The sequence below is a fragment of the Oceanobacillus jeddahensis genome (assembly GCF_000750635.1).
In the GTDB taxonomy this organism is placed as follows: Bacteria; Bacillota; Bacilli; order Bacillales; family Amphibacillaceae; genus Oceanobacillus; species Oceanobacillus jeddahense.
Genome location: NZ_CCDM010000005.1, coordinates 403277 through 446084 on the forward strand (window position 1 = coordinate 403277; position 42808 = coordinate 446084).

The window sequence follows — 42808 nt, forward strand, 5'->3', positions numbered from 1 at the left end:
GGCATTTCCCGCATATGGTAAAGGGAACATAGTAGATACGCCTGTTGTAAATAATATGGCACCAGAACCGTTATTTATCATATCTGGTAGCACCTCATTCACGGAAAAAACGCCGCCCAACAAATAGCTGTTCATAATATTTACTATACTTTGCGGCGTCGTTTCGAGCACAGAAGTGAACTTATCCTCCTTAGCATAGGGGCTAAACTCTAGTACATCAATCGAACCAAATGCTTTTTTAGCTGATTGAATGGCTTGTTTTAAGGCAGCTAAGTCCGTAACATCGGCTACAAAAGATTGTGTTTCAATATTTAGTTCCTTGAGTTCACGTTCGATAATTGCTAATTTCTCAGGATTCCTCGCAATGGTCGCTACCCTAAATCCCTTCTCTCCGAATTTTTTTGCTATAGACAATCCTAATCCAGGGCCTGCCCCAACGATGACAATAGTTTTCATTTTTTATTAACTCCTATCTGTGATATATTAAAAACAACATGTGTTGCTTTAATGAAAACTATACAGCCAATAAATTAGTACAACAACCAACAATCTACTGCAGAATGTTGCTATAGCCACAATATCACGATATTGTCGGGTGGGAGGTGAGACAAATGGCATCAAAAGTAAGGAACCTACGTATTACACAAACGAAACAGTTCTTAATTAATGCTTTTTACAATTTAGCTTCTCAAAAAGATTTTGAGAATATTACAATAGCTGATATAGCAAAGGGAGCGCAGGTTAATCGTGCTACATTCTATGCACATTTTAATGATAAATACGATTTAATTGACTATATTATGGAGGATTTTGCCTCAGCATCTATCGAAAGCCATACTTCAGATGATATGAAATTCGATCAGGATAGTATAAACCAACTCATTTTTGCAGTATATGATTTTTATCAACAACCGAACATTGAATGTCGCAGCAGCTATGGTAAATGGGCCTTACCTCAAATGAAGGAAAAAATACTAAATGAATTAAAGATTTTTTTGTCGAAAAGTTTGGATCATAAGTATTCAAATAATGAAAAGGATATGTTCGTGCCAATTTTCGCACAAATCATTCATGAAGGTGGATTGCAATTGTATCTTGGTAAACATACCATGAAAAAGGAAGACGTGGCCAAGAAGATTGCATTATTTGTAGTGGGTGGATCACGGTCTTTTGAAGGAGTGTTACGGTAACCAGTAACGTTAGTTTAATAAAGAACGCGACTGTCTAGGTTTGTGTGCCTAGTCAGTCACTGCTTTTTTTTGCGAGTCCGTTTAATTTAGTTTGCTTAGGTGAGGATGTCGTTTGAGCATAAAGTAAAGAGAAACGCCAAGTCGAACAAGATTCAGGGCTTAGGGTATACTTTCGTTAAAATGTTGGCGGTTCCACTCTTATAATTACATGTTAAAGTCAAAGTTACCCAACAAATAGGCGCTATCCTTGAATAAGGATAAGCGCTTATTTTTCATTGTAGGCCCTGAATAAGAGAAGGCATTATTCTAAGTAAAGCTATGTTATAGGTAAGATGAACTGAAGAAAATATATTCACCATCTTGACAGTTAACGATATATCGGTTATTCTAAATTAACGATATATCGCTATTTTAGAATAAAATCAACAGGAGGTTGTGAATATGTACAAAAGACCCGATATGCCCCAATATCCTTTTTTAAAAGGACAGGGTCATTTTTATCATCATGGTGTCTTTAAAGGCGACAGATTCGACGCGGAATTTGGGATGGAAAACGGTAACTTTGACGGGCAAGGCGGACCTCATATTTTCGCAGGCAAAGAATCTGATGGGGATAATAGTGGTGAACGTTTTTTCGGGCGTGGTGATCTCAAGATTGTCTTATTAAAATTGTTACAAGAACAATCAAGACATGGATATGGATTAATTAAAGAGCTTGAGGAAAGGTTTAAGGGGTTTTATTCTCCTAGTCCTGGTTCCGTTTATCCTATTCTACAGATGCTTGAGGATCAAGATCTAGTTAATGTAATCAAAGAGGGTCGGAAAAAAGTTTATCATCTTACAGGTGAGGGGCAAGCCTTTTTGAAAAAAAACCAAGATGAAGATCCTTTCAACTCAAGGATGGATTTGCTTGAAAATGTGAATCTAGACGAAATTCAGATTTTAAGATCTGACATTCAGAGTTTATTCCATGAATTTTTCAAGGTGGGCCGTCAAGCTATAGAAAAGCCCGAAAAAAAGGAACAACTACAAAAGCTGCTCGAAAAAACACGGGCAGAGCTTTTGAAAATAGGTGATGACGAAGAGAAAAACTCAGATGGACAATAATTCTTAAAAATATAAAAGGAGACTTTAAATTGACAATTACACTTGACCACACAGTGGTATTCGCTAAAGATAATGATAAAGCTGCACACGAATTTGCAGAGAATATGGGCCTTAAACTTGATGGTTATGAAGGGATAGACAATAATTTTGCAGAAGTGCAAGTTAATGACGATCTTTCTGTTTTCTTTATGACAATCGAGGATGATACTCCACAACAGCATTTGGCTTTCAGTGTTGATGGACATACTTTTGACCAGATTCTTGACCGACTTTGTAAAAGGAATGTCGCCTTCGGGAACAGCCCGTTTGAAACAGACAATCAACGCACAGATCACCCTTTTGCTTCCCGTGGGTTGTTTTGGACCAATTTAGATGGATGCCTATTTGAAGTTATGACTGATTAGCCATAATCAATGTTGATAAGCACGTTGGATATTGCGGATATGGACTCTTTGGTTATGCCGCAATCGGGCGCGATTGTTGAATAAAACTTAGGTTTTTTTAACGACTTTATTATTGCTACACAGTAATATAAATCGGCAGCAGAGAAAACTTGAATCTGATTTAGCAGCAGTTAAAGCTCAACAATATCAAATAAATGGATGGAACATGATAGAAGAATTAGCGAACTTGAACAGAAAATATCAAATTGAAAACACGAATAATATTGTTTTTTTAAATGTAAACATTCGGTTTCTAATAGGTTTTTAATGACTATTTTAAGCCTGAAATTGTTGTGAAAAAAGGTGAAAGTAAGTAATTAGAGTAAATGAGAGTACGTATAATAGGGTTTTAGTATATATGGTACGGTATTACCCGATGAGGACCTGGTGGGTGAATAACTCGTGTGGATTCAAATCCCACCGATCGCATCATATGTAAAAACTAATTATATTAAGGATTTCATACCTTTTTGATTTTTGCACGCATTTAAATGGATGCTTTTAGGGTTCTAAAAGAGGAAAAGATGTTAAGACTATTAAATCTCAAAGGTATTAATGAAGCAATCGGATCATTTGATTAAAGGAGAGCCTCATACCCAATGAATTAGTTGTATTAAAATATGTATGAGGCTTGAGAAGAACGATACTTAAACTAAAGAAATAAGATACTTCCATACTATTGAACATAAAAGTTCAAAAGGAGTTTTACAATGACTCTACATAAGAATTTTCCCAATCTGGAAACAGAAAGATTAATCTTGCGAAATGTACGTGATGAAGATATTGATTTTATTTATCAGCTGTTTAGCAATGAAAAAGTATGTGAATTTCTATATGATGAAGAATTATTTACGACCAAAAATGATGCTGTAGAATTCATTAATTGGAATTCAGAGCCTGAAAAAAGAGGTTATAATCGATGGGTATTAGTCACAAAAGATAACAATCAACAACAAATTGGCACGTGTGGTTATGACTGTTGGGATAGAACCAACAATATTGCAGAGATTGGTTATGATTTATCACGGAGAAGCGTCCGTAAACCTCCCTCCTCAAAATAAAGCGTGAAAATAAATTTATTTAGGCGGGAGATAACTCCCTGAATCACTCAACTAACACGCAGTGGGAGAAGAACAAAAACTCCCACTGCGTGAAGTTTCGTTTTATGGCATGAATGTTGGAGACAAGGTTATATGAAAGAAGCTTTAATAAGTGCAATTGAGAGTGGATTCAATAATATGGAATTAAATAGAATTAATGCATTTGTTGCTTTAGGAAATGTCAATTCGATAAAATTATTGGAAAGGATTGGATTTAAGAAAGAAGGGATTTATAGGGAGAAACATTTATTTAGAGGAAAGTATTACGATTATTATTCTTTTTCTTTGTTAAAAAGTGACTGGAATCAAATCTAAGGACGTTTCAGTATCATGTTTATTACCTTAATATAAAAATTATTCTATCAAAGGATATAGTCTCCTTGAATTCAAAAGCACTCATTCCAATTTTGGGAAATGAGTGCTTATTTGATGGATTTGCACCAAGTGTGACACCACGTCTATATATGGAAGAAAATAAATTCTTTCTTGATACCTAGATAGTGAAAACAGCTTTTAATAATTAAATTTGAAGTAAATGCAAATATCACTAAAATAGTTCTAGCTGATTCATAAAATCAATAACATCGGAAGAAACCCAATAATCTTTGATTTTACCATTTTCTATACGGAAGATATCAGTTCCGTCAAAAGAAACCAGTTTTCCTTTCTCTGCTTTTGCTTCTCCCATATTGCCATTATAAATTCCTTTAAAATTCCAGCGGGCGGATACATAATTTCTCTCTTCAATTGGTTGAACAATCAGCGACATTTTTACATTTTCAAAATAGTATTTAGCAGATTCAACAACATCCTTTAATGCTTCTACTCCTTTTATGCTATTCGAATCTTTGCCGTCTGTTCTTGCTTGATGAACTGTACAACTCTCATCTGTAATGTCATGAAGCATAGATATGTCTTTGTTCCAGGCATTCATCCAAACTTGATAAATTTCTTTTCCGTTCATATTGAAACTCCTCTCTGGTTATAAACAATTTTTGGTACCTATATTCAACTTTAAATATCTTTTCCACAGTATTCAAGTTACATGGTTAATTAAAAACATTTGGCTGCTAATATGAAAGTCGAAGTGTATGGTTATCACAACACTACCAGCTAATATCTTTTCACATAAAATCAGAAGAGATGAAGCGTCAGCTTTTAACTTTGTAATTGAAGAAGAATGACGCCTATTAATGTTATGAATATGGATATTAACTTCACCTTATTTTTTGATTCTTGAAAAAAGATAATTCCAATTAATGTAATAGCTGTTAAAACGACTCCACACCAGATCGCATAGGCAATTCCAATTTCCATATATTGAACACTTAAGGTTAAAAAGAAAATGCAAAATGCAAAAAATAAAAAGGCTAGTACAGTTGAAGTCTTATTTTTAAACCCCTGAGATTGTTTCACAAATACATTAGCAATAATGGAAAAAAGAATACTGATTGTCAGTAATATGGCGCCCAACTTATTCACCCCGCTTCCATATTATTTACTTTAATGAATGATGAAATCTATGGGGAGACTTAATCCAATGATCCCTAAAACAATCAATAATATCCCAAATACTTTTATAAATGAAATAGATTCATTGAAAAAAAGAATGCCATTGATTGTTATTAAAATGGTGCCTCCGCCAGACCATAGAGCATTTATAATACCTAGTTCTTTGACTTTGGTTAACCAAATATATAAAGTTAATGCCAAGAAATAAGAAACAATGACAATAACGGAAGGTATAAATGAAGTAAAACCTTCCGACAATTTCATAAAAGTTGCAGCGTTTACCTCAAAAATGATAGATAAGATAAGAATTACATAATACATGAGTGATACCTCTCTTTAGGATGTGGATATGATGAATTTACAAACGCTTGAATATTTTGTCACGGTAGTGAAAGAAAAAAGTATAACAAGAGCAGCTGAAAAGCTATATATCTCTCAACCAGCCTTAACAAAACAAATAAAAAGGCTGGAAGAACTATTGGGATTTCCTGTTTTTAATCGCTATTCACAAGGTGTTACCCTCACCATAAAAGGAGAAAGATTTTTCAATGATATAGAACCTACTATTCACCAATTAAGATTTGATATTGCTAAACATATAACTGATCAAAATATAAAAATTGGCAGTGATCCCTTTTTAGCGATGTACTATTACCCTGATTATTTTGACAATACAGAGCAATTAAATATTCAAATAACCAAAGTGACTGATGATACAATAGATTTAATTCCACTAATGAAATCTGGTGAAATTGATGCTGCGATTATTCAGGACTATCCCCATCAAAACGGCTTGATTTCTACTTGGCTATTTGATGATGAATTTTATGCAGCTGTTCCAGAAAAATACGAGTCTGCTAAAAATCAAAGTATATCGATAACCGAATGCCTAAAATACACACAACTTTTACCTTTTATTGATTCTCCTTTGTACAGCAGAATAAAAGTTTTAATAGAAAATCATGTAGAAAAACCGCCCGAGATTATTGAAATGCCTTATCATTCACTTATTGGGTTTGTCGCCCAAGGAGCAGGTATTTCTTATCTTCCATCTATGGTAGTTCAAAAGATAAATTATAAAGGTGTAAAATTTATTCCTATAGAAGAATCTCCAATAAAAAGAAAGATGTATTTATATGCGTTAAACAAGAATACTTTCCATTTGTTAAAGAAAGTATTTGAGAAACAGTATAACGATTCATTTCTTGTTTGAGAAATACAAGTTTGGAACAGTGATATAACTTAATGTTATGAGAAAGTAAGTAATGAAGGATGTAAAATGAAGATGCTTATGCCAGGGAGCTGACACATTCATGAATCTAAAAAAAGGATATTCATGGAGAAGTTATTCATTTTTTACTGTAAGCATAATCGGCTCTCTTATCATGCTCTTATTAGAATCGCTTACTGTGGTTAATTAGTGGGTCGCTAATTAAGTTTTTAGTTGAATAATAGTTAATCTGTCCATGAAAAATACCAAATCACTCACAATCAGAGTAATTTGGTATTTTTCATGGCTTCATTTTCGTATCAGATTATCCATTTCCTTTATATAATGAGTGGAATTAATTTTCCATCATCTTTTCATTATCTTCCCTATACAAGCCCTTTAAATGCTCCAGATGGTTGAACCCCCAACTTCTCATAGATACTAATAATGGCTTTAATCCATGGCCATAATCTGACATGGAATATTCCACTTTTGGAGGCACTTGTTGATAAACTTTGCGATCAATAATGTTATTATATTCTAATTCTCTTAATTGGGAAGTTAACATTTTTTTCGTGATCTCTGGAATAGCCCGTTGCAGTTCGCTAAAACGTAATGTTTCATTCTCCATAAGATGGAATAAAATAATCGGCTTCCATTTACCCGAAATAATATCTAATGCTGCCTGAAGTTCTTTACAGGTTTCGCCTCTAGGTTGATTTGTCATTTTATCATCTCTCCTTTATAAATTGATGTTTAAATTCCTTATATATCAAATGGTTTCTTAAAAGTAACTAGGTTTAATTAAAGTGCCTACTTCTCAAAAAGAAACTTTAGATTTATTATAACCCTAGTAGTCAAATAAATACAATCTTATTATTTGATTTATTTTATATAAATTTATACGGAAGGTGAAAATATGGAGGTTTATCGATGCATATAAATGTTGATCAATTGCAATTTGGCCTGGATACATTTGGCGATATTGCTTATAAAGACGAGACAAAAGAACGGATGAGCTATGAAGAATCATTACGAAATATTGTGGAAGAAGCAAAATTGGCGGATGAACATGGGGTGGATGCAATTGCTTTAGGTGAGCATCACCGTGAAGAATATTCTATCTCAAGTCCGGAAACTGTTTTAGCTGCACTTTCCTTAGTAACAAAGAACATTACTTTAGGTACAGGTGTCACGGTTTTAAGTTCCGATGATCCGGTAAGGTTATATGAACGTTTTGCGACCATTGATGCTTTATCAAATGGGCGTGCTCAAATGATGATTGGACGTGGAGCATATACAGAGTCTTTTCCACTTTTTGGTTATGATTTAAGGAACTACAATGAGCTTTTTGAGGAAAAGATTGCGCTTCTGAATGAGTTAATTAAAAATGAACCAGTTACTTGGAAAGGAAATCTCACACAATCACTTGATCATGTTCAAGTCTATCCTAAACTGGAGAAAAAACTGGATGTTGTCGTAGGTGTGGGCGGTACTCCAGAGTCTATCGTTCGTGCAGCAAAATATAATTTCCCTGTTGTGTTAGCCATTATTGGTGGAAATCCAGCACGTTTTAAGCCGTTTGTAGATCTTTATCACAAAACAACGCATGAATTAGGGAATACGCCTCAATCTGTGGGCATGCATTCTTTAGGTGTTATTGCTGAAACGGACGAAGAAGCAAAAGAGATTGCCTGGGACTATATAAAAGCTACGATGGACAGAGTAGCTAGAGAACGGGGCGGATCACCGATGAAAAGAGAACACTTTGAATACGAAGTCAACGATGGAGCTTATTTTGTTGGAAGTCCAGAAACCGTTGCCCAGAAAATTGCCCATACGATACCGGCTGTTGGAGTTCAACGATTTAATTTAGTTTATAGTGTGGGAGGACAGCTTCAAAAACATCGCTTCCAGACAATTCGTCTTTATGGTGAGAAAGTAATTCCAAGAGTAAAAGAATTACTAAGAGAAAGAATAAATAGGAATTAAAAATCAATCGTTTTACTTGATATACAGAATTCTAAAAGGAGCATGGCTCCAAAACATATCCAATGGAAATGTTAAGTGTTTCATTCAACACAAACAAAAAGGTAAAAAATTTAAAGCTTAACAATAAAACTATTTATAAGAAGGAGTTCATATAAAATGAAAATATTAGTACTCGTTTTTCAATTTCCTTTCTACTGGTATAATGCACTTCCATTACTGAAAAAATGGTAAAAGGGAGATTTTGAGCAGTTCTTCCTGTAACCTATGGCTGACAATATGCTAGAAATAATAAATGCTCTCTGCATAGTTTGAGAGATTTCTCTGACCACTATAAAGAGAGCATATCATTTTCATTTCCTGCTTATGCAAAATAGTTCTTGTTTTAAACATTTTGCATAAGCAGGAATTTATCATTCCATTGAATTATACTAATCGGTGTCCGCCCTCAACATGAAGAATTTTTCACTATCTTTTTGTTTGTGAGTTTCATTTTACACTTGTATCTTTCAACGGATATTTTGGATGAATTATTTGTTTTTATGATTTACACGAAGCTTTTTTCTTTTCGCACAGATTTCAGTGCAGTAGACCAGGCAACAACATCATCAATCATTTCGCCAAATCTTGGTTTATGCACTTCCATTGGTGTGAAAGTTGCCATGTTTTCAAAGTCGTTAAATAAGCTGAATGCACCTTGTGGTTCTACCGTTGCTACTTTTAAGTTTGACAAAGTGGTGCGTAGTGCGAGAGAAGCTGCGATACCTAAAGTAGAACCATAGCTTACGATACCAGCTGCTTTATGATGCCATTCTGAACCTAAATAATCTAAATGATCTTTAAGACCTGATGGGAAATTTTTGTTGTATTCTGGTGTAACAAAAATAAATCCATCAAATGAATCAATTTTTCTGGACCATGCATTTTGAGCTTCTGTTGCATAATCTTTATTTGTCATAAGTGGCGGGATAGCTTCGTTGAAACGTCCAAGACCACTTTCTTTAATATCAACTATTTCAAATTCTGCATCCACATCTTTATTATCTGCAAAATCTTTCACCCATTCTGCAACTTGCAGGTTTACGCGTACATCACGTGTACTTCCTGTAATAATACCAATTCTAGTCATGTTAAAACCCTCCGTATAAATTTATATGAAATCAATCAAATAATAAGATTGTATTGATTTGATTACTAGAGTTATAATAACCCTTGAGTCTCTTATTGAAAAGTAGGCACTTTATTTAAACCTAGTTACTTTTAGGAAACTAATTGATATAAAAGGATTTTGCAGACATGATCAGAAGGAGAAATTTTAAATGACAAATCAAATGGGGGAGGAAGAATGTGGAGATAGTATTGTTGGTAAGTAGAAGCCGATGATTTTATTCTGCTAAATGAAGTTTATGAAATGAATTGCTTTTTAAAGCAGTATTTGAAGTAAGGAGCATACAAGTAATGTCAAACAATGTAACAAATGAACTTACGTTAACAACAAATATAACATATAAGGATTATCTGAAATTTTCCATATACCATCCAAGGAAAGTCCTTCTTCTTTTTTTCATAGGATTCTTTTTCGTATTTTTTATCATACATGGTTATGCCTCTATACCAGATTTATTTTTACAGTTTATTTATGGCAGGTATGGAAATATGGCTGGAATTCTTTTATTTGATGCATTCAAAGCAGCACTCACATCAGGTTCGCTGGTGTTCATCGCAATCTTTTTTATCTGGTTACGTGTCCGTAAAGAATATAAAAGTGACCGTTTAATAAGATCTGATATTTCTTATACCATCAACCGGGAAGGAATTAATCAAAAAAGAGGAAAATCCAATATGTATATTGAATGGAAAGATGTATATAAGGTTTTTGAAAAAAAGGATATGTTTTTAATTTATATATCTAAAAATAAAGCAATTCTCCTTCCAAAACGATTTTTTAATTCTGATAGGAAAGTATCTAGTTTTAAAAATCTGGTGCAGGAAAATTTACTAGAAAAAAAGATTAAAATGAAATGAATTTACTCTTATGGAAAGAGTATTGCGGCAGATTTGCACTATAGGAAAAACAAATTAATATTAAACTCTGTTGAAGCAGAGTTTATATTAAAGGGGAGTTGGCATATCAGCTGACTACATATAATTACGATGGGCTGTTTCATGCAAAATCGTTACATAAATGCATGGATTTTAAAATCTTAGAGGCTGTGTTTGAACCATTTATGGATAGGGAAATGAAAGTTGAAAAGGAAAACCAGAATGATATGCTTTTTTATCACGGAGAAGCGTCCGTAAAACTCCCGCCTCAAAATAAAGCATGAAAATAAATTTATTTAGGCGGGAGATAACGGACGCTAACTCCCTGAATCACTCAACTAACACTCAGTGGGAAAAGAACAAAAGCTCCCACTGAGTGAAGTTTCGTTTTATAAGGCGGTGCACATGTTAAGCAGCTGAAAACATGTGCACCGCCTTATAAACATTCACTAATTGGAAATTAGAAGGATAAAATGTTACGTTTAATGAAAGCGATTTCAAATAAAGAGGAGGAAATGTTCATGGTTAAATTGGATAATAAAGTTGCTATCGTAACAGGTGCAGCCAGCGGAATGGGAAGAGAAGTTGCAACACGACTTTCAACTTTAGGTGCGAAAGTTGCTGCAATAGATATGAATAATGAAAAAGGGAATGAAGTGGTTGAAGAAATGAAAGCAGCTGGTCGAGAAGCCATTTTTTTGCAAGCAAATGTGACAGATCCGCAAGAAGTAAAAAATTATGTAGAAGAAACAATGGCTCATTTTGGACGGGTGGATTTATTCTATAATAATGCCGGGATTGTTGGATCATCTGCAATGACTGCTGAGATTTCAGATAGCCAGATCAGTGATACAATTGATATTAACTTAAAAGGTGTGCTGTATGGATTGAAATATGTTATTCAGGCAATGGAGAAATCAGGTGGTGGTGCGATTGTCAATACTGCTTCCGGTGCAGGGCTTGAAGGCACACCTTCTCTTATTGCATATGGAAGCTCAAAGCACGGTGTAGTTGGTGCGACCAAGACGGCAGCGTTAGAATATGCTGATAAGAATATTAGAATTAATGCGATTGCCCCGGGGAGTATAAAAACGCCGATGATTGAAAATATTGATCCGAAGCAGCAGAAAGAGATTGAAGCCTCAATTCCAATAAAACGGCAGGGCACTGTTATAGAGATAGCAGATTTAGTTGTTTATCTTTTGGGAGATGAGGTGTCCTATATTACAGGTGCTGTAATTCCAATTGATGGCGGGTATACAGCATAAATGATGATCAAGAATGATCCTTATAAAAGCTGCATACTTATTTCCGTCACCGCCTGCTTCCAATTATTCCGGGATGCAGGCATTTGAACTACTCCATCTTGATTTCAAGCAAAATCTGAAGATGGAGATTCCTGCGAACACCAATGCATCCATCAGTTATTTTAGCAGGCTCTACCCGTAGTCCCTATGGTGAATGCTTTGATACTTTATACGACGGCTTCACCGCACACCCTATTTTAGCTTGGTTTTCGCAACTTCAGTGTGTGCGTGTCAAGTAGTGCTTGGATATTTTACGTGACAAAGCATTTCTTGTCATACCCCTGTATACCCAGTTCTCAAAGAATGTTTCGTATATTGATATTGTACAACGAGAACGTAAGTTTGCCTACGAAAAAAGGCGATTCATCTCCACCCTAGCTTCGCTTGAGGATGGAGTCTTCTCGACCAAAATGATAAAACTGCAAAGACTGCTGTTCTAATGATGATGTATTATCTGAGTGAGCGCTTAGAAAGTAAAGGAGTGACTGTGAATGCGCTGCACTCGGGTTTCATTTATACACCGCAGGCGACATGAATGTCACCGGAGCTTTTGAAACCGGTTATGAAATTATTTTCTAAGACTCCGGAACAAGGTGCAGCTTTACCTGTTTATTTAGCTGCATCCAATGAAGTAAAAGAAGTTACTGGAAAGTTTTTTAAAAATAATAAAATAGAACAGACTTCTCCCGTTTCGTATAATAAAGAACTTCAAAAAGAGTTGTATGCAAAAAGTGTTCAATGGACAGGTTTGCATGCAGATGATTTTACAGAATCCTTTTCTTTAAATAAAAAGTAATGCAAGCTGAATGGTATAATCAATATATAAATAGGATAGAAGAAATATAACAGGAGGCAACGGAATGAAGAAAATCTTTTTCATGTTCATTTTCGCTATTATTTTATCAGGCTGTGGTAACAGCAATGCTGAAAATACGGATACGAGCGGGGACGCTGATGTGGAAAGTGAAGAGAATAGTGATAATGAAGAAACCGAAGAAGCGGCAGAAGAAACAAATGAATCGGAAGAAAAAGATATTTATCAAATTGGTGATACAGCAGATATTATAAGCAGTTCATATGGATTTTCGTACCAAGTAACTTTAAATCATGCAGAACTTACTACGGATCCAGTCGATGGTGTTTCACTGGAAGATATAGGTGATTCTGCGGAAGATGGAGGAGAGTTTCTGGTTGCGAATGTGACCATTAAAAACACTGGAGACAGCCCGATCACGCCAATAGAACAATTATCAGCACAACTGTATGACGAAGAATATCCCCGTTTTTTCTCATTAGATGAGACTTTTACGGAAAGAAATGATGAACTAGCACCTGGAGAGGAGATTACTGGAAACTTGGCATATGCACATAATTCTTATGAGGATAATGATGTCATGTATCTAACTTTTGAGGCGGAAGCGATTGAGGAAGAAACAAGGTTTGAGATTCCAATTCCTGTGGAGTAAAAGACATTTTTAACTGCTTTGCTGGTTTATCGTAAATAGCATGAAGGATTTTAAAGGTTATCTTGACGCAATTTGGTCTGGAGCAGGGACTATATTCGCCGTTTTATTAGGCACCGCATTTTTCAATGAATCTATCAGTTTTAAGTGAAGTGTTTTGATTACTGTTTTTTTAAGGACTGTTGCGCAATTAAAAATCCAATTGCACAACAGTTCTTAGTTTAAATTTCTAAACCCATATCTCTAGTTTTTTCTTAATTACAAAAGTGGCTGAAAAGCTTTTTCAGATAGTCAATTCATAGCTTTCTGCAATTAAATCCCGGATATCATCTAAATCCTTTGTATAATCGAGAACTATACTGACCCAGTTATCTTTATCCATGTGATACGCAGGATATATATTTTCATTTTTTCTTAATGAACCTATAAATTCCTTTCTAGCTTTCACATTTAATACATCAATTTTTCTGTCGTTTTTAATTCCTAGCTTGTCTTCTGTAATATTCATAATTAAACCAAACCATTTTTTATTATCTTTATGTCTTAAAGCCGCAAAATTGGGGAATTTTTCCCAGGGATAATCCGGTTTAACATCGATAAGCCCTCCTATATGCTAATGCTTGTTTACTCAATTATTTTATGGATTGTGTTATTCTCTAAAAAACTTTCTTTATCTATTGATATTTTCCCTTTTCAGAATAACATCAAACTGTCGAAAGCATTTAACATTAAATTTACTATTTGTAAAAGAGACAGCTATGCAAGTGAAAGTCACTTGCACAGACAGCTGACTGATTGTGCAACAGCGCCTTCTTATTTATAAGAAGGTTCTTTTTATTTTAACTATATGAAAATGGACTATTCAAGACCTGATGATTTCCACGTCTTTTTATCAATTATTAAAGTTCTTTATCTCTGACTACTAAAATATAAATATTAAAACGTCATTTGATATTATATGATATCATATGATATGTTATATACTATCATGAAAGATGGAGGGAGAGTAGAAATGAAAATAGGTCTGATTCCAAGATTAATGATTGGTCTAGTGTTAGGTATACTAGTTGGAATTTTTGCGCCGCAGTGGTTATTGAGTATTACTGAAACTGGTCGGGCACTTCTAGGGAATCTAATTCAGTTCTTCATACCATTTATTATTTTTAGTTTTATTGCTGCAAGTATTGCACAGTTAAGTAAAAGTGCAGGGAAGATGTTGACTTTTACAGTTAGCTTGTCCTATATAGATACAATCATTGCTTGTAGCCTGGCAGCAATAAGCTCGTATTTAATCATTCCACAAATTGTTGAAGGAAGAACTTTTGCAGAACCTGGGGCAAATTCATTGCCTGATCCGATTGTTGAAATTGAATTGCAGCCGTTTATGGATATCATGCCAGCATTAATTTTCGCAATTGTAATAGGATTAGCTGCAAGTTGGGGAAAAGCGAAAGTAATTAGTACAGTTGTCCTTGAGCTAAAGAATATCATTGATGTGGTTGTCAGAAAATTCATTATTCCGGTCATACCATTCTTCATCTTTTTTATATTTACTGGTATAGCGGCAGAAGGCGAGGTTTCTGGAGCAATTGTCATTTTTGGCCAAATGTTAATACTTATAGTTGCTCTCCAGTTATTATGGCTGGCAATTGAGTATTCAGTTGCTTCTGCTATAACAGGAATAAGCCCTTTTCAGGCGATAAAAGTAATGTTGCCAGCCTATTTTACAGCTATGGGAACAATGTCCAGTGCGGCGACAATTCCTGTGTCATTACGTCAAGGTAAAAAAATTCCCAAAATGGATAATAAAATTGCTGATTTTGTGATGCCTTTATGTGCTAATATACATTCTGCGGGAGCTGCATTAACGCTTACAATCAGTGCTATTACTGTTTCTTTGATTACTCTGGGGGAACTGCCGCAAATATCTTTAATTACTGTATTTATCATAGTCCTTGGGATTATATTAACAGGAGCAGCTGGTGTACCAGGCGGATCTGTGCTGGCGACGCTCGGTATACTTCAGTCTATTCTTGGTTTTAATGAAGTTGGACTTGGTTTGATGCTTGCTTTGTTTATGGTACAAGATACACTGGGCACTGCAACGAATATAACAGGAGACGGGGCGTTGGCAATGATGGTTAACAAATATTTTGGTGATAGGAATGGTAAGGAGGAAGAAACAGGTGTTGAATAAAGTAGTAGATTTACGAAGTGATACAGTAACAAGACCAACTAGAGAAATGTTAAATACAATAATGGATGCCCAATTGGGTGATGATATATTGGGAGAAGATCAAACCGTACAAGAGTTGGAACGGAAAGCTGCACAATTATTAGGTAAGGAAGATGCTTTATTACTTACTTCAGGAACAATGGCCAATCAAGTAGCAATTATGACATTCTGTGAACGCGGTGATGAAATCATCATGGGTAGAGATTCACACATATATACATTAGAAGGTGCAGCAACATCAGTGGTTGCGCAAGTTCAAATTAGAACGATAGGTGTTACTGGAGGTCAATATGATCTTGCTGAGTTGAAAGAATCGATAAATTCAGGAGATATACAGCGGCCTCCAACCAGTCTAATTTGTCTTGAAAACACTTATAATTTGAATGCTGGGCAGGTTATTCCATTGAACCATATGAAAGAAATTAGAAAAATTGCTGATAAACATGAAATACCAATCTATTTAGATGGTGCAAGAGTGTTTAACGCCGCGGTTGAATTAGGTGTTTCTCCTGCTGAAGTTTGCGAGGAGGCTGATGCTGTTCAATTTTGCATGACAAAGGGGTTGGCATGTCCGGTAGGATCGATACTTGCAGGATCGGGAGATTTTATTAAAAAGGCTAGGTTGAATAAACAACGCCTGGGTGGGGGAATGAGACAGGCTGGAATCATAGCTGCACCAGGAATTTATGCTTTAGAACATATGGTTGACAGATTAAAAAAGGATAATGATAATGCCAAATGGTTAGCGAAAGAGATAAGCAAACTTAAGCTATTTGAATTGGAACCTGAAGATTTTCCCACCAATATTGTGTCCCCAGAGATAAGACATGACGAAGTGACATCCGAAAATTTGATAGATTATCTGCAGACAAAAGGGATAAAGGTAAAAAATATTGGTAAGAAAAAGGTTAGAATGATTGTTCATTATGAAGTTACAAAAAATGACCTTGCAAAAGTGGTAGATGCATTCCACAAGTTTTCAGAACAATATTAATTAAAAAGATCCACTCCAGAATAAAATGGAGCGGGTCTTTTTGTGTGGCAGTTGAATTACATAATTGGTATAATTATTTCAAGTAGTTGACCGGGGGTGCAGTTATGCCTGTTTCAAAGAAAAAACCAGTTGCATTTTACCAGCAGGTGGCAGAAACATTAAAGGAAGATATCCTATCTGGAAAATTTGTCTCCGGTGAAAGGATAGGTTCACAAAAGGAATTAGAAGACCAATTTGGTGTAAGTAAAATTACAATTCGAAAAGCGATTGAATTGTTGGAAGAGGAGAATTTAGTTGTTACCATACATGGAAAAGGAACTTTTGTTAAACAAGAAAAAGTAGAACAGACTTTAGATGACTTGAGAAGTTTGACAGATATTATTAAATTAAGTGGTTACAATCCAGAAGTGAAAGTGATCAAGAAGGAAACAAAATTAACATCTCCTACATTTTCTAAAAATGATGATGGTAATAATATCGAAACATTATATATTGAACGTGTTCACATTATCGAAGGTGAACCGATTGCACTTGCCCAAGCATATATTCCAACTAAATTTGGAGAGAAACTTACCAAAAAAGACCTGGAAAATAACACGATTTATCAATTATTAAAGGATAAATGTAATGTTCATCTGAAAAATGCAGAACAATCCATTGAAGCATATCCTGCAAACGAAGAATTGAGCAAAATTTTAGAAGTGCCTACGGGATCTCCATTGTTGAAAGCAGAAAGGTTAGTATATAGTACAAATGACGAGCTTGTAGAGAAAATAATATTCTATTATCGATTTGACAGTTTTGCTTTTAAAGTTAAGCTTGACAATCTCAGTATAACACCTATGTGGCCGACGTCATCCAATTGAAAACTGCATGGAAATGATAACTTGTAAAGTTTAAATTTCTTTGCTGCATAAAATATGAAAATTAATGATATCAAGGGTTTTTAAGCCTTTGATATTTTTTATGTTTTATTTGTTGTTTTACAATGAAAAGAATTTTTTAAAAGTTAATTTACCAGATAAGTGAATTAATTTAAAAGAATCCAACTAATTTATAAAAAGGTTTGATACAATTGAATAGATAAATATAAGTGTACGTATTCAACAAAGTAGTCAGAGTTTGAACCCAAAAAACGATTCGTTCGTCAATAATCCAATGATGATTTAAAAAGGTTATTAAATAAGGAGTTGAAAATTGTATGGAAATTAATGACCCTTCTTTTAACTATGACAGGTATGGTCAAAAATATTCTGGGTATAGGCAAACTGATCAAAGAATTGAAGCCTATGTTTACGAAGCGTTGGGTTCAGCAAAAACAATATTAAATGTAGGCGCAGGGGCAGGCTCCTATGAGCCGGGGGACAGATATGTAGCAGCAGTTGAACCATCACGTGTGATGCGATCTCAACGCCTAAAGTCACAAAAGGTTCCAGCTATAAATAGCACAGCAGATTCATTGCCATTTGATGATAATTCCTTTGACGCATCTATGGCAATGGTTACAGTTCATCATTGGCCAAACATGCGTAAAGGTTTAAAGGAGTTGCGAAGAGTTACAAGAGAAAAAATTGTAATTATGACCTTTGATCCGGATGCATTGGATAATTTTTGGAATGCACATTACTTTCCGGAACTCATAGAGGTGGAAAAAGCTCGTTATCCTACTATAGATTTCATTATTGAGGCGCTTGATGGAGAATGCGAGATTCAACCTATTCCAGTTCCTTTTGATTGCGTAGATGGATTTCAGGAAGCTTTTTACGGAAGACCTGAAGCTTTTTTAGAAAAAGAGGTCAGGTTATCGCAGTCAGCGTGGGGATTTTTGCCTGTAGGAGTAGAAGATAAACTTGTGAAAAGGCTAGCAGATGAGCTTGAATCAGGAGAATGGGATAAAAAGTATGGAGAGTTTAGAATGAAACCAACTTTTACCTGCGCTCTTCGACTGATAATAGCTAAGTTGTAAATATTTGAGTGATATGTAGTATTTCTTATGTAATTCCTTTTTTAAATGGATTCTTTCTTATTTATGATAATACGTAAGCCTATTTTCCACTTTAACTAGAGGTGCAAATAAATGAACAATGAATATATACAAGTAATTCATAGCTTATTAATGAAGTATGAGCATAAAGATGATGCTGTAAAGATGAAAAAATACATGCATAATCAGTTTGAATTTTTTGGTCTTAGAGCTCTGCAAAGAAAGGAATTAGTTAAATTTTTAATAAAAAAGTATGGGATGCCACCAGAGGAACATTTTAATGAGATCGTTTATGAACTTTGGGAGCTTCCTGAAAGAGATTATCAAAGCATTGCTTTAGAATTAATGGATCGAAAAATCAAACATTTTAAAGAAAAGGATGTTGAATTATTAGAATATCTGATCATTCATAAATCGTGGTGGGATACAGTAGATTGGATTAAACATATAGGAGCTTATTTCGTACAATATCCGCAGAACAAAAAAGATATTACACGAAAATGGATTGGTTCGGGAAATATATGGCTGCAACGGACAGCGATTATATTTCAATTGAAATATAAAAACCAAACAGATGAAGAATTGCTAGATAGCTATATTAATCAGTGTCTGGGATCAGAAGAGTTTTTTATCGATAAAGCAATCGGGTGGTCGTTAAGAGAATACTCTAAAACCAATCCGCAGTCTGTACGGAACTTTGTTGATAAAACGCCATTGTCTAAACTCAGTAAAAGAGAAGCTTTGAAAGTGATGAAAAAGAATAAATGCGTTTTCTTAAAGAATTAGAAGTAATATATTGAATAAGGAAACGCTATATAAAGGAGGGACGAAATGGGTATTACGGTCAGAAAAGCAACAGAAGCTGACTTTTCTGCTATTCAGCAAGTTGCTCAAATAGCATGGGAGGAAACTTATAAAAATATAATTCCTGTTTCTGTCCAAGAACATTTTTTAGAAAAGGCTTATTCCATAGAGCAGCTTCATCGCAAGCTGGATATGACTGCTTTTTTCGTGGGAGAAATCGAAAATAAGGTGGTTGCATTCGCAAATTTGCACCAAAGTAAGAAAGAGAATGACTTATCTGCAATATATGTCCACCCTGAATTTCAATCAAAAGGTTTAGGCAACGCACTTTTAAAGAAAATAATGAATGAATTACAACGTGGTGACGAATTAGTGGTTTACCTGGAAAAGGGAAATCATCAAGCAGAGTCATTTTACGCTAAATACGGCTTTACCTTTATCGAAGAATTTAATGAAGTGATCTTAAATCATACTTTTCAAACGCTTAAAATGTCTGTGGTGATTGAAGGTTGAACTTTTCTATCAAAAAATAAATATCATTTTTCTTAAACGATATTTATTTTTTGAATATTCTGATTTTTGTTCAATGATCATAACCTAAGTTTTTGACTGGTATTATTTAGTATAAATCCAATTTTGCAGGAGAACTAATTCGGGTTTCCATGAAATTAAATCCCTCTTATTTATATCTCCCAATAACTCTTCTCCGTATCATCTAATTTAAATCTCCAAATTGCTTTGTGTCATTTTCTTACACCTTCATAAAAATGCTGATTTACGCTGCTTTCGTAAATATATAAACATTCTCTATCGTACTATTTTCTCTAATCAATCTGATAGTAACATTTCTTTGTCGAGGCAGTTCTCTTTTCAATTGCTGTTAAAAACATTTGTACGAAACGTGATTTCTAATTTTGATAAAACTTGTTTGGAGGAAATGATCTGGAGGTAAAAAATTAATAGTTCTCTCAACATCATTATTTGAACTCTAGCAAGCCATTCAAGCATGTGGTACGATATTAAAAGATTAGGCGTATTTTTAGGATAGAGTCTAATAGATACATAATATCTGAATTTAAAAGAAGTATAATTTTGCATTCGACGATTACAAGCAAGTAAATCATCAATATAAAGGAGCATTAAATTTGAAGTTAAAACAATTAACGATTCTATTAACAGTTATTTTACTTGTTGTTATCCTCTCAGCATGTGGAGAAACTGTTTCTGAAATAGATGAGGAAAATAGAGAAACTGCTAGAGATGAAGCAGTGCAAACGGCGGAGGATTTTTTAACACTTTTAGGAGAAGAAGAATTTGAACAAGCAGCGTCTTTGTTCAATGAGAATCCAATAAGAGAATGGACTGCTGAAGATTTTGAGGATTTATTTGTTCCAACTGCTGAGACGTATGGAGGTCTGGCTGAAATTCAACTGGTTGAGGAAGAAGAAGGAACATCCGTTTTTGATTTTGTTTTTGAAGGTAAATTTGGTGTACGTACGGTGCTCTTTTATATTGGAATTAATAGAAGCAATGAAGTATTTAATTTTCGGACAAATATTAACCCTGATTTGCAGTTTTCAGATAGCACTCATGAAGTTGCGGAAGCATTTCTGGATTTTGCAAATGAGGGAGAATTTGAGGAAGCGGCTGATTTATTTGATGATAATATGGAGCTGGAAATTACATCTGAAGATATAGCTGCAGACTGGAGAAATTTTGAAGAAGAGTATGGGGCGTTTACGCAATTTAATCTTTATGAAGAGCAAACATTTTCAAGTGATTATTCACTTATCTACGTAGGGGCATTTGGCGAGCAACTGGTTCTTTTTAATGTATATCTAAATGAAGATAATGAAATCACAGGATACTATTCCCGGATTTATAATGAAGAGGAAGATTATATTTATCCTGAAGAAGCACACCAGACGGCAGATGATTTTTTAACACGCATAGTAGAGGAAGATTTTGAAGATGCTGCCGATCTTTTGAGCGAAGAGGCTGAAACAGATACTACCCCGGAAGATCTTGAAAGATGGCGGAATAATATTGAGCAGGAGTATGGAGAGCTGGTTCGTTTTGAGTTGGACCATGAAGAAGATTATTATGGTCCTTCTGCCGGAAATTATGCGTTTGTCTATGAAGGGGAGTTTACGGAACAAAACGCAGCTGTCATTGTATATGTTAACCAAGAAAATGAGGTTAGCGGATACAGACATTCTGATTTTGAAAGAGAAGAATAACGTTTTTACAAAAAATATTTATTTTGAAAAGAATGAAGAGGAAAAGAGTGAAGCAGGACTGGCTCTTTTCCTTTTAATTATAGATATATCTATAAAGCCGATATAGTTTTGATACAGTATACATAACCCATCTGGGTATCTTTTTTGGGAAATAAGCATGTTGATAATATCGTGTATAAGCCCATTTCAAATCATTCCATTGAGTGCATTTTTTCTCTTGGGAAAAACGCGCTACATCAATAATATGCACGTTCCCTTTTTTGGTTAGAATAAGGTTATGCAAATGAATATCGGACGGGTTTAATCCTGCTTTTTCTGCATATTGTAATCCGCGGTCCACCTCTTCCATATAATAAGGGTCCAATGGAATCCCTTCTGCCAGACATTCAAAGAATGTTTTTCCTTCAATAAAATCCATTACTAAATAATTTTTTCCAGCTTCATATATAACGGGATAGTAATCATCGCCGTTTAATTTTTCGTAGTTTTGTTTTTCTTCTTTTGCTGTTTCTTCAAACGGTGAATAAAAGATTTTAATCACCCTATTTTCATTTTTAAGTTTGAATACAGCAGCACTTCTCCCCATTCCATATAATTCTAAATCACGATGGTGGTTGAGTACTTTCATGCGTCTATTTCTTTTTTGAAATAAGACAGTGGATACATAGTGAGCATATCTGGACTGTTCCATTATTTTTTCACATTGCCTTTTCTTTTTTTCTAATTCTTTTTTGATAACAGGCAGAGCGTGTTTTTGTGCCTGCTTTATTCCTTCTTTTACCACTTTTGATTTGAGAAGCTTCGTAAATTTAGACATTTCTTTTCCTCCTTAGAAGTAAGTGTGGCAAAAGCTTATTCGAAAAACGCATATTCGTTTTTCGAATCCTTTTTAAATTAAAAAAAGACCTTTGCCCACTTATATGGACAAAGGTCTCGCAAGCAACAAAATGAAATTGCTGCCAGCAGTGCCGAGGATCTCTCCTGTAATGACGACAGCTGCTATTATGCTACTCCCCTTTGGGATTTAATTCATATTTTCATTTATTATATAAGGCTAATTCTATAAGTGCAAATTTAAATGTATTTAAATTTTTTAATGATGGTTAAGAAATAGAGAGGTTGAGGCTAAAGGACTTAAAAATTCTTTATTATTCGTTGTTTCCACGGTTTTCTTTAAGGGTAAACATGTAATAAAGAACGCTGGAAGGAGCAGCGAATAATGAAAAACCGTTGGATAAGTGGACTTTTATATGCTTTAACAGGTTCTGTAATGATGTTCATTGTTAGTTTCATTCTTGGAGGTGAACCATATTGGAATAACATTATTGGTTTTCTGATAGGAGGGTTTATTTATGGAGCATTTATTCGTCCAGTGATGGAAAGGAAAATGAAGCCAAAGTCTAAGTAAATCACAACTATATTACAATGGGGATAGAAGTTGAGAAAAAATAAAAACGGTTTTTTGAATGGGGTTTAATCATTGTTGGTTGAAATTAACTGTTTTTCGCAAGCGTATACAGTTTAACTTCATTTGCTACGTGTAATAATTACTATATAAGCATATTCTAATCAGGACAGTATAAAATAAGGAGGAAGCAACATGCAGCTTAATGCAGCTCAAAAATTAATTCAAGATCATTTGCTGTCAGGAGAGATGAAAGCGGGAGAAGAAATTGGTATAAAGATTGATCAGACGCTAACGCAGGATGCTACAGGTACAATGGTAATGCTGGAGTTAGAAGCCATGGGCATTGATAAAGTAAAGACAGAGGCATCTGCACAATATGTAGACCATAATTTGATTCAAGAAGACTTTCGTAATGCAGATGACCATTTATTTTTACGAAGTTCGGCACAAAAATTTGGAATTTATTACAGCAGACCTGGAAACGGTGTCAGCCATCCTGTTCATATGCAGCAATTGGCACGTCCCGGAAAAACCTTATTAGGTTCAGATAGTCATACATGTGCAAACGGCTGTATGGGAATGCTGGCAATTGGAGCAGGCGGAATTGACGTCACGATGGCAATGGCCGGCGAACCTTATTATGTGAAAATGCCGCGGATCATGGGGATTGAATTGACGGGTAAACTACCTGATTGGGTCAGTGCCAAGGACGTCATTTTAGAAATGCTGCGTCGCCATGGTGTAAAAGGCGGTGTGGGCAAGGTACTTGAATACTATGGACCTGGAGTGAAAGAATTATCTGCCATGGATCGGCATGTTATTGCTAATATGGGAGCGGAACTTGGAGCAACCGCCACGGTATTTCCATCAGATGAAGAAATTAAGCATTTTCTAAAAACACAAGGACGTGAAGATGAGTGGATTGAATTAAAAGCGGATGATGGAGCAGTTTATGATGAGCATGAAGAAATTAACTTGTCTGCGCTGGAGCCATTGATTGCGAAACCGTCCAGCCCGGGGAATGTCGTTCCTATCACGGAAGTAGCTGGAGAAGACATCTACCAGTCTTACATCGGTTCTTCTGCTAATCCAGGTTACCGCGATTTTGCGATTGCCAGTGAAATTGTAAAGGGAAAGCAGATTGCCAACGGTACTTCCTTGGATATTAATCCGACCTCCCGTCAATTGTTGGAACAGCTTGTAGAAAATGGACATATTGCAAATCTGCTGTCTGCTGGCGCCCGAATGCACCAGGCGGGATGCAATGGTTGTATTGGCATGGGGCAGGCGCCGGCTACGGGGAAAAATAGTTTACGCACAACTCCACGAAATTTTCCAGGCCGGTCTGGAACAAGAGAAGACAGCGTTTTTCTCTGTAGTCCAGAAACAGCCGCTGCTTCTGTATTAACGGGCGTTATTACAGACCCGAGAACATTGGATATGGATTACCCGAAAATAAAAGAACCAATTAAATTTTCTACGCAAGGCATGTTGGAAGCCCCACCAGAGGATAATAGTCAAATTGAATTGGAAAAAGGACCGAATATCACTACTATTCCGGACTTTGAGCCAATTGAAGATAATTTTGATGTACCTGTTTTACTGAAGATGAATGATAATATTTCAACAGATGAAATTCTTGCTGGAGGTTCACGCGTTTTACCATACCGCAGTAATATCCAAAAAATCAGTACCTTTGCGTTTGAAATTATTGATGATCGGTATTACGAAGAAGCCATGAAAAAACGTGATGATGGCGGTCATATGGTTGTTGCAGGCTTTAACTATGGACAAGGTTCAAGCCGGGAACATGCAGCTTTAGCTCCCCGTTATTTGGGGTTAAGGGTTGTACTTGTGAAAGATTTTGCCCGTATTCATTTACAGAATTTGATTAATTTCGGTATTTTGCCATTAACGTTTGTAAATGAGGAAGACTATGATTTGGTTCGCCAGGGAGATGTGCTGGAATTTCGTCAAATCCATCAAACGATTCAAAAGCAACACACGTTTGAGATTCAACTAAAAGGAACCGATCGGACCATTACCGTTCAGCATGATTTGACGAAGCGACATCTTGAAATACTTCTAGCCGGCGGAATTATTAATTGGATTAAAGAAAAACAATAGAAAGGAAGGTAGCTATGGGATCTCAGGAACATGCTTGTAAAGCTTGTGATGGGACAGGCTTATTAAGAGACGATGAACAATGGCAATATACTTGTACCGTTTGTCATGGTGACGGGTTTGTTGCTGCTGTGGAAAAGACGGAAAAACTGCAGGTGGATGAGAACCACCGCGTTATCGATTGAATAGAAATAGTGGAGCGGCATTGTTTGGTGATACAATAGCTGCTTCCTCTGTTTTTGCATATAAAACGAACCATTCAGGGGGAGTTTTAGACGGTTCTCCATGATAAATTCTAAAATCGCCGACTCCAAAGTTTTCGGATGAGTTGATATATAAATATAAAACGTTACAAGAGGATTCGCATAAGGAAATCTCCTTTTTTTTAAAGGATTTTAGATGTTAAATTTGATATGTAATGTTTATTTAAGATCTCTTTTTAAAGAAAGGAAGCTTGTAAGGATGACAAAAAAGAAAACTTTATTCGTTGGTTTAGCAGGCTTTCTCACTTATTTTGTAGTTACAACAGTTTATCATCTTATTTTTTAATATATGAATCTATTTATCGTAGCTAAAAGATTTGATCAACCAAGTCTTAGCTTCTTTCTGTTTAGGGTAATAAGATTTTAAAATCTTGTCGACAGGAAGCTGTTCTTGTGAAATAATATATGAAAAAAGTATCGAAGTCATATATAGTATGATACAAAAGAGGTGTCTGTTAGATGATACATATTGCTCCGATGCAAATGGAGGATGAAGATAGGCTGTATGCATTTGAGTTAAATAACAGGAAGTATTTTGAAAAATTTGTTCCTTCCCGGGGAGAAGCATTTTATCAAAAAGAAGATTTTCGAAATAGACTTCATGAGTTACTGAAAGAACAAGCTAGTGGTACATCTTACTTTTATCTAATCAAAGATACCGATGGAGAAATCCTGGGAAGAATCAATTTAACAGATATGCGTTCTTCTCAGAAAATGGCTTTTTTAGGCTATCGAGTTGGTGAAAAACATGCAGGTAAAGGAATAGCAGGGAAGGCGGTTGAACTTCTCAAAGTGGAAGCTGAGAAAACGTTGAGATTGAAAAGCATCAAGGCTCAGACAACTGCAGATAATATTGCTTCTCAAAAAGTGTTAGAAAAGAAAGGGTTTAAAGAAACGAGCCGGGAAGATACTGCTTATGAAGGAAAGCCTCTAACTTTTGTTTATTATCAATTGACCTTTTAAAATTAATGTTTACAAAATTAAATAATTAAAAGCTTTTGCAAAATGTAGGGTATGCATATAAATGAACAGCATGCTCTTTTGAATATGAATAGTGTCAATATTGTTAAGAGCACATCGTATCGACATGAACTCGTTTAGTTATGAAATAATAATTAAGCAGATATAAATAAAAAAGAGAAATTTGCCAAAATAAATGAAAGGTGAAGGGGGCGTTAGTTATGATACGTTTGGCTAGTGAATTAGATGCAAGGGCGGTAATGCAAGTGAAGCATGAACTCATGTCTTCGGATAAAACATCAACATTTTTTATTACCTCTCCAACGGATATTTCAGAAGACCTCTTAGAGGAAGAAAAGAAGATCCAGCAGAGTAAACAGAGAGGAGATTTGTATATTGTCGCTGAAGCAGAAAAGAAGGTGGTTGGTTTTCTACTTTTTCAACGCTATGGGATGCCCCGCTTAAAACACGCTGGGTCCATGGTAATGGGAATTTCTGAACAGTACTGTAATCAAGGAATTGGTACACAACTAATCGAGTACTTAATAAATTGGGGAGAACAACAAAAAAACATAGAGAAAATCTGTTTAGGTGTATTGTCGGTTAATGAACGGGCGATAAAAGTATATAAACGAATTGGGTTTATAGAAGAAGGAAGACAATTGAATCATATTAAATATGAAGATGGAACGTATAGCGATGATATCTTAATGGCTTATCATCTGAATGATAATTTGGAATAGAGAGGGAGGTAGATTTATTATCGCCTCTCTATTTTCTGTACTCTACATAATGAATGTAACGTAAGCTCCTATTTAAACATCTGTCCCCAGCGTAAGTCCTCCATCTACTACAATTTCAGTACCATTACAATAAGCACTCTCATCCGAAGCAAGAAAAGCTGCTACTTGCGCTATATCGTTAGACTGCCCGAGTCTTTTTAACGGGATAGCATCTGCTTCATTTACATTAATGTTACTGTCACTTACCATATTCGTTTGAATAACACCAGGGTGAATAGAATTAACCCGGATTCCTTTAGATCCTAATTCTATAGCGGCAGATTTAGAAAGATTGGAAACAGCTGCTTTTGAAGCTGCATAAGCTGCCGCATCATTGATTGGTGCAAAAGCGGAGATAGATACATTATTAACAATAGCTCCTTTTTGCTGTTTTTCCATGTAAGGTGTAACTGCCTTTATTCCCATAAAAACGCCGACCTGGTTTACATTGATTAATTGTTGGAAATCTTCAACAGTCGTCTCTAATAAAGGTTTTTTAATGAAAATACCAGCATTGTTAACAAGTACATCTATTTTATTATAAGTATGAATAACAGTTTGAACAGCGGTTGTCCAGTCTGTTTCTTTTGTTACATCTAATTGGACAGGGAGGCTTTGTTTTTCACCAATTTCTAATGAAAGAGCTTTTGCATCTTTCAAACTCCTTGCCCCAACTGCAACTTTTGCGCCAAGTGAAACGAAATGTTTCGCTATCGCTTTTCCTTGTCCTCGATTTGCTCCGGTTACTAATATAACGTGATCTTTTAAATTTGGCATAATTACTCCTTTAGTTTTTATTGTTTTTCATTAGAAATTACCTCAGTCTATCTTCTCATAAACCCAGTATTTCCTAATAATAAAGAAAATGAAACAGGAGTTCAATTAGATGAACCCGCCTGGATATATCTTAGTTATAAAAAAATATTTTCTATTGATTACATTCAGATTTATGAGCAAAATAGATATAAAAAATGTATCCAGTATGATAATCTAATTTGAGAACAGTTTCATTTCACGATAGAAAAAGTAAGGTAAGTGCATGCTTACGTTATTTCTAAGATTATAAATCAAGAGGTGATTTTGCAGCAGAAATATTAGAACCTCTTCTTAACTAAGCAAATGTCAATTTCAGAGGAGGGATAATCATTGAAGCAAGGAACAATTAATATATTACTAGTTATCACTATCATCTGCATATCCTTATCGGCAATACTTGTAAAATTATCGGATGCACCTTCTACCATTATGGTAATGTATCGGATGTTTTTGGCGTGTGTATTGATTTTTCCTATGGTTTTTAAATACCGGCATTCGTTTTCAAAAATAAAACGAAAAGAGTGGATAGCCATTGTATTTGCTGGTGTCTTTCTGGCAGGCCATTTTGGATTATGGTTTGAGTCTTTAAAACATACAACAGTGGCAAGTTCTACGTTAATTCTAGCCTTGCAGCCTGCAATTGCCTTAATTGGAGGTCTGATTTTCTTTAAAGAAAAATTAGATATACGTATTGTAGTAGCAATGGGGATTGCTTTTATCGGTGTTGTTATTGTAGGAGGCGGAAGTTTAGGAAGCGGTAGTGCAGCTTTATATGGGAATATATTGTCCTTCCTGGCTGTTGTTTCTGTGGTGCTTTACTTAATGATTGGTCAACGAAATGTGAAATCCATTAATCATTGGGTTTACAGCTTTTTAGTATTTATGGTTGCGGGGATAACAGTCGTAGTTATTAACCTCATTGGCGGCGTATCTTTTACAGGCTATAATACAAATGACTGGCTGGTCTTTATCATGCTGGCTATTTTCCCAACAGGAGCACATATAATTTTTAATTTATTATTAAACTATGTAAATACAACGACCGTTTCAATGAGCACACTAGGAGAGCCGGTAGGTGCTTCGATATTGGCTGTCATTTTTTTACAAGAAATGCTTACACCTGTAGAGATGATTGGTGGCGTGCTGATTATTGTCGGGATATTTTACTTTTTAAAATTGCAGGCAGGGTCAAAACAAGCTATTCCAAAAGAATCGGAAGGTGTATGAAAAAAAGCGGATGGACCATATTTTTGGTTTATCCGCTTTAATGATAAACGACAACTTCATAAACGATTAGAAATAAAAAGCATTGACAACAAAAAGAAATCGTTTTAGAATTACATGTAACGGGTTACATGAACCTGTTTTAAATTTCACGAATATGTAACGGGTTACATATTCACAAAAAGGAGGAATGATATGGCGACTATTCGAGAGGTTGCGAAACTTGCCGGTGTATCTGTTGCTACTGTTTCCCGTGTAATGAATAAAAATGGATATATTAATGACAAAACAAAAGAAAAAGTAGAAGCAGCGATTAAAGAATTAGATTATCGGCCCAATGATGTGGCTAGAACACTTTTTAAAGGGACATCTAAAATGATCGCCTTATTTGTACCAGATATTATGAACCCATTTTTTCCTAAACTAGCACGTGCGGTGGAAGATACTGCAAATAAGTCAGGCTATACATTTATCCTTTGTAATACAGATAACGATCGGGAGAAGGAAATGAAATACCTGCACAACTTGCTGCAAAAAACAATTGGTGGTGTCGTGATGGTATCAAGCTCGATTCCTCTAGAAACATTAAATAAAGTAAATGTACCGATTGTAGCATTAGATAGAGAAATTGCTGATATGATATCTGTTACTGTGAATAACCGGACAGGTGCAATAGAAGCAGTGCGTCATTTGCAGGAGACTGGATGTAAACGAATTGCACATATAAGCGGCCCAGAAGATACAACAAGTGCAGTAGAACGTAAAAAAGGTTATTTAGAAGCGGTGGGACAGGAAAATTGGTTTTCTGAAGAATATCTTATTCCGGGAGAATATACTTTTGATGGTGCTTACCAAGCAACAAAGGAATTAATAAAAAAACATCCTGAAATTGATGGTATTTTTGCTGCCAATGATTTAATGGGTGTAGGTGTTTTAAAGGCTGCTGAAGCTTTGAACTTACGTGTTCCGGAAGATTTATCTATCATCGGGTATGATGGAATTGAATTAGGGGAAATTACAACACCGGCACTGACAACAATGGGACAGCCAATTTATGAAATTGGAAAACGAGCTGCTGAAATAATTATTGATAGGATGGAAAATAATCAGAAGGAATTTGCTTCTGAACAATACAATGTTCAGCTAATCCATCGACAATCCACAAAGTAAAGGAATGAATTGTATGAAGAGAAAACCAAGGGTCTGTGTTGTTGGGAGTATCAATATGGACATGGTGACAACAACGGATAAAATGCCTAAGCAAGGGGAAACGATTCTCGGTAAATCATTCACAACACACCCTGGAGGCAAGGGAGCAAATCAGGCGATCGCAGCAGCCAGGCTTGGAGCCGATGTTGTCATGGTTGGAGCTATTGGTGATGATGCTTTTGGCAATAGTTTAAAAGCACGATTTCGTAATGAAGGCGCGAATGACGAAGCAATTATTACAGTTCCTCATGAATCAACAGGCGTTGCAACTATTATTCTTTCTGATGGAGATAATCGAATTATTGTTGCGCCGGGAGCAAATAAATATGTAACACCTGAAATGGTAAAAGAGAAGCAGGATAGTATCCTTTCCAGCGATATTGTTTTAATGCAGTTTGAGGTACCAATGGAAACCATTGAGTATACTGTAGAGCTTGCTCATAAGCATGGTATCCCGGTTGTTATTAATCCGGCACCGTTTAATGAGATTCCGGAGAACGTTGTAGATAAGGTAACATTTATTACACCAAATGAATCTGAACTTTTAGCAATGGAGCAATCTATAGATACCTCGTCTATAAAATTAAAAATTATAGAGACAAGAGGAGATCAGGGTGTCGCTTTTACTTTGGCAGAAGGGAAAGAGAAAACAATTCCGTCTTTTAAAGCAAAGGTAAAAGATACGACGGGTGCAGGAGATACCTTTAATGGTGCTTTTGTTACAGAATATGTAAAAGAAAAAGATGTTGAAAAAGCAATTCGATTTGCTAATGCGGCAGCCTCTTTAGCTGTAGAAAAAATTGGAGCTCAGGAAGGCATGCCGAAAAGAGAAGATGTTGTAAAAAGAATGAGGTAGAGACAGAGAGTTCTTTTCTTAAATAAGAGTAGTTCTTAGATTATCGAAACGGTTAATTTTAAAAAGAGAGACCTTCTGTTGTTTATAAAAGTGAATTTAAAAAGTCTATTAAAATATTGGAGGAATTGTCATGAGTAAGAAGCCAGTTATTATTGATACAGATCCAGGAATTGATGACGCAGTTGCGTTAGGGATAGCTTTATACAGTGAAGAGCTTGATGTTCGTTTAATTACAACGGTAAATGGAAACGTTAACCTGGATAAAGTTACTTATAATATATTGCGGTTAATGAAATTCTTTGATAAGCAGGTTCCCATAGCCAAAGGAGCTGCAACACCTTTGATTGTTGATCCTGTAGATGCAAGTGATATCCATGGAGAGACAGGTATGGATGGGTATGATTTTGAAGAACCAGACAATGGTCTGCTTTTAGACGAACATGCAGTAACAGCGATGCGCAGAGAAATTTTAACAAGTGATGAACCAGTGACACTTGTACCTATTGGACCATTAACAAATATTGCTTTGTTATTTAGAACATATCCTGAAGTGAAACAAAACATTAAGGAAATTATTATGATGGGAGGATCAACAGGCAGAGGAAACTCCTCCGTGATGGCTGAGTTTAATATTTATGCTGATCCAGAAGCAGCTAAAATTGTTTTTGCAAGCGGTGTACCAATTGCTATGGCTGGGTTAGATGTTGGTCTGAAGGCACTTGTTTATCCAGAAGATAGTGAAATTTTAAAAGATATGAATAAAACAGGGAATATGATTTATCATTTGTTTAAGAAATATCGTGGCGGAAGTTTTAATCATGGTTTGAAAATGTATGACAGTTGTGCAGTTGCTTATTTGCTTAAACCGGAATTATTTGAAGTAACGAATTGCTTTGTGGATGTTGAGTTAAACGGCGCATTAACAAAAGGGACAACAGTTGTTGACTTAAAAGGAAAAATGAATAGACAGCCAAATGTAAATGTTTGTATCGATATTGATGCGAAAGAATTTAAAAAGTGGTTTATGGAAAGTATTCAAAAATGTATTTAAGCGTTAACCATTCATCGGAGGGGAACCATCATGCTAGATAATTTTATTATGTATGGATCAGCTATATTAGCCGTTGTCGTCATTGTCTATATGCTAATTAAGAAAATGGATATTAAAATTGCCCTGTTTTTAATGGGAATTGTTCTGCTTCTGATTAGTTTGGGAATGGGGAAAGACATTGTTTTCCAAGATTTTCAATCAACAGGTTCATCCCTGCTTGATCCATTGCAAGTAATAGTTGAACAGTTTAAAGCAACACTAACTTCAGCAGGTTTAATTATTCTTATTCTGGGCGGATATACAGCGTATATGTCTTCTATTGGTGCGAATGATTTAACCGTTCAAGTGTTGACGAAGCCAATTAAAAAAGTAAAATCAGTTTATTTTTTAGTACCAATTACATTTTTACTTGGAAACGTTTTATCATTAGTTATTCCGAGTGCGTCGACTTTAGCCATTCTGCTATTGGCAACGTTGTACCCAGTTTTAAAGCAAGCAGGGATGTCTACATTAAGTATTGGTGCTGTTATTGCAACCTCGGCAACGATTGTACCGACACCACTTGGCAGTGATAATGTTGCCATTGCAGAAGAACTTGCACAGTATCCCGCTTTTAGCGATTTAACAGTAACTCAATACGTATTTAGCTATCACGCTCTAGTATCGATTCCAACCATTTTATTTATCGCATTGGTCCATTATTTTTGGCAAAAACGGATGGATAAAAAAATGATTGTAGAGGAACCGGAAGAACAGGTAGAATTAAAGGATATTGAACAGATAGAAGGAAACAAACTTTTTAAAACGGTTTATGCAATTCTGCCGATATTCCCTATCATCATTTTACTTGTTTCTTTTATAATTGAAATTACAACGAATACGACTGTAACGATTAGTGTAGAAATTGCTGTTTTAATTTCATTTATCATAGCAATTGTTTCTGAACTAATTCGTCATCGTAATACGAAAGAGGTCTTTGCAAACACAGAGAAATTCTTTACTGGTATGGGTAATATGCTACCTGTAGTAGCTTTACTGGTAGCTGCATCTGTATTTGTTGCGGGTTTACAGTCTATCGGCTTGATCGATACACTTCAGCAGACAATGCAGAGTACACAAGGCGGAGGAAATGGATTTATTCTTCCACTTATTTTAGTAGCTGTTACAGCGCTTATTGTCTTGTTGAGCGGAAGTGGTATTGCATTATTCTTTGCAATGGTTCCTTTAGTTGTACCGCTTGCTCAAGCAGCAGGGATTGACCCGATTGCTATTAGTGTTCCGATGGGATTAGCAGGAAACCTATTCCGAGCTGTATCACCTGTAGCGGCTGTTATCTTAATTGTCGCAGGAACTTTAAAACTAAATCCGATTCAAATTATAAAGCGTACTTCTGTGCCAATGCTGTCGGGTGTAGTGTTTATGTTTGTGTTATCCATGATTCTATTCTTATAAGAGTATATAACAATATTAAGGTTGCTCCAAAATTATTAGGAGCAACCTTTTTTATGGAAAGCATTTTTTAGTTAATATCATGCAAAAATTTTTTGCTTATAGAACATTATCAAAAAAGTATCTTTTACTTTATAACATGTAAAGAAAAGGTTTAAAAATTGAAATAAATCTGATAAAAAAGAATGATCTACGAATGTTTAAGCATATTCGCCATATTATAATTTAAGGCAACTTTTCTATATTTACTTTGTTGCTTAATTTTATATAATTAATAATTAAAAAATTAAGAAAATTAAATTTATTGATAAGTTCTTGGAGATTTTGGTTCTAAAACCAAAAGGAGGCACACACATGGCAGAAACCATCCTCGAATTAAAAGATTTACATACCCATTTTTTTACTGATAACGGTGAAATTCCTGCTGTAAATGGTGTAAGTATCAAGGTGCATAAAGGAGAAGTTGTGGGTATTGTCGGAGAATCTGGGAGCGGAAAAAGTGTTACTTCGCTTTCTGTTATGCAGCTTATTCCCAATCCGCCAGGAAAAATTGTGAGTGGTGAAATAAATTTTAAAGGAGAAAATTTGACGCGTTCCTCAGAAAAAAGAATGAAAAAAATGCGTGGGAATGAAATCTCTATGATATTTCAAGAGCCGATGACATCGCTCAATCCATTATTCACGATAGGCAATCAACTTATTGAAGCCATTCGACTTCATCAAAAAATCACAAAAAGAGACGCTGAGAAAAAGGCAATTGGTATGTTGGAGCTTGTTGGTATTCCAAGAGCGGACGAGGTTGTGAAGGAATATCCACATCAGTTATCCGGTGGAATGAGACAGCGTGTAATGATTGCTATGGCTATGTCCTGTGATCCAGAATTATTGATTGCAGATGAACCTACTACTGCTCTGGATGTTACGATTCAAGCGCAAATTTTAGATTTGATGCGGAATTTGAATAAAAAGAAAGATACAGCTATTTTGTTAATCACCCATGATTTAGGTGTTGTTGCGGAAATCTGTGATAGGGTTGTTGTTATGTATGCTGGGCAAATAGTGGAAGAAGGGACAACCAGAGAAATATTAAAATCTCCTGAGCACCCCTATACACAAGGACTAATTAAGTCTCTTCCAAAAATGCATGAAAAAGAGCAACAGCTGTATTCCATCCCTGGTGTTGTACCGAAGCCCGAAATGGAAAGCGTCGGATGCAATTTTGCACCCCGATGTGAATTTGCATTTAAACGTTGTTTTCAAGTAAATCCAGACCTTTATACTATGGGGAACAATCGTCAAAGCAGATGCTTTTTACACGATGAAAAAGAAAGGAAGGTAAAAACACATGCAGAAGCCGATATTGGAAGTTAATGGTCTGAAGAAATACTTTGATATCAGGGGAGGACCAATAGGAAGAAAAGTCGGTGAAGTAAAAGCTGTGGACGATGTGTCTTTTACGGTTAGGGAAGGAGAAATTTTAGGAATTGTTGGTGAGTCAGGCTGTGGGAAATCAACGACTGGTAAAGCAATTTTACGCCTAATTGAACCGACAGCAGGCAAAGTGACATTTCTGGATAAGGATATAACAAGCTTAAATAACAGCGAGATGCGCAGTTTACGAAAAGATATGCAAATTATATTTCAGGATCCCTATGCTTCTTTAAATCCAAGACATACGGTAGAAAAAATCATTGGTGAGCCCCTGCTGGTGCATGGGATGGACTCTGTTAAACAGCGGACAGAAAGGGTTCAAGAATTATTAGAGGTGGTTGGTCTAAGTCCTTATCATGCGAAAAGATACCCGCATCAGTTCAGTGGAGGACAAAGGCAGCGGATAGGGATTGCCCGGGCGCTTGCTAATAATCCTAAATTAGTTATATGTGATGAACCTGTTTCTGCATTGGATGTATCGATTCAATCACAAATTCTTAATTTAATGGAAAAGCTTCGGGATGAATTTAACTTAACATATATTTTTATTGCGCATGATTTGAGTGTAGTCAAACATATCAGTGACCGTATCGGTGTGATGTATTTAGGAAGGATGGTTGAACTGACAGATAAAAATAAGCTCTATGATTCCCCAAAACATCCTTATACGCAGGCTCTGTTATCTGCTGTTCCGCTTCCCGATCCAGACTTAAAAAGGGACAGGGTTATTTTGAAGGGGGATGTGCCAAGTCCTGCGAATCCTCCGTCTGGATGTGCTTTTCATACAAGGTGTCCACTTGCGATGGACATATGCAAAGAAGTAAGGCCCGTATTTAATCCTGTGGAAGATAATCATTTTGTTGCCTGTCATTTGTATGAATAAACAGGCTGGCAAAATATTACTCTTATAAATAACGAGATATGAGGGGGGAAAGCGATGAAGTTGAAGTATTCATTTTTCATCGTCTGCATGCTTGCTGTTTTCATGGTATTGGCAGCGTGTTCAGGCGATGGCGGACAAAATAGTGGAGAAGCGGAAGAAGGTGGTGACTCAGATACAACAGAAAGTACAGAAGAAACAGAAGCGGGTTCTGAAGGTGATGAAGGAGATCAGGTGTTAATATTTGCCCGGGGTGGTGACTCGGAAAGTCTTGATCCTGCGAGTACAACGGATGGAGAATCTTCCCGTATTACGAAGCAAATTTACGAAAGTCTGTTGGAATTTGATAAGGAATCCTTTGAAGTGCTGCCCGGACTTGCTCATGACTGGGAGGTAGCTGACGATGGGTTGAGTTATACGTTCTATCTGGAAGAGGGTGTAACTTTCCATGATGGGACAGATTTTAATGCAGATGCTGTCAAGCTTAACTTTGAGCGCTGGGCAGATCCTGATCATGAGTATGCTTTTGCTGATGATGGCTATGTCTATTCTATGTATGGCACGATGTTTGGAGGATTTTTAGGTGATGAGAATCATGTCATTGAAGAGATTAATGTCGTGAATGATTATGAAATTGAGTTTGTTTTAAGTCAGCCACTAGGGTTCTTCCTGCAAAATATGGCGATGACTTATTTTCCTATTACATCTCCGGCAGCACTGGAAGAATACGGGGCTGCAATTAATGAAAATCCTGTAGGCACGGGGCCATTTGAATTTGTCAGCTGGACGAAAGATGATTCCATTGTGCTTGATAAGTTTGAAGATTACCGGATAGATGGACTTCCTAAGTTGGATCGCGTTGTATTTGAAGTTATTCCGGATAATGCTGCTCGTTTGATTGCCCTGCGTTCCGGAGAGATTGACATTATGGATGGATTAAACCCGGATGATGCGGCAGGTGTAGAAGCAGATGAGGGCTTAGAATTGTATGAACGAGCTGAAAATAATATCGGTTATGTAGGATTTAATGTGCAAAAAGAACCATTCGATAATAAAGACTTAAGGCATGCGGTCAGCCATGCTATTGACAAAGAAGCAATTGCAGAGGCATTGTATGCCGGGTATGCAACCCCTGCTTCTGTTCCTCTTCCGCCAAGTTATATGGGATACAACGATGAAGTGGAGAGTTTTGAATATAATCCTGACAAAGCCGTGGAATTATTGGAGGAAGCTGGTTATGGAGATGGATTGGAAATTGAATTATGGACCATGCCGGTAGCGCGGCCTTATATGCCAGATCCGGAAACAGTTTCAGAAATTATTCAAAATAACTTGGAGCAGATAGGGATTACCGTGACTATTGTAAGAGAAGAGTGGGCTCCATATTTGGAGAAAACTATGAACGGGGAACATCAAATGTACATGCTTGGATGGTCAGGGACTAACGGAGATCCTGATTATTTCCTTAGCAGCTTACTGCATGGTGATAATGTAGGAAGCAGTAATAGGGAATTTTATGATAATGATGAAGTAGATGAATTTTTAAACCAAGCGAAATTATCGATTGACCAGGATGAGCGCGCAGCCTTTTATCAGCAGGCACAGGAAATCATTGCAGACGATGCACCAATGGTTCCTTTAGTACATTCCAGACCGGTGCTTGCAACAACGAACGCTGTAGAAAATTATGTACCTCATCCGTCAACAAGTGAATCTCTGGCAGAAGTAGAGTTAGCAAATTAATTAGAAACAAGTGAAGGAGACTCCGAATCCAGTCTATGTGTTTTCCTTTTTCTTTATTCAACTGGCGGCAACCATAATGGAAACTCTGACTCATTTGGGGAAGAGACAGAAACTGCAGGTGAAGTCTCCTTTTTCTTTTTTTAGATGAATTGTGTACATAAAGACGAATAGAGGTGATGGAGTGGTTTCCTATATTATTCGACGGTTATTAATGATGATTCCCGTGTTGATTGGAATGACATTAATCACCTTCTCCATTGTTCATTTAATTCCTGGAAATCCTGCTCAAGTAATACTTGGGGAAACAGCTAACCAAACAGCGATCGAAAATTTAGAAGAAAGTATGGGGCTGAATGAACCTTATTTAAACCAATACGGCATATATGTTAAAGGATTGCTGCAAGGAGATTTGGGAACTTCCTTGCGTTCTAATGCAGAAATATCAACAGAGATATGGCCGTATATTGCTGCTACATTTGAATTAACTATTTTTGCGATGCTTTTCGCCGTTTTTATAGGAGTAAATGCTGGTATCATCAGTGCTTGGAAGCAGAACTCCTGGTTTGATTTCTTTGCCATGCTTTTTGCTTTAATCGGTGTTTCCATACCTGTTTTTTGGCTTGCATTAATGGAACAGTGGATTTTTGCCCAGGAACTCGGATGGTTCCCTGCTTATGGTAGACAGGATAATAGAGACCCAATTGCACCAATTACGTATTTCTATGTTCTTGATTCCTTGATTCATTTGGATTTTTCCAGAGCAGGAACAGTGCTGAAACATTTGGTTTTGCCGAGTATTGCGCTAGGAACCATACCAATGGCGATCATTGCCAGAATGACGAGATCGAGCATGCTGGAAGTGATGAAATCGGATTATATTCGTACGGTGCGCGCAAAAGGTTCCGGGCAATTCCTTGTAATCTACAAACATGCGTTGAAAAATGCAATGATACCGGTACTTACAGTCATCGGCTTACAGACAGGGGTTTTATTAGGAGGGGCTATTTTAACCGAAACAATTTTCAGCTGGCCAGGAATAGGAAGATATGTGTTTGAAGCAATAAGCTATCGAGATTATCCGGTGATTCAGTCAGGCATTCTAGTGGTTGCATTTATTTTTGTCATTATCAATCTTGTTGTAGATATTCTTTATAAAATTATTGATCCAAGGATTAATTATTAAGGGGGAGCTGTGATGAAACAAGATAAAAAACAAACAAAAGAGGCAGAGCAGCAAATGGCTAACCCTATAAGTAGAGAACATCAGGGAGATGCAGAACAAATAGAAACTGTTTCGCCGTGGAGGGATTCATTCCGGCGTTTGATAAAGAATCGTTTTGCAGCAGCTGGTCTGATTATTATTATCTTTTTCATTATACTTGCGCTTGTTGCGCCGCTCCTTACATCTTATTCGTATCATGAACAAAATTTAGCAAACCGTCTGCAGCCTCCTTCCGATGCGCATTGGATGGGGACAGATGATTTAGGCAGAGATATATTTACGAGGATAGCTTATGGGGCAAGAGTATCGTTACAGGTAGGTTTTTTCGCTGTGATAGGCGCGTTGGTTTTCGGTACATTTCTTGGTATTATTGCCGGCTATTTTGGTCGTTGGGTAGATATGGTTATCTCCAGAATATTTGATATTCTGCTAGCCTTTCCGAGTATTTTACTAGCCATTGCGATTGTTGCGATTCTTGGTGCTTCTTTGCAAAATGCGCTTATTGCGATTGCTATTATTAATATACCAATATTTGGGAGGATCGTGCGTTCCCGGGTAATCAGTCTACGGGCAGAGGAATATATTATGGCTGCCAAAGCACAGGGGATGAAAAATGGGAGAATTATTTTTCGTCATATTTTGCCCAATAGTATCACACCAATTATTGTACAATCTACACTGGGTTTTGGGACAGCCATACTGGAAGCTGCTGCGCTTGGTTTTCTAGGGCTTGGTGCACAGCCGCCGACACCAGAGTGGGGGCAAATGCTCGCAAGTTCCCGTGAATTTATTCAACTGGCACCATGGACCCTTATCATGCCAGGTCTTTCTATCATGCTTGTTGTGTTAGGCTTTAATTTAGTTGGTGATGGTTTACGGGATATTTTAGATCCTAAAATGAGGAATTAATTTAGTAGTCTAAAAACACTGGAAAAATTTTTGTTCATAAAAACCTCGTTTGCTATGTAAGACTAACAAACGAGGTTTTAAGCTTAGGATAGAAGGATAATTATTCTATGGCGATCCTGCCATTGTTTGTAGTTGCTTTAATAAGTGTCTCTCCGTCACCATAAGTAACATCCCATTCTTTTGAATCAAAGACACGAATGGTTCCATTATTTGTTCTTAAATCAAGCGTAGCATTTTCAGGTTCTTGCTCAGAGTTAATATTAATTTTCCCATTACTTGTTTGTAAATCCATCGGGTAATCAAATCTCTCTGTTTCAATATGAATAGCCGCGTTATTCGTTTTTGCTTTCATTTCCCCGGAAATATAATAAGCTTCTATTTTTCCATTTGTCGTTTCTGCATTCGCCGTACCTTGGATAGAAGTAATTTCGATTTTTCCATTAGACGTATTTGCAGTTACGTCACCGATGATATGATCTAAAGTAATTTTACTATTTGACGTTTTCACATAGACATCGCCTTGTGTATTTTCCAGTATGATTTTGCCATTAGATGATTGCATATCAATGGAGGAAGCTTCTATATGGTTACCTTCAATTCTGCCATTACTTGTACGAAGCTGTAATTCATCAATTTGTAAATCAGCAGCAGATATTTTACTATTTGACGTTTTTACATCTATTGATTCCATCATATCTTCAGGTATAAAAATATCTAATGTAGCATTGGAACGAAATAAAAAATCAAAATCAAAGAAAGAGAAGGGAGTTTCTTTAATTTGAATCGTTAATTTTTCACCATCAATGGATGTAAGAAGCTCCTGTGTTTCAGCTTTTCTTCCAGTTGCTGTATAGTCAGCTTTTGGCTCTTCCTCATCAGCCGGGTGAAGACGGACTTGTGTATTTTCTGCATCTACTTCAATCTCACTGATTTCATTTGCATCGAGTGGAATTGATTCTGACTCTTCATAGGAAGCAGATTGTTTGTAAGATGAAAAGGTAGTAACCATCCCAATGATGCCGATAAGAAGCAAAAATACTGCCAAAATGATCATTCGTTTTACCGTTATCATACGTGATCTTCTCCTTTCACCAGACGGGCGTTAAATGCAATATATTTGGAAAATATACGAATAGCAGAATTGGTAACATAATTTGCTCCTATAAAGATGAGTAACCCGGATCCGGCAAGAGTGATAGAAGAAAATAATTCAAATAAATAAAATGAACCGGGTTGGATAATCCATTGAATACCCGCTATAAAAATTTGTACGACAAAAGAAAAAGCAACAACCCATGCAGCCAGAATAATTCCGGCGATCCCAATAGAGGGACCGAGGACAACAATAAGGTTAAAAAAACAAAGAGCAATGATTATACCTATTCTGCGAAATTGATTTTTTTCAGAATGATTTGTACGTACTTTTTCAACTTGCTGTGTGGATTGCAATTCTTTTGCGATCTGCTGAGGGGAACCTAATGAACGTACAATCTCTTCATCTGTTTTGCCTTCTGCTCTTCCCATTTCAAAATGCTCTTCAAAATCTTGAATAATTTCTTCTTGTTCTTGTGATGATAAGTAATGCAAATAGTAGCGAAGTTCTTCTAAAAAATCTAATTTATTCATTTCTCTCCTCCTTCATTAACGAATTAACCCCTTGTGTGAAATTTTCGTATGCTTCCTCAAGCTCCAGGAGATAATCTTTCCCTTCATCCGTTAAATGATAATATTTTCTGCTCGGCCCTTCTGTGGATTCTCTAAGGTAAGTAGTACAGTACCCCTGTTTCAATATCCGGCGTAATACAGGATAGACAGATCCTTCCGATATTTCGATTTTATCTGTAATTCGCTTAATCAGTTCATAACCATAGAAATCTTGTTTATCAAGCAGTACCAATACGCAAAGTTCAAGTACTCCTTTTTTAAATTGTGCATTCATTAAAGTCACCTTCTTTATGGGTAGCTGATAAATTCAACTATAGCATTTTGTTTAGTACTATTCAATACCAAGTAGTGATGTTACTATCTTATGAAAGGATCTATTTTTATAGAAGAGAAAGTTTAAAAGGATAGGTTGTTTATTTTACTTTTAAAAAAGTATAAAAATAGGTGAAATCTGTTAGTGATAGCATTTTACTTATATAGGAAGGGAGAAAGCTTTTGCGGGTGGAAACGAAAGGATACTTAAAAGAAAAATAGCATAGGTATCAAAGTCTTGATTTATCACGGAGAACCGCCCGTAAAACTCCCGCCACAAAATAAAGAGCGAAAATAAATTAATTTAGGCGGGAGAAAACGGGCGCTACCTCCCTGAATCACTAAGGCTAATTCAGTGGGAGAATGAAGGAAGCAGACTAAGTTCGCGACGTCCTGGGGTTGGGGCTGCGATTACTCGCCCCACCGAAGAGCTTTTGCGGTTACTCGTCCCATCGTAAAGAGTTGTCCGTCGAAAAACTCCCACTGAGTGAAGTTTCGTTTTATTAAAGGAAACAGTTATTTAATGAAAGGAAAATGAATTGTTTTTGAAAGAATAGTTTGATTATATTTTTTCGGAGAATTCTTCTTGCATCAATGATAAGGACATGCTATAGTGTTAAAAGTCGATTGTTTGTACGAAGCAATTAATAGATTGGTTGAAAAAATATTTCAAAAGTGATTGCATCGTTTAAATAGATATGATATTATATAAAAGTTCGCTTATAAAGCGCCTGTAGCTCAATTGGATAGAGCGTTTGACTACGGATCAAGAGGTTAGGGGTTCGACTCCTCTCAGGCGCGCCATCGGGAAGTAGCTCAGCTTGGTAGAGCACTTGGTTTGGGACCAAGGGGTCGCAGGTTCGAATCCTGTCTTCCCGACCA

44 protein-coding genes, 2 tRNA genes and 1 pseudogene (1 of these 47 only partly in view) are annotated in these 42808 nt (G+C 36.1%); 35 read left to right on the forward strand and 12 right to left on the reverse strand.

Translation table 11 applies throughout. The annotated features are described in order from the left end of the window. Nucleotides 1-456 carry the 5' portion of an SDR family NAD(P)-dependent oxidoreductase gene (locus BN986_RS20670; protein ID WP_040983651.1) on the reverse strand. It extends 231 nt beyond the left edge of the window, so the window shows 456 of its 687 coding nt (coding positions 1-456); it begins with the start codon at nucleotides 454-456; its stop codon lies off the left edge, out of view. Between the two features lie 155 nt (nucleotides 457-611). Between BN986_RS20670 and BN986_RS20675 the strand changes: the two genes are divergently transcribed. The 4 genes and pseudogenes from BN986_RS20675 (at nucleotide 612) to BN986_RS27750 (ending at nucleotide 4155) form a co-directional block, all read left to right on the forward strand. Then, nucleotides 612-1190, forward strand: a complete 579-nt coding sequence (locus BN986_RS20675; RefSeq protein WP_040983653.1) for a TetR/AcrR family transcriptional regulator — start codon at nucleotides 612-614, stop codon at nucleotides 1188-1190. 441 nt (nucleotides 1191-1631) lie between these two features. Beyond that, complete coding sequence (locus BN986_RS20680; protein ID WP_052400986.1) at nucleotides 1632-2297, forward strand: PadR family transcriptional regulator; 666 nt, start codon at nucleotides 1632-1634, stop codon at nucleotides 2295-2297. Between the two features lie 29 nt (nucleotides 2298-2326). Next, complete coding sequence (locus tag BN986_RS20685) at nucleotides 2327-2701, forward strand: VOC family protein (RefSeq protein WP_040983654.1); 375 nt, start codon at nucleotides 2327-2329, stop codon at nucleotides 2699-2701. Nucleotides 2702-3450: 749 nt separating this feature from the next. Beyond that, nucleotides 3451-4155: pseudogene (locus BN986_RS27750) on the forward strand (GNAT family N-acetyltransferase). A 232-nt stretch (nucleotides 4156-4387) separates the two neighbouring features. On the opposite strand, the gene BN986_RS20700 reads toward BN986_RS27750, so the two are convergent. The 3 genes from BN986_RS20700 to BN986_RS20710 form a co-directional block, all read right to left on the reverse strand. Continuing rightward, entirely contained in the window at nucleotides 4388-4804 is a 417-nt protein-coding gene (locus BN986_RS20700) for an ester cyclase (RefSeq protein ID WP_040983657.1), read from the reverse strand. Nucleotides 4805-4998: 194 nt separating this feature from the next. After that, entirely contained in the window at nucleotides 4999-5313 is a 315-nt protein-coding gene (locus BN986_RS20705; RefSeq protein ID WP_040983660.1) for a DMT family transporter, read from the reverse strand. A gap of 30 nt (nucleotides 5314-5343) precedes the next feature. Beyond that, on the reverse strand, nucleotides 5344-5673 hold the full coding sequence (locus BN986_RS20710; protein ID WP_040983662.1) for a DMT family transporter: 330 nt from the start codon (nucleotides 5671-5673) through the stop codon (nucleotides 5344-5346). Between the two features lie 31 nt (nucleotides 5674-5704). On the opposite strand from BN986_RS20710, the gene BN986_RS20715 reads away from it, so the two are divergent. Continuing rightward, complete coding sequence (locus BN986_RS20715) at nucleotides 5705-6565, forward strand: LysR family transcriptional regulator (RefSeq protein WP_040983664.1); 861 nt, start codon at nucleotides 5705-5707, stop codon at nucleotides 6563-6565. A 352-nt stretch (nucleotides 6566-6917) separates the two neighbouring features. On the opposite strand, the gene BN986_RS20720 is transcribed toward BN986_RS20715, so the two are convergent. Beyond that, entirely contained in the window at nucleotides 6918-7289 is a 372-nt protein-coding gene (locus BN986_RS20720) for a winged helix-turn-helix transcriptional regulator (protein ID WP_040983666.1), read from the reverse strand. Between the two features lie 206 nt (nucleotides 7290-7495). On the opposite strand from BN986_RS20720, the gene BN986_RS20725 reads away from it, so the two are divergent. After that, nucleotides 7496-8554 (forward strand): LLM class flavin-dependent oxidoreductase, encoded by a 1059-nt coding sequence (locus BN986_RS20725; RefSeq protein WP_040983668.1) that lies wholly within the window; start codon nucleotides 7496-7498, stop codon nucleotides 8552-8554. 544 nt (nucleotides 8555-9098) lie between these two features. Here BN986_RS20725 and BN986_RS20730 read toward each other — a convergent pair. Then, nucleotides 9099-9680 carry an NADPH-dependent FMN reductase gene (locus BN986_RS20730; RefSeq protein WP_040983670.1) on the reverse strand — a complete coding sequence of 194 codons (582 nt, stop codon included), beginning with the start codon at nucleotides 9678-9680 and terminating at the stop codon, nucleotides 9099-9101. 329 nt (nucleotides 9681-10009) lie between these two features. On the opposite strand from BN986_RS20730, the gene BN986_RS25865 reads away from it, so the two are divergent. The 5 genes from BN986_RS25865 to BN986_RS20755 all read left to right on the forward strand — a co-directional run bounded on the left by BN986_RS25865 (nucleotide 10010) and on the right by BN986_RS20755 (nucleotide 13367). Then, nucleotides 10010-10576, forward strand: coding sequence for a YcxB family protein (locus tag BN986_RS25865; protein ID WP_052400988.1), 567 nt, complete (start codon nucleotides 10010-10012; stop codon nucleotides 10574-10576). 164 nt (nucleotides 10577-10740) lie between these two features. Next, nucleotides 10741-10878, forward strand: a complete 138-nt coding sequence (locus BN986_RS20740) for a hypothetical protein (RefSeq protein ID WP_157037095.1) — start codon at nucleotides 10741-10743, stop codon at nucleotides 10876-10878. Between the two features lie 237 nt (nucleotides 10879-11115). Further along, nucleotides 11116-11862: an SDR family NAD(P)-dependent oxidoreductase gene (locus tag BN986_RS20745; protein WP_040983844.1), complete on the forward strand. Its 747-nt coding sequence runs from the start codon at nucleotides 11116-11118 to the stop codon at nucleotides 11860-11862. Between the two features lie 574 nt (nucleotides 11863-12436). Next, nucleotides 12437-12697 carry a Rossmann-fold NAD(P)-binding domain-containing protein gene (locus tag BN986_RS20750; RefSeq protein ID WP_040983675.1) on the forward strand — a complete coding sequence of 87 codons (261 nt, stop codon included), beginning with the start codon at nucleotides 12437-12439 and terminating at the stop codon, nucleotides 12695-12697. Nucleotides 12698-12761: 64 nt separating this feature from the next. Continuing rightward, complete coding sequence (locus tag BN986_RS20755) at nucleotides 12762-13367, forward strand: DUF4352 domain-containing protein (protein WP_040983678.1); 606 nt, start codon at nucleotides 12762-12764, stop codon at nucleotides 13365-13367. Between the two features lie 280 nt (nucleotides 13368-13647). Here the strand turns inward: BN986_RS20755 and BN986_RS20760 are convergent, their stop codons facing one another. Next, on the reverse strand, nucleotides 13648-13974 hold the full coding sequence (locus BN986_RS20760) for an MmcQ/YjbR family DNA-binding protein (RefSeq protein WP_040983680.1): 327 nt from the start codon (nucleotides 13972-13974) through the stop codon (nucleotides 13648-13650). A 402-nt stretch (nucleotides 13975-14376) separates the two neighbouring features. On the opposite strand from BN986_RS20760, the gene BN986_RS20765 reads away from it, so the two are divergent. The 7 genes from BN986_RS20765 (at nucleotide 14377) to BN986_RS20795 (ending at nucleotide 21622) form a co-directional block, all read left to right on the forward strand. Continuing rightward, entirely contained in the window at nucleotides 14377-15561 is a 1185-nt protein-coding gene (locus BN986_RS20765) for a cation:dicarboxylate symporter family transporter (RefSeq protein WP_040983682.1), read from the forward strand. Next, nucleotides 15551-16594: a threonine aldolase family protein gene (locus tag BN986_RS20770; protein WP_052400990.1), complete on the forward strand. Its 1044-nt coding sequence runs from the start codon at nucleotides 15551-15553 to the stop codon at nucleotides 16592-16594. Before BN986_RS20765 ends, BN986_RS20770 begins: the two co-directional genes overlap by 11 nt. A 104-nt stretch (nucleotides 16595-16698) precedes the next feature. After that, a complete protein-coding gene (locus BN986_RS20775) occupies nucleotides 16699-17460 on the forward strand; it encodes a GntR family transcriptional regulator (RefSeq protein ID WP_040983686.1) in 762 nt (253 codons plus the stop codon). A gap of 335 nt (nucleotides 17461-17795) precedes the next feature. Further along, complete coding sequence (locus BN986_RS20780) at nucleotides 17796-18560, forward strand: class I SAM-dependent methyltransferase (RefSeq protein ID WP_040983688.1); 765 nt, start codon at nucleotides 17796-17798, stop codon at nucleotides 18558-18560. A 111-nt stretch (nucleotides 18561-18671) separates the two neighbouring features. Continuing rightward, complete coding sequence (locus BN986_RS20785; protein ID WP_052400992.1) at nucleotides 18672-19364, forward strand: DNA alkylation repair protein; 693 nt, start codon at nucleotides 18672-18674, stop codon at nucleotides 19362-19364. Nucleotides 19365-19409: 45 nt separating this feature from the next. Next, nucleotides 19410-19895 (forward strand): GNAT family N-acetyltransferase, encoded by a 486-nt coding sequence (locus BN986_RS20790; RefSeq protein ID WP_040983690.1) that lies wholly within the window; start codon nucleotides 19410-19412, stop codon nucleotides 19893-19895. A gap of 632 nt (nucleotides 19896-20527) precedes the next feature. After that, a complete protein-coding gene (locus tag BN986_RS20795; protein WP_040983692.1) occupies nucleotides 20528-21622 on the forward strand; it encodes a DUF3887 domain-containing protein in 1095 nt (364 codons plus the stop codon). A 73-nt stretch (nucleotides 21623-21695) separates the two neighbouring features. Here the strand turns inward: BN986_RS20795 and BN986_RS20800 are convergent, their stop codons facing one another. Beyond that, nucleotides 21696-22439 carry a protein kinase family protein gene (locus BN986_RS20800; RefSeq protein WP_244445061.1) on the reverse strand — a complete coding sequence of 248 codons (744 nt, stop codon included), beginning with the start codon at nucleotides 22437-22439 and terminating at the stop codon, nucleotides 21696-21698. Nucleotides 22440-22841: 402 nt separating this feature from the next. On the opposite strand from BN986_RS20800, the gene BN986_RS20805 reads away from it, so the two are divergent. The 5 genes from BN986_RS20805 to BN986_RS20820 all read left to right on the forward strand — a co-directional run bounded on the left by BN986_RS20805 (nucleotide 22842) and on the right by BN986_RS20820 (nucleotide 27120). Continuing rightward, entirely contained in the window at nucleotides 22842-23030 is a 189-nt protein-coding gene (locus BN986_RS20805) for a hypothetical protein (protein ID WP_040983695.1), read from the forward strand. 192 nt (nucleotides 23031-23222) lie between these two features. Then, on the forward strand, nucleotides 23223-25157 hold the full coding sequence (locus BN986_RS20810; protein ID WP_040983696.1) for an aconitate hydratase: 1935 nt from the start codon (nucleotides 23223-23225) through the stop codon (nucleotides 25155-25157). A gap of 14 nt (nucleotides 25158-25171) precedes the next feature. Further along, complete coding sequence (locus BN986_RS27460) at nucleotides 25172-25339, forward strand: hypothetical protein (protein ID WP_187378596.1); 168 nt, start codon at nucleotides 25172-25174, stop codon at nucleotides 25337-25339. A gap of 537 nt (nucleotides 25340-25876) precedes the next feature. After that, on the forward strand, nucleotides 25877-26380 hold the full coding sequence (locus tag BN986_RS20815; protein WP_040983698.1) for a GNAT family N-acetyltransferase: 504 nt from the start codon (nucleotides 25877-25879) through the stop codon (nucleotides 26378-26380). A 218-nt stretch (nucleotides 26381-26598) separates the two neighbouring features. Next, a complete protein-coding gene (locus BN986_RS20820) occupies nucleotides 26599-27120 on the forward strand; it encodes a GNAT family N-acetyltransferase (RefSeq protein ID WP_040983700.1) in 522 nt (173 codons plus the stop codon). A gap of 72 nt (nucleotides 27121-27192) precedes the next feature. Here the strand turns inward: BN986_RS20820 and BN986_RS20825 are convergent, their stop codons facing one another. Continuing rightward, a complete protein-coding gene (locus BN986_RS20825) occupies nucleotides 27193-27936 on the reverse strand; it encodes an SDR family NAD(P)-dependent oxidoreductase (RefSeq protein ID WP_040983703.1) in 744 nt (247 codons plus the stop codon). 369 nt (nucleotides 27937-28305) lie between these two features. Here BN986_RS20825 and BN986_RS20830 point away from each other — a divergent pair, with 369 nt between their 5' ends. The 10 genes from BN986_RS20830 (at nucleotide 28306) to nikC (ending at nucleotide 39949) form a co-directional block, all read left to right on the forward strand. Further along, nucleotides 28306-29202 carry a DMT family transporter gene (locus BN986_RS20830; protein ID WP_040983705.1) on the forward strand — a complete coding sequence of 299 codons (897 nt, stop codon included), beginning with the start codon at nucleotides 28306-28308 and terminating at the stop codon, nucleotides 29200-29202. 192 nt (nucleotides 29203-29394) lie between these two features. Then, nucleotides 29395-30369 carry a LacI family DNA-binding transcriptional regulator gene (locus BN986_RS20835; protein ID WP_040983707.1) on the forward strand — a complete coding sequence of 325 codons (975 nt, stop codon included), beginning with the start codon at nucleotides 29395-29397 and terminating at the stop codon, nucleotides 30367-30369. Between the two features lie 13 nt (nucleotides 30370-30382). Continuing rightward, on the forward strand, nucleotides 30383-31264 hold the full coding sequence (gene rbsK, locus BN986_RS20840) for a ribokinase (protein WP_040983709.1): 882 nt from the start codon (nucleotides 30383-30385) through the stop codon (nucleotides 31262-31264). 130 nt (nucleotides 31265-31394) lie between these two features. Further along, nucleotides 31395-32315 carry a ribonucleoside hydrolase RihC gene (gene rihC / locus BN986_RS20845; protein ID WP_040983711.1) on the forward strand — a complete coding sequence of 307 codons (921 nt, stop codon included), beginning with the start codon at nucleotides 31395-31397 and terminating at the stop codon, nucleotides 32313-32315. Between the two features lie 30 nt (nucleotides 32316-32345). Then, complete coding sequence (dcuC, locus tag BN986_RS20850) at nucleotides 32346-33767, forward strand: C4-dicarboxylate transporter DcuC (RefSeq protein ID WP_040983714.1); 1422 nt, start codon at nucleotides 32346-32348, stop codon at nucleotides 33765-33767. A gap of 351 nt (nucleotides 33768-34118) precedes the next feature. Further along, nucleotides 34119-35135, forward strand: coding sequence for an ABC transporter ATP-binding protein (locus BN986_RS20855; RefSeq protein WP_040983716.1), 1017 nt, complete (start codon nucleotides 34119-34121; stop codon nucleotides 35133-35135). Then, entirely contained in the window at nucleotides 35110-36078 is a 969-nt protein-coding gene (locus BN986_RS20860) for an ABC transporter ATP-binding protein (protein WP_040983718.1), read from the forward strand. The genes BN986_RS20855 and BN986_RS20860 overlap by 26 nt, the downstream gene beginning before the upstream one ends. A 54-nt stretch (nucleotides 36079-36132) precedes the next feature. Beyond that, entirely contained in the window at nucleotides 36133-37818 is a 1686-nt protein-coding gene (locus BN986_RS20865; protein WP_040983720.1) for an ABC transporter substrate-binding protein, read from the forward strand. Nucleotides 37819-37999: 181 nt separating this feature from the next. Further along, nucleotides 38000-39001 carry an ABC transporter permease gene (locus BN986_RS20870; protein ID WP_040983722.1) on the forward strand — a complete coding sequence of 334 codons (1002 nt, stop codon included), beginning with the start codon at nucleotides 38000-38002 and terminating at the stop codon, nucleotides 38999-39001. 54 nt (nucleotides 39002-39055) lie between these two features. Further along, nucleotides 39056-39949 carry a nickel transporter permease gene (gene nikC, locus BN986_RS20875; RefSeq protein ID WP_052401004.1) on the forward strand — a complete coding sequence of 298 codons (894 nt, stop codon included), beginning with the start codon at nucleotides 39056-39058 and terminating at the stop codon, nucleotides 39947-39949. A 100-nt stretch (nucleotides 39950-40049) separates the two neighbouring features. Here the strand turns inward: nikC and BN986_RS20880 are convergent, their stop codons facing one another. From BN986_RS20880 to BN986_RS20890, 3 genes are read right to left on the reverse strand one after another with little or no spacing between them, the layout of a single operon-like run. Next, the gene (locus BN986_RS20880) at nucleotides 40050-41021 is read right to left on the reverse strand and encodes a DUF4097 family beta strand repeat-containing protein (protein WP_040983725.1); all 972 of its coding nucleotides are present in this window, start codon (nucleotides 41019-41021) and stop codon (nucleotides 40050-40052) included. Next, nucleotides 41018-41575 (reverse strand): DUF1700 domain-containing protein, encoded by a 558-nt coding sequence (locus BN986_RS20885; protein ID WP_040983728.1) that lies wholly within the window; start codon nucleotides 41573-41575, stop codon nucleotides 41018-41020. The genes BN986_RS20880 and BN986_RS20885 overlap by 4 nt, the downstream gene beginning before the upstream one ends. Next, the gene (locus BN986_RS20890) at nucleotides 41568-41888 is read right to left on the reverse strand and encodes a PadR family transcriptional regulator (protein ID WP_040983730.1); all 321 of its coding nucleotides are present in this window, start codon (nucleotides 41886-41888) and stop codon (nucleotides 41568-41570) included. Before BN986_RS20890 ends, BN986_RS20885 begins: the two co-directional genes overlap by 8 nt. Before the next feature lie 765 nt (nucleotides 41889-42653). On the opposite strand from BN986_RS20890, the gene BN986_RS20895 reads away from it, so the two are divergent. Then, nucleotides 42654-42730 (forward strand) — tRNA-Arg (locus BN986_RS20895). Nucleotide 42731: 1 nt separating this feature from the next. After that, nucleotides 42732-42808: transfer RNA gene (locus BN986_RS20900), tRNA-Pro, on the forward strand.

Bases quoted from the DNA above. Each gene is read 5' to 3' on its own strand.
- BN986_RS20710 (WP_040983662.1), bottom strand. From the start codon at position 5,673: ATGTATTATGTAATTCTTATCTTATCTATCATTTTTGAGGTAAACGCT.
- BN986_RS20775 (WP_040983686.1), top strand. From the start codon at position 16,699: ATGCCTGTTTCAAAGAAAAAACCAGTTGCATTTTACCAGCAGGTGGCA.
- BN986_RS20825 (WP_040983703.1), bottom strand. From the start codon at position 27,936: ATGCCAAATTTAAAAGATCACGTTATATTAGTAACCGGAGCAAATCGA.
- BN986_RS20755 (WP_040983678.1), top strand. From the start codon at position 12,762: ATGAAGAAAATCTTTTTCATGTTCATTTTCGCTATTATTTTATCAGGC.
- BN986_RS20675 (WP_040983653.1), top strand. From the start codon at position 612: ATGGCATCAAAAGTAAGGAACCTACGTATTACACAAACGAAACAGTTC.
- BN986_RS20855 (WP_040983716.1), top strand. From the start codon at position 34,119: ATGGCAGAAACCATCCTCGAATTAAAAGATTTACATACCCATTTTTTT.
- BN986_RS20780 (WP_040983688.1), top strand. From the start codon at position 17,796: ATGGAAATTAATGACCCTTCTTTTAACTATGACAGGTATGGTCAAAAA.
- BN986_RS20810 (WP_040983696.1), top strand. From the start codon at position 23,223: ATGCAGCTTAATGCAGCTCAAAAATTAATTCAAGATCATTTGCTGTCA.
- BN986_RS20730 (WP_040983670.1), bottom strand. From the start codon at position 9,680: ATGACTAGAATTGGTATTATTACAGGAAGTACACGTGATGTACGCGTA.
- BN986_RS20725 (WP_040983668.1), top strand. From the start codon at position 7,496: ATGCATATAAATGTTGATCAATTGCAATTTGGCCTGGATACATTTGGC.
- BN986_RS20785 (WP_052400992.1), top strand. From the start codon at position 18,672: ATGAACAATGAATATATACAAGTAATTCATAGCTTATTAATGAAGTAT.
- rbsK (WP_040983709.1), top strand. From the start codon at position 30,383: ATGAAGAGAAAACCAAGGGTCTGTGTTGTTGGGAGTATCAATATGGAC.
- BN986_RS20715 (WP_040983664.1), top strand. From the start codon at position 5,705: ATGAATTTACAAACGCTTGAATATTTTGTCACGGTAGTGAAAGAAAAA.
- BN986_RS20720 (WP_040983666.1), bottom strand. From the start codon at position 7,289: ATGACAAATCAACCTAGAGGCGAAACCTGTAAAGAACTTCAGGCAGCA.
- BN986_RS20835 (WP_040983707.1), top strand. From the start codon at position 29,395: ATGGCGACTATTCGAGAGGTTGCGAAACTTGCCGGTGTATCTGTTGCT.
- BN986_RS20750 (WP_040983675.1), top strand. From the start codon at position 12,437: ATGTCACCGGAGCTTTTGAAACCGGTTATGAAATTATTTTCTAAGACT.
- BN986_RS25865 (WP_052400988.1), top strand. From the start codon at position 10,010: ATGTCAAACAATGTAACAAATGAACTTACGTTAACAACAAATATAACA.
- BN986_RS27460 (WP_187378596.1), top strand. From the start codon at position 25,172: ATGGGATCTCAGGAACATGCTTGTAAAGCTTGTGATGGGACAGGCTTA.
- BN986_RS20820 (WP_040983700.1), top strand. From the start codon at position 26,599: ATGATACGTTTGGCTAGTGAATTAGATGCAAGGGCGGTAATGCAAGTG.
- BN986_RS20860 (WP_040983718.1), top strand. From the start codon at position 35,110: ATGCAGAAGCCGATATTGGAAGTTAATGGTCTGAAGAAATACTTTGAT.
- BN986_RS20765 (WP_040983682.1), top strand. From the start codon at position 14,377: ATGAAAATAGGTCTGATTCCAAGATTAATGATTGGTCTAGTGTTAGGT.
- BN986_RS20790 (WP_040983690.1), top strand. From the start codon at position 19,410: ATGGGTATTACGGTCAGAAAAGCAACAGAAGCTGACTTTTCTGCTATT.
- nikC (WP_052401004.1), top strand. From the start codon at position 39,056: ATGGCTAACCCTATAAGTAGAGAACATCAGGGAGATGCAGAACAAATA.
- BN986_RS20880 (WP_040983725.1), bottom strand. From the start codon at position 41,021: ATGATAACGGTAAAACGAATGATCATTTTGGCAGTATTTTTGCTTCTT.
- BN986_RS20890 (WP_040983730.1), bottom strand. From the start codon at position 41,888: ATGAATGCACAATTTAAAAAAGGAGTACTTGAACTTTGCGTATTGGTA.
- BN986_RS20805 (WP_040983695.1), top strand. From the start codon at position 22,842: ATGAAAAACCGTTGGATAAGTGGACTTTTATATGCTTTAACAGGTTCT.
- BN986_RS20865 (WP_040983720.1), top strand. From the start codon at position 36,133: ATGAAGTTGAAGTATTCATTTTTCATCGTCTGCATGCTTGCTGTTTTC.
- BN986_RS20740 (WP_157037095.1), top strand. From the start codon at position 10,741: ATGGATTTTAAAATCTTAGAGGCTGTGTTTGAACCATTTATGGATAGG.
- rihC (WP_040983711.1), top strand. From the start codon at position 31,395: ATGAGTAAGAAGCCAGTTATTATTGATACAGATCCAGGAATTGATGAC.
- BN986_RS20700 (WP_040983657.1), bottom strand. From the start codon at position 4,804: ATGAACGGAAAAGAAATTTATCAAGTTTGGATGAATGCCTGGAACAAA.
- BN986_RS20815 (WP_040983698.1), top strand. From the start codon at position 25,877: ATGATACATATTGCTCCGATGCAAATGGAGGATGAAGATAGGCTGTAT.
- BN986_RS20885 (WP_040983728.1), bottom strand. From the start codon at position 41,575: ATGAATAAATTAGATTTTTTAGAAGAACTTCGCTACTATTTGCATTAC.
- BN986_RS20745 (WP_040983844.1), top strand. From the start codon at position 11,116: ATGGTTAAATTGGATAATAAAGTTGCTATCGTAACAGGTGCAGCCAGC.
- BN986_RS20680 (WP_052400986.1), top strand. From the start codon at position 1,632: ATGTACAAAAGACCCGATATGCCCCAATATCCTTTTTTAAAAGGACAG.
- BN986_RS20800 (WP_244445061.1), bottom strand. From the start codon at position 22,439: ATGTCTAAATTTACGAAGCTTCTCAAATCAAAAGTGGTAAAAGAAGGA.
- dcuC (WP_040983714.1), top strand. From the start codon at position 32,346: ATGCTAGATAATTTTATTATGTATGGATCAGCTATATTAGCCGTTGTC.